The sequence below is a fragment of the Azospirillum brasilense genome (genome assembly GCF_008365405.1).
Lineage (GTDB): Bacteria > Pseudomonadota > Alphaproteobacteria > Azospirillales > Azospirillaceae > Azospirillum > Azospirillum brasilense_D.
Window position 1 is genome coordinate 112,222 of record NZ_QOKV01000016.1, and the last position, 48,651, is coordinate 160,872.

The following is a 48,651-nucleotide window of genomic DNA, read 5'->3' on the forward strand; positions in this document are numbered from 1 at the left end:
GCGCGCGGGGAGTTCCGCCCGGTGGACGTCGATTCGACCGTCCGGCTGATCGTCGCGCCGATGCTGATGAGCGCGCTGTGGCGCTCCTCCTTCGAAGCGCTGGAGGACCGGCCGCTGGACGTTCGGAGGCTGGTGGCCGCGCACCTCGACGCGCTGCGCCGGACGCTCGCTCCGGAGGGAGGACCGACGTCATGAGCTGGATCGCCGAAACGCTGGCGGCGGCCCTGGCCGTTTTCGGACTGGGCGGCGGGGATGCCGTGCCGCTGGCCCATGGTTACGCCGAGGGCGAGTATCTGCGCATCGCCGCCCCGGTGGCCGGGACGCTCGACACGCTGGCGGTGACGCGCGGCGGGCGGGTGGAGGCGGGCGCCCCCCTCTTCGCGCTCGACCGCACCAGCGCGCGGGCGGAGCGCGACCGGCTGGCCGCCGCGCTGGCGCAGGCGCGGGCGCTGCTGGCCGACCTGCGGACGGGACGGCGCCCCGACGAGCTGGCGGTGGTCGCCGCCCAGCGCGCGCAGGCCGAGGCGGCGCTGCGCTACTCCGAAGCGGAGCTGGCGCGGCAGCAGACGCTGGTGGCGCGCAAGGTCAGCTCCGACGACCGGCTGGACGCCGCCCGCGCCACCCGCGACCGCGACCGCGCGCGGCTGGAGGAGTTGACCGCGCAACTGGCCGTCTCCAACCTGCCGGCCCGTCCCAACCAGCTCCGCGCCGCCGAGAACGCCGTGGCCCAGGCTGAGGCCGCCCTGGCCCAGGCGGACAAGCGCTTGGCCGAGCTGGCCCCGCCGGCGCCCGAGGCGGGACTGGTCGAGGACACGCTGTTCAACCCTGGCGAATGGGTGCCGGCGGGCGCCCCGGTGGTCTCGCTTCTGCCGCCGGGCAAGCGGAAGCTGGTGGTCTTCGTTCCGGAACCGCTGATGGCCCGCGTCCGTCCGGGCGACCGGGTGACGGTGCGCTGCGACGGCTGCCCGCCCGGCCTGTCGGCGCGCGTGACCTACGTGGCGCCGCAGGTCGAATACACCCCGCCGGTGATCTACAGCGTCGGCAGCCGCGAGAAGCTGGTCTTCCGCGTCGAGGCGCGGCTGGAGGACGGGGCGACGCTCAACCCCGGCCTGCCGGTGGATGTGGAGTTGCCGCCATGAGCGGGGAGCCCGTCATCGACGTGCGCGGTCTGGTCAAGCGCTTCGGCGCCAAGACGGTGGTGGACGGCTTCTCCATCCGGGTGGCGCGCGGGCAGATCTACGGTTTCCTGGGGCCGAACGGGTCGGGCAAGACGACGACCATCCGCATGCTCTGCGGGCTGCTGACCCCCGACGCCGGGGAGGGGACCTGCCTTGGGCTCGACATCCGCCGCCAGAGCGCCGCCATCAAGCGGCAGGTCGGCTACATGACCCAGAAATTCAGCTTCTGGGAGGATCTGAGCATCGCCGAGAATCTGGATTTCGTTGCCCGCATGTACGGGCTGCCGGACCGGCGGGCCAAGGTCGCCGCGGCGCTGGAGCGGCTGGGGCTGGGCAACCGGCGGGCGCAGCTGGCGGGCGAACTGTCCGGCGGCTGGAAGCAGCGTCTGGCGCTGGCCGCCTGCATCCTGCACGAGCCGAAGCTGCTTCTCCTCGACGAGCCGACCGCCGGGGTCGATCCCAAGGCGCGACGGGAGTTCTGGGACGAGATTCACCGGCTGGCCGACGACGGGCTGACCGTGCTGGTCAGCACCCATTACATGGACGAGGCGGAACGCTGCCACGCCATCGCCTACCTCGCCTACGGCCGGCTGATGACCCAGGGCAGCGTGGAGGAGGTGATCGCCAAGTCTGGTCTGGTCACCTATGAAGTCGGCGCGCGGGGGGCGGGCGGGCCGGACCTCGGAAGCGTCGCGGCGGCGCTGCGCGACTGTCCCGGTGTCGAGATGGTCGCCGCCTTCGGCGCCCGGCTGCATGTCAGCGGCGGCGATGGCGCGGAGCTGGAGGAGGCGCTGAGCCCCTGGTCCGGCGAGTCGGGCCTGCTGGTGAAACGGACGGAGCCGACTCTGGAGGACGTGTTCATCCATCTGATGAACCGCAGCACGGACAACTTCGCATGACCGCGCCGTCGGCGGGCAGGATCGGGCCGTCCCCACACCGGTGCGAAAGCCGGTGCGGGGACGGCGCGCGGTCACTCGAACTTGGCGGAGGTCACGCCGGTGTTCTTGTTCCAGCGCAGCGTCAGCTTGGAAATCTTGCAGAGATTCAGGTTCTGCCAGACCGCCGACTCGCCGTCGTCGTAGATGACCTTCATGTCCCATTTGCAGCTCTTCTCGGCCTTGTCGAAGCTCAGTTCGAACTCCTCGCCGTCCTCGAGGAGTTCGCGGCCGAGGATGTCCTCGTCCCACTTCTCGTTGGCGGACTCGCTGACATAGATGTGCTTCAGCGCGTAGCCCGTCTCGTTCGCGATGGTGAAATCCTGCTGTCCGGCCAGGGCGGCGCCATGAAACAGGAACAGGGCGGCCACGGCGGCGGCGCCCTTGGCAAGAACAGAGGTCACGGTATGTCTCCCGCATACGAGTTAATCCTTTCGGACTGTGCTTGAAGCAATTTCGATATGTCAATGGGGGCTAAGTCACCCAATGTGGCACTGAAGTAAAAAGTTGTGTTTGTTTATTGAAATGCACGGCTGGGGAGGGGTGCCATGGCGCGGTTTTCCTTTGCGCGCTTCGTCGCGGTGATGGTGAAGGAGTTCATCCAGATGCGGCGCGATCGCCTGACCTTCGCCATGATGGTGGGGGTGCCGGTGCTCCAGCTCGTGCTGTTCGGCTTCGCCATCAACTCCGACCCCAAAAGCCTGCCGACCGCCGTCCACGCCGCGGATTCCAGCCCCTTCGCGCGCACGCTGGTGTCGGCCATGGCGAATTCCGGCTATTTCGACGTGGCCCGCGGCGCCGACAGCCCGGCGGAGCTGGACCGCCTGCTGGCGGAGGGGCGGGTGCAGTTCGCCGTCACCATCCCCGCCGGCTTCGCCCGCGACCTGCAGCGGGGCGAGCGGCCGGTTCTGCTGGTCGAGGCCGACGCGACCGACCCGGCGGCGACCAGCAACGCGCTGGCCGCCCTGTCCACCCTCGCGCGGCAGGCGCTGGACCCCGATCTGACCGGCCCGCTGGCCCCTCTGCGCTCCACCCCCGACCCGGTCGAACTGCGGGTCCACCGCCGCTACAACCCGGAGGGCATCACCCAGTACAACGTGGTGCCCGGCCTGATGGGCGTGGTCCTGACCATGACCATGGTGATGATGACCGCGCTGGCCGTCACCCGCGAGCGGGAGCGCGGAACGATGGAGAATCTGCTGGCCATGCCGGTCCGCCCGTTCGAGGTGATGCTGGGCAAGATCGTGCCCTTCATCCTGGTCGGCTACATCCAGGTCGTCATCATTGTCCTGGCCGCCCGGCTGCTGTTTGGTGTGCCCATCGTCGGCAGCCTGGCCCTGCTGTCCGCCGTGCTCGTGCTGTTCATCGCCGCCAATCTGGCGGTGGGCTTCACCTTCTCGACGGTGGCGAAGAACCAGCTTCAGGCGATGCAGATGTCCTTCTTCTTCTTTCTGCCGTCGATGCTGCTGTCCGGCTTCATGTTCCCCTTCCGCGGCATGCCCGGCTGGGCGCAGGCGGTGGGGGAGGTGCTGCCGCTGACCCATTTCCTGCGCATCGTCCGCGGCATCCTCCTGAAAGGCAACGGGCCGGCGGAAATCGCGGGGGAGGTGGCGGCGCTGCTGATTTTCCTGGCGGTGGTCACCGTCGTCGCGCTGAAACGCTACCGGCAGACCTTGGACTGAGCAGCAAACGGGGGACGGGTGCGGCCCTTCATCCTCTCGGGCAAGTCGAAACCGGTTGTGACATGGGCGTGAGCCTCACGTTTCGTTAAGGAACATTGGTTCTAATCTTTCCCGATTGGCGGTCCGTGGGGGAAGATGATGCGGCGCTCGGCGGTTGGCCCGACGGTCGGGATTCTCGCGGCGGTTCTGATCGCCGCCGGTCTGGCCGGCCCGGCCGAGGCCGGATCGTCCAAGAAGAAGAAGCCCGCGCCGCCGGCTCCCAATTCCATCGCCTGGAGTCAGGTGAACGGTCCCGCCCTGGGGCCGGCCCAGTCGATCGGCGGCTACGCCGCGGGCTGCGTCACGGGCGCTCAGGCCCTGCCGGGGGAAGGCACCGGCTATCAGGTGATCCGGATGTCCCGCCAACGCTATTACGGCCATCCGGAGCTGATCGACTACCTGAAGGGCTTCGGGCGCAAGGTCGCGGCGGCCGGGCTGGGGACCGCGCTGATCGGCGACATGGGGCAGGCGCGCGGCGGCCCGATGAGCTTCGGCCACGCCAGCCACCAGATCGGGCTCGACGCCGACGTCTGGCTGCGGCTCGACCATCCGCCGATGGGGCGCAACGCGCGGGAAAGCCTGACCGAGATCAAATACGTCGATTACGGCCGCGTCCGCGTCACCCCGGACTGGTCGGAACGGCAGGCCCAACTCGTCCGCATCGCCGCGAGCGACCCGCGGGTGACCCGCATCTTCGTCAACCCGGCGATCAAGCTCGCCATGTGCCGCCATTCCTGGCCGGATCGCGCCTTCCTGCGCAAGCTGCGGCCCTGGCACGGCCATGACGGGCACATGCACATCCGGCTGGGCTGCCCGGCGGGAAGCCCGCAGTGCGAGGACCAGCGCGACATTCCCGACGGCGACGGCTGCGGCGACGAGGTCGCGTCCTGGCTCGGCTCCGTCTACCCGGTGGTGGAGAGGCACAACGGCAAGCCGCAGCCGCGCTACGTCAACATGCCGCCCGCCTGCACCGCGGTGCTGCGCGCCGCCGGGACGCGGGTCGCCGCCATGGACGACCCGCATATGGAGAAGGCGTTGCGGTAATGTGACGCCGGATTTTGCGCTTGCACGAACGGAGCGCCCGGATACTGTGAAAGTCGGAATGAATTCGTTCGCATCGCGGAAAGGCCATGTCCGCCGCGCGAACGAACCGGTCGTCCGGCGGTCCAGGCAACGGGGCAGGCGCGAAGGCGATGAGCGATAACAGCGGCAACGATCACGCGGGCGGTCCCCGCATCACGCTCAGGACCCGCCTTTACGCTTGGTGGGAGGGCTACGACCTCTCCGGCCTGAAGGGCAGGGGCGGGGAGGAGGACGGCAGGCCGCAGGCCGGCGCCGCTCCGGCCCAGCCCGCCGTCCGGGGGCATGGCCCCGGCGTGAACCGCTGGGGCAAGCCGCTGTGGAGCGCCACGCGAATCGAGGTGGCGGAGAAGCTGTGGGGTGAGGGCTTCAACACGCCGGGCGGGCACGACCATATTCCCTATCTGGTGAAGCCGCTCGGCCTGAACCCGGCGATGAGCGTGCTGGACCTGTCCGCCGGCCTGGGCGGCACCAGCCGCACCATGGCGAGCAAGTACGGCTGCTGGGTCACCGGGCTCGAGGCGTCGGAGCTTCTGGCGAAGGAGGGGATGATCCGCTCCTTCAAGGAGGGGCTGGAGAAGAAGGCCCCGATCGAAACCTACGATCCGGAGAATTTCAGCTATCCCAAGCGCGTGGACGCCATCGTCTACAAGGAGGGGATGTTCTCCGTGCGCGGCAAGGACCAGCTGTTCGACGGGATGGAACTGGCGCTGAAGCCGCGCGGTCATCTGCTGATGACCGACTACGTGATCGAGCCGGCGCTGGCCGGGGCCAGGGCCGTCCAGGTCTGGTGCGACAAGGAGCCGATGCAGCCGCATTTGTGGTCCAAGGACCAGATGGCCGCCGCCTTCGCCCAGCGGAATCTGGACCTGCGAATCGCCGAGGACATCACCGACACCCACCGCGGCCTGATCGTGAGCGCCATCCAGGGGCTGGTCGAGCATCTGGAGCGCCATCATCTGGACCACGAGACCAAGCTCGCGGTGATGGACGAGGTCGAGCTGTGGGTCCGCCGCGTGTCCGCCATCGAGGCGGGCATGAAGGTCTGCCGTTTCTACGCGCTGAAACCGGCGGAGTAGCGTCGAAACGGCCGCATCCGGCGGGAAACGCAACCGCGACGGGGGCCGTTGACAGCGGGGGTGCGCCGCACTATGGTGCGCGCCTTCGATCGAGCCGCCGACCGACCAGGATGAAGAACTATGAAGATCGTTAACTCTCTCAAGTCGATGAAGACGCGCCACAAGGCCTGCCGCGTGATCCGCCGCAAGGGCCGCGTCTACGTCATCAACAAGCAGAACCCGCGCTTCAAGGCCCGCCAGGGCTGAGATCGGCGGCCGGGTCCGCCCGGCCGACGCGTGCTGTGCTGTTGAACGCGACGCCGCGCCGTTCCCCTGGGACGGCGCGGCGTCGCGTTTTGCGCGTCTGGTGCTTGTTTCGGTTGAAAGCGGAATCAATTCCGGACAGTTTCAGGTCGCCTGTGCGATCCGGAGTTGTTGGATGACCAAAAGTTTAGACCTGGGTTGCGGCCCCAACCCGAAAAACCCCTTTTCTGCGAGCGAGCTGTTCGGACTCGATGTTGAGGATCACCCCGCATCGCACATCCGGACGGCGGATCTGGCCGTGGATTCGCTCCCCTTCGAGGACGCCTACTTCGACTACGTCACCGCCTTCGACGTGATCGAGCATGTGCCGCGAATCGTCTACGCGCCGCACCGCCGCTACAGCTTCATCGCGCTGATGGACGAGATTCACCGCGTCCTGAAGCCGGACGGGCTCTTCTATTCCCAGACCCCCGCCTACCCGCACGCCGAGGCGTTCCAGGACCCCACCCACGTCAACATCATCACCGAGAACACCTTCGCCCTCTATTTCGACGACCGGCACCGTTGGGCGGCCAATTACGGCTTCCGCGGGGCCTTCCGCGTCCTGTCGCAGGAATGGCGCGGCTTCCACCTGCTGACGACGCTTCAGAAGGTGCCCGCTCCGGCCTGACCGGGGTCGGGCGACAAAAGGGGGGCTGGTGCCGGCGCGGCTTCGATGCTACCTCTGAAACAGGAACGCCGCAGGAACAATCCGGGCGACCGACAAGAGGGGAGGAAGGCCGGCCATGCGGATGCCCGCGCCCGACGACGGCGTCATCGCGCGCCGCCGCGAGATCATCGCAGCGCTGCGGGCCATCGTGCCCGGCGAGGGGGTGATCGCCGACGAAAGCGAACTGCGCGCCTACGAATGCGACGGGCTGACCGCCTACCGCCAGCTTCCCATGGTCGTGGTGCTGCCCAGCACGGTGGAGCAGGTCAGCCGGGTGCTCCGGACCTGCAAAGAGATGGGGGTGAAGGTGGTGCCGCGCGGCGCCGGCACCTCCCTGTCCGGCGGGGCGCTGCCGCTGGCCGACGGCGTGCTGCTGGGGATGGGGAAGTTCAACCGCATCCTCGACATCGACTTCGCGAATCGCTGCGTGGTGACCCAGCCGGGGGTGACCAACCTCGGCATCTCCACCGCGGTGGCGCATGAGGGCTTCTATTACGCGCCCGACCCGTCCAGCCAGATCGCCTGCACCATCGGCGGCAACATTGCCGAGAATTCCGGCGGGGTGCATTGCCTGAAATACGGGCTGACCACCAACAACGTGCTGGGGCTGGAGATGGTGCTGATGGACGGCACCATCCTGCGGCTGGGCGGCAAGCATCTCGACGCCGGCGGCTACGACCTGATGGGGGTCGTCACCGGCTCCGAAGGGCTGCTGGGGGTGGTGACCGAGGTCACGGTGCGCATCCTCAAGAAGCCGGCCACCGCCCGCGCCGTGCTGATCGGCTTCCCGACCAGCGAGCAGGGCGGCGACTGCGTGGCCGCCATCATCGCCGCGGGCATCATCCCCGGCGGCATGGAGATGATGGACAAGCCGGCCATCCACGCCGCGGAGGATTTCGTTCACGCCGGCTACCCGCTGGACGTCGAGGCCCTGCTGATCGTCGAGCTGGACGGCCCGGCGGCGGAGGTCGACCACCTGATCGACCGGGTGGCGGAGATCGCCCGGTCCAAGGGCTGCTGCTACTCCCGCGTCTCGACCTCGGAGGAGGAGCGGCTGTCCTTCTGGGCCGGGCGCAAGGCGGCCTTCCCGGCGGTGGGACGCATCAGCCCCGATTACTACTGCATGGACGGCACCATCCCGCGCAGGGCGCTGCCCCTGGTGCTGCACCGCATGCAGGAGATGTCCGACCGCTACGCCCTGCGGGTCGCCAACGTCTTCCACGCCGGCGACGGCAACCTGCACCCGCTGATCCTCTACGACGCCAACAAGCCGGGCGAGCTGGAGCGGGCGGAGGCCTTCGGCAACGACATCCTGCGCCTGTGCGTCGAAGTCGGCGGCGTGCTGACCGGCGAACATGGCGTGGGGGTGGAGAAGCGCGACCTGATGACCGACCAGTTCGACGAGGTCGATCTCGACCAGCAGCAGCGCATCAAATGCGCCTTCGACCCCGACGGGCTGCTGAACCCCGGCAAGGTCTTCCCCAAGCTGCACCGCTGCGCCGAGCTGGGCCGCGTTCACATCCACAAGGGGGAGCTGCGCTTCCCCGACATTCCCCGCTTTTGAGGCCATCCGCATGACCGTGACCACCGTCAAGCCCGACTCGGCGGGCCAGGCCGCCGACGCGGTGCGCTGGGCCTTATCGGAAGGGACGCCGCTGGACGTCGCCGGTTCGGGGTCCAAGCGCGGCCTCGGGCGCCCGATCCAGACCGCCTGCACGCTGGACCTCTCAGGCCTGTCCGGAGTCGTCGCCTACGAGGCGGAGGAGCTGGTGCTGACCGCCAAGGCCGGCACGCCGATGGCCGCGATCCTGCCGATGCTGGGGGAACGCCGTCAGCAGCTCGCCTTCGAGCCGCAGGACCTCGGGCCGCTGTTCGGCCGGCCGGAGGGGCAGGGGACACTGGGCGGGGTGATATCCTGCGGGCTGGCCGGGCCAAGGCGCATCAGCGCCGGTTCCGCCCGCGACCACACGTTGGGCATCGAGGGAGTGAACGGGCGTGGCGACCTCTACAAGGGTGGCGGCAAGGTGGTGAAGAACGTCACCGGCTACGACGTGCCCAAGCTGATGGCCGGCTCCTTCGGCACGCTGACCGTCCTGACCGAGCTGACGGTGAAGGTGCTGCCGGCGCCGGAGGATGTCCGGACCCTGCTGCTGGCCGGGCGCGAGGACGCCGGGGCCGTCGCGGCGCTGACCGCGGCGCTGCAGAGCCCCTACGACGTGTCCGGCGCCGCCCATTTGCCGGCCGCGGTGGCGGCGCGGTCCCATGTGCGGGCGGTCGCCGCGGTGGGCGGGGCGGTTACGCTGGTGCGGGTGGAGGGTTTCGGCCCGTCCGTCACCGCCCGCGTCGCCGCGCTGACGGAGGAGCTTGGCGCCGACACCGTGCTGGACCGCGACGAATCGTGGGCGGTGTGGAGGGAGGTTCGGGACGTGGCGTTCTTTTGCCCCGCTCCCTCCCCTGCGTCAGCGGGGGAGGGCCGGGGTGGGGGCGATGACTCCCGCCACGTCTGGAGAATCTCCGTCCAGCCCTCCGAAGGGGCGCGCGTGGCGGAGTCGATCCGCTGGGCGCTCGACGCGGAGCTGTATTTTGACTGGGGCGGCGGGCTGATCTGGGCGGCGGTGGCGCCGACGCCCGATGCCGCCTCCGCGATCCGCGGCGCACTGGGCACCGCCGGCCATGCGACGCTGGTGCGCGCGCCCGAGGACGTGCGGATCACGGCGGAGGTGTTCCATCCGTTGCCCGACCCGGTGATGGCCCTGAGCCGCCGGGTGAAGGAGAGCTTCGACCCCTGCGGCATCCTGAACCCCGGCCGCATGTACGCGGGAGTGTAGGCATCCATGCAGACGAACTTCACGCTGACCCAGCTCGCCAACGCCGATTACCGGGATTCCGAGGCGATCCTGCGCAAGTGCGTCCATTGCGGCTTCTGCACGGCGACCTGCCCGACCTATGTCCTGCTGGGCGACGAGTTGGACAGCCCGCGCGGCCGCATCTACCAGATCAAGGACATGTTGGAGAAGGGCGGACCGCCCACCGAGCATCAGGTGAAGCACATCGACCGCTGCCTCTCCTGCCTGTCCTGCATGACGACCTGCCCGTCGGGCGTCAATTACATGCATCTGGTCGATCACGCCCGCGCCCATATCGAGGCGACCCACGCCCGCCCGCCCGCCGATCGCGCCATCCGCGACCTGCTGGCCCGCGTGCTGCCCAACCCACGGCTGTTCCGGCTGGCCCTGATCGCCGCCTGGTTCGGCAAGCCCTTCGCCGGGCTACTGCCGGGACGGCTTGGGGCGCTGCTGGCGCTGGCCCCGAAGTCGGTGCCGGGACCGAGCCACAGCGACCGTCCGGGCAGCCATGCTGCGGTGGGACCGCGCCGCAAGCGCGCCGCTTTGCTGGTCGGCTGCGCCCAGCAGGTGCTGGCCCCGCAGATCAACGAGGCGACCATCCGCCTGCTGAACCGCCAGGGGGTCGAGGTGGTGGTGGCCAAGGGGGCCGACTGTTGCGGCGCCCTGACCCATCATATGGGCAAGACCGACCTCAGCGACGCCGCGGCGCGGAAGACCATCGACGCCTGGATCGCCGAGATGGACGGGGAGGGGCTGGACGCCATCATCGTCAACACCTCGGGCTGCGGCACCACGGTGAAGAATTACGCCTTCCAGTTCCGCGAGGACGCGGAGTATGCGGCCAAGGCGCTGCGCGTGGCGGCCATCGCCCGCGACGTGACGGAGTTCCTGGCGGAGATCGGCCTGACCGCTCCGGTGATCGAGACCGGGCAGGCCATCGCCTACCACTCCGCCTGTTCGATGCAGCACGGCCAGCGCATCAAGGACCAGCCGCGCCATCTGCTGCGCAGCGCCGGCTTTCAGGTGAAGGAGATCCCGGAGGCGCACATCTGCTGCGGCTCCGCCGGCACCTACAACATGCTCCAGCCGGAGATCGCCATGCAGTTGCGCGACCGCAAGGTCCGCAACATCGAGAGCACGAAGGCCGCTGCCATCGCCGCCGGCAATCTCGGCTGCATCACCCAGATCGCCACCGGCACCGGGCTGCCGGTCGTTCACACGGTCGAGTTGCTGGATTGGGCGACCGGCGGGCCGAAGCCCGAGGCGCTGAGGGACAGCCCGACCTTCGCCGGTCCGGACCGCTCGTCCGGCGCGCCTGCGCGCGCGGCGGAGTAGGGAGCGGGTCCCCTCTCCCGTCCCGGGAGAGGGAAGGGACCCACGCGAAGCGTGGGAAGGGTGAGGGTGCTGGCAACGGGCTCGTGCGTGATCCTTGGATGGACCCTCACCCGGCGCCTTCGGCGCCACCCTCTCCCGGGGCGGGAGAGGGGTGCCCCGCGGTGCGGGACAATCTCCAACACCGACCCGCTTGGACTTTTCGCGGCGTATGGCTAGGTTGGCGCCAACGGGACGATGAGGCGCTCAGTGGACAGCGGGTTCAAGGACGACAGCGACAGCGGTTACGGGATCGGGCGGCGGCTGTCGGCCTGGGGGGTGCACGCCTTCACCGGCAGCGGCGTCGTGCTGGGGTTGCTGGCGCTGCTCGCCGCGGTCAACGGCGAGGCCAAGGCGTGCCTGGGCTGGCTGGGGCTGGCGCTGGTCGTCGACGGGGTGGACGGCACGCTGGCTCGCCGCGCCTCGGTGAAGGAGGTGCTGCCGGGCATCGACGGGTCGGCGCTCGACCTCGTGATCGACTATCTGACCTACGTCGTCGTTCCGGCGGTCTTCCTGTACCGCTTCGGCCTGCTGCCGGACGGGTTCGGCGTGGCGCTGGCCGCCTTCATCATGATGACCTCGCTCTACTGCTTCTCGAACACCGGAATGAAGAGCGGCGACAACTACTTCGTCGGCTTTCCGGCGATCTGGAACGTGGTCGCGCTCTATCTGTGGATTCTGGCGCTCGACCCGTGGATCAACACCGCCGTGGTGCTGGTCCTCGGCCTGCTGACCTTCACGACGGTCAAGTTCCTGCATCCCTTCCGGGTGCGCCGCTGGATGCGCCTGAATCTTCTGGTCAGCGGAGCGTGGCTCGCCTCCAGCGCGGCGCTGGTGGTCCTCTATCCGGACCGCCCCGACGCCGTCTGGTATGTCTGGCTGGCCAGCAGCGCCTATTACGCCGCGATCTGCCTGTGGCGGACGCTGCGCGGGCCGGTTGAGGCGTAAGGGCGCCTCAGAGCTTCCCTCAGGGCTTCTCGGGAGCGGTCTCGCGGTTGACGTCGTCCTTGGCGTCGCGGGCCTTCTGCTGGATGGCCGCGCCGGCGTCCTGCATCATGCGGCCGGCCTCGGCGCCGATGCCCTTGGCGGCCTCGCCCACGCGCTCCGCGGTCTGGTCCACCGCGCGCCCGATCTCCTGGCCGGTCCTCTCCGCCGACTGCTGGTCGTCGCAGGCGGCAAGCAGCGGCAGGGCCAGGAGCGGCAGGGCAAGGACGGCGGTGCGAATCCCGTTACGACGAGCCATGAACTGGTCTCCACAGTTGATCCATGGAGGCGTAACGGTTCACGGAGGCGTTTGGTGCCCGCCTTCCCCCGAAAGCGGGTCCTTCCTCAAAAGCGGCCCTCCATCAAAAGCGGTAGGAGGCGGTGATGGCGACCACCGGCCAGAAGCGGGCGGCGCGGATCGAATCCTCGACCTCGCGGCGCTGGTCCTCCAGAACGGCGGCGATGGCCGGCGTGGTCGCCGCGCCGGGGGCGCTCAGGCTGACCCGCGGCTTGCCCTGGAACAGCACGCCGAGATCCACGCCGACGCTGAAGTTCGGGCTGAACACCGTGCCATTGTAGCCGATGCCGGCATAAGGGGCGACGCGGTCGAAGGTCGCCTTGCCGGTCAGTTCCCCGGCCTGCTGCGGCGTGACCACCACCCCGCCGAAGCTGCGCGGGCCGGACAGGGTGCCGGTCAGGTCGGCCTTGTTGTAGTTGATCCGTGCGCCGCCGCTGATGCGGAAGCCGGTTCCGGCGACGGGATAGAGGTCCAGCACCGCCCCGAAAGAGCGCAGCTTCACATCCAGGTCATAATCGACGCCGGAAATGCCGCGGTCGGTGCTGAAGGTGAACATGTTGCCGCCCAGGCGCAGCCCGAACATCGGATTCACCCGATAGCCGGCCTCCAGCCCCAGGCCGAGCGTGCTGGCCTGCGCGCCGACATGGAAGGGGGACTCGGCCGGACCATTCAAGGTCTGGGCGGTCGCGGCGGAGGCTCCGGCAACGGCGAGGGCGAAGGCGAGAAGGGCGGCGGTGCGCATGCGGCGTTTCCCCTTGAGACGTCTCGATCGAACGGGGAACGCGGACCAACCGCAAAGGTTGCGGCCGGCGTGGGGCGCCGGCCGCGTTTCAACTGACTGTGACCAAACCGCCACGATGGTGGGGCATGGCCCCGTTCAGAACTGATCCTCGCTCAGCGCCATGACCGTGCGGTGGGCGGTCAGGATGGGCAGCAGCAGGCCCGGCCCCTGGGTCAGGATCTGCTCGGCGTAGAAGCGGGTGGTGACCAGCTTGGCCTCCAGGAAGGGCGCGTTGGCGCCGGGCTGGCGCAGCCCCTCCAGCGCCTTGGCGGCGGAGCGGGCGAGCATCCAGCCGCCGGCCACCGTGCCCCACAGCTTCAGGTAGTTCACGGCCCCCGCCGCCGCGGCGCGCAGGTCGCCGTCGGCTTGGGTCTTGACCACCCAGGCCACCGCCTGCTCCAGCGCGTCCAGACCGGCGGACAGGTTGGTCCGGATCGCCTCCATGTCGTCGCCGGGGATGCTCTCCAACTCCGCCACCGTGGCGCGCATCTCCGCGATGAAGGTCCGGGCCGACTCGCCGCCGTCGCGGCCGGTCTTGCGGAAGGTCAGGTCGTTGGCGTGGATGCCGTTGGTGCCCTCGTAGATCGGGGTGATGCGGGCATCGCGGTAATGCTGTGCGGCGCCGGTCTCCTCGATGAAGCCCATGCCGCCGTGGATCTGCACGCCGGTGGAGGCGACGTCGCAGCCGATGTCGGTGCTCCACGCCTTCACGATGGGGGTCAGGATGTCGACGCGGGCGGTCGCGGCGGCGCGCACCGCGGGATCCTCGTGGTGGCGGGACACGTCGAGCTGGGTGCCGGCGTAGAGCGCCAGCGCGCGGGCGGCCTCCGTCTTGGCGCGCATGTCCAGCAGCATCCGGCGCACGTCCGGGTGGCGGATGATGGCGACGCCGGAGCCCTTCGGGTCGGCCAGATCCTTGCTCTGCACGCGGCCCTTGGCGTAGTCGCGGGCCTGCTGGTAGGCGCGCTCGGCGATCGCCACGCCCTGGATGCCGACGCCGAGGCGGGCGTTGTTCATCATGGTGAACATGTATTCGATGCCGCGGTTCTCCTGGCCGACCAGGAAGCCGATGGCGCCGCCGTCGTCGCCGAAGGCCATGACCGCGGTGGGGCTGGCCATGATGCCCAGCTTGTGCTCCAGGCTGGCGCAGCGCAGGTCGTTGCGCGCGCCCGGCGTGCCGTCCGCGTTGGGCAGGAACTTCGGCACGATGAACAGGCTGATGCCCTTGATGCCCGGAGGCGCGTCGGGCAGGCGGGCCAGCACCAGATGGACGATGTTCTCCGTCAGATCATGCTCGCCGTAGGTGATGAAGATCTTCTGGCCGGTGATGCGGTAGGTCCCGTCCTCGGCCCGCACCGCGCGGGTGCGCACGGCGGCGAGGTCGGAGCCGGCCTGCGGCTCCGTCAGGTTCATGGTGCCGTTCCACGTGCCGGCGATCATCTTCGGCAGATAGAGCGCCTTCTGCTCGGCGCTGGCGTGCTCGGTCAGCAGATCGACGGCGCCCTGGGTCAGCAGGGGGCACAGGCCGAAGGACAGGTTGGACGCCTGCCACATCTCGTTCACCGCGAAGGCCACGGTCCAGGGCAGGCCCTGCCCGCCGTACTCCGGCTCGAAGGGAAGGCTGTTCCAGCCGCTCTCGGTGAACTGGCTGTAGGCGTCCTTCCAGCCGGTCGGCGTGCGGACCACGCCGTTCTCCAGCACCGAGCCTTCCTTGTCGCCGACCCGGTTCAGCGGGGCGAGCACGCCGGAGGCGAACTTGCCGGCTTCCTCCAGCACGGCGTCCACCAGATCGGGGGCCGCCGAATCGCAGTTCGGAAGCGCGGCGACCGTTTCGAGGCCGACCACCTCGTTGAGGACAAAGCGGAGGTCATCGACCGGAGCGGTGTAGGGAATCATGGATGGAGCGGCCTCCCGTGACCCGATTGTGCGTGCGTTTCTGCGTGCCCGATTGCGCGTGAACACGCCTTGGGCGGTTTACGTGCGCGTCACCATACCGTACCGAATGGTGCATGGCGAGCCTCACCGTCGGACAGGAATATTGGCATCTGGGTTGCGGTGCGAACAGCGCGGCTGCGACGCAGGAGGGGGGGCCGGACTTGGCATCGCGGTTGCAAGAGTGAGGCAGCACCGCTCACAGGGGTTCCTCCCATGACCATCGCCTCCGCCCTTGCCCGTCAGGCCGAATCCGCCGTCCAGGCCGCGAAGACCACCCGCGGGCCGGAGAATGTCGAGGCGGCGGTCCGCAACGCCAGCGCCAAGACCGGGGTCGATTTTTCCTACCTCATGGAAAAAGCTGCCGTGGAGAGCGGGTATCGGACGGACGTGAAGTCCTCCTCCTCCTCGGCGACCGGGCTCTACCAGTTCATCGACAGCACGTGGCTGGCGACGATGCGCGACCATGGGGCGGACCACGGCTACGCCAAATACGCCAACGCGATCCAGACGCGCGGCGACGGGCGCCCCTACGTCACCGATCCCGACCTGAAGCGCGAGATCCTGGACCTGCGCAAGGACCCCAACGCCTCGGCCCTGATGGCCGCGGAATACACCCGCGACAACAAGGAGTATCTGGAGGACACGGTCAAAGGGAAGGTCGGGTCCACCGAACTCTACATGGCGCATTTCCTCGGGGCGGGCGGGGCGTCGAAGTTCCTGAACGCCATGCAGGACAACCCCAACCGCGCCGCCAAGGAGCTGTTCCCCGACGCCGCCTCGGCCAACAAGGCGGTGTTCTTCGACAAGGACACCGGCCGGGCCAAGTCGCTGAAGGACATCTACGACCGCTTCGCGACGAAGTTCGCGGAGTCGCCCAACGCCGACTTCGCCCCGGCCCAGACCGCCATCGACCGGGTGCGCCGGCAGGACATGCCGGACGGCTTCACGACCCAGGTGCCCAGCATGCCGCAGAAGGCGCTGAACGGCACGCCGCTGTCGATCTACCACGTGCTGGCGCTGAACGCGCTGGAGACGCCGGACGAGGTCGACAGCATCTCCGGCAGGCCCGCCCGCGGCCGCCGCCCGGACGGCGAGGACAAGGACAACCGCCGCATGCGCGACCAGCCGGTCCGCACGGATCAGAACGAGCACACCGGGCTTGGCCTCGGGCTGGGCCTGTCCAAGGTGGTCGGCCAGGGGACGACGGCTGGGACTGCGGCTGGGGCTGCGGAAACGACGGCAGCGGCGGCCTGATCGGCTGAACGTCGGGCTATTCGTCCTTGAGGCGGTCGCGGGCCTCCGCCGCGATGGCTGCGAACACGCGGCGGTCGCCGGGCAGCAGCGCGTCGGCGGTCAGTCGGCGGTGAGGCTCGAACCGCAACCCCGCCCGCTGCGCCGCTGCGGCGCTTCCCCAGAAGGCCGGCGGCCGATGGCTCAAGCCCGCCGCATGGCGCGGTTCGCGCAGCCGCACCTCCCGCAGCACATTGGTCAGGTCGAAATCGATCAGGACCCGCCGCCCGGAGGGGCCGGTCAGGCGAATCCAGGCGTGGAAGGGGAAGGCTTCCGCCTCCTGCCGCCGTTGCGCCGGGTCGGGGGGACGAACGTCGGCGGGCGCCGCCGGGTAGCCGAGCCAGCGCGCCCGGCCGTGGGCCTCGGAGTTGCGGAACGCCACGCGGCCCAGCGCGACCTCCGTTTCCCCGTGGCCCAGAGCCTCCAGCAGCATCGCCCCGGCGAAGGCGTAATACTGGCAGCCGCCCAACCGATGGGTGTGGACCAGATCGCGGTGAAGCGGATGGGCGGTCACGGCCTCATGCACCGCCTGCCGGATGCGCTCTCGCTCCGGCGGCAGGGCGCATCTGGTGGACGTGCCGTCCACCGGTGCCGTTTCGGCCTCGCCAAGCATCAGGCGCATCCACGCCGACATCGCGAGAAGCATCGCCGCCTCCGTTCCGCGGTTTCGACCGACTCCTACGAACAGGCCGGAACCGCGAAAGGTCGCACGGGGCGGGCAGAGCATCTCTTTAGGGCAGCGCTCCTTACGGCAGCATCTTGCCGGGGTTCAGCAGGCCCTTGGGGTCGAGCGCCGCCTTCATGGCGCGCAGCAGGTCGAACTCGACCGGGCTCTTGATGACCGGCATCTCGTCCTTCTTGAAGCGGCCCACGCCATGCTCGGCGGAAATGGAGCCGTCCAGGTCGAAGATGACCTCGTTCACCACGTGGCAGATCTCGTCCCAGCGGGCGAGATAGGCCGCGGTGTCGGCGCCCTCCGGCTGGCTGAGGTTGAAGTGGATGTTGCCGTCGCCGACGTGGCCGAAGGGGGTCGGGCGGATGCCGGGGCAGGCCGCGGCCACGGCGGCCTCGGCGCGCTCGATGAACTCGGCGACGCGCGACACCGGGACCGACACGTCGTTCTTGATCGAGCCGCCCTCGAACTTCTGCGCCTCCACGATGGCCTCGCGGATGAACCAGAGCTGGTTGGCCTGGGTTTCCGACTGGGCGATGGTGGCGTCGGTGGCCAGTTCCGCCTCGAAAGCTTCGCCCAGCGCCGCCTCGACCGTCTCGCGGAAGGCGTCGGACTGGGTGCCGGCGGTCAGCTCGGTCAGCACGTACCAGGGCGACGGCTCCGCCAGCGGGTCGATGGTGCCGGCGACGTGCTTCAGCGCGAACTCCAGGCAGCGGCGCGACATCAGCTCGAAGGCGGCCACGGCGTCGCCCGACGCCTCGCGCAGGCGGGCCAGCAGTTCGATGGCGGCGGCGGGGCTGGGCACGGCGATGAAGGCCGTCACCGCCTGGCGCGGGCGCGGGTAGAGCTTGAGCACCGCGGCGGTGACGATGCCCAGCGTGCCCTCCGCCCCGATGAACAGGTGCTTCAGGTCGTAGCCGGTGTTGTTCTTGCGCAAGGACCGCAGGCCGTTCCAGATCCGTCCGTCGGCCAGCACGACCTCGAGACCCAGCACGAGATCGCGCATGTTGCCGTAGCGCAGCACGTTGATGCCGCCGGCGTTGGTGGAGATCAGCCCGCCGATCTGGCAGGTGCCCTCCGCCCCCAGGCTCATCGGCAGCAGGCGGTCCTTGTCCTTCGCGGCCTCCTGCGCGGTCTTCAGCACGACGCCGGCCTCCACCGTCATGGTGTAGTTCAGCGTGTCGATGCCGCGGATCTTGTTCATCCGCGACAGGCTGATGACGATCTCGCGCCCTTCTTCGTAGGGGATGGAGCCGCCGACGAGGCTGGTGTTGCCGCCCTGCGGGACGACCGGGATGCCGGCCTCGGCGCAGATCTTCACGACCGCCGCGACCTCCTCGGTGCTGGCCGGGCGGACCACCGCCGGGCTGTTGCCCTTGAAGCGCCCGCGCCATTCCGACAGGTAGGGGGCCATGTCCTCCGGCGCGGTGAGAAGGCCGTTCGGGCCGACGATGGCGCGGATCTGGTCGAGGGCGGCGGCGAGGCTGGCGGCAGGGCTGGCGGAGGTCATGGGCGGAGCGTCCGAGGCTGGTGAAGCGCGGTGCCCCCTCCCTAACCCTCCCCCGCTGCGCGGGAGAGGGGACTGCCGCCGTCTTTGCAAATCGGCCCTCTCCCGCACAGCGGGGGAGGGAGGGACCCGCGCAGCGGGAGGGTGGGGGCAAACCGCAAAACTTCTACCGCCTTGCGCATCGGGATTCCACCCCCCGCTCCATCATCCCCGCGGGGCGGCGGCCCGCCGCAGCCGGTCGTTGATGGCCACCCCCAGCCCCTCGTCGGGGATCGGCATCACCGCGATGGCACGGGTTCTCTCCTGATCCAGCGCGCGGAGATGGGCGAACAGGTTCGCCGCCGCTTCGTTCAGGTCGCCCTGGAGGCTCAGGTTCAGGCGGGCCTTGCCGCCGCGGATGAAGCGGTCGGGGCCGAAGGTCAGGAACGCCTCGTCGTCCTCGGCGCTGGTGGCGTTCAGCCGCACCGGGGCGTTGGGGGCGTAATGGCTTTCCAGCTGGCCGGGCGACTTCGGGGCGTCCGGGTTGCCGGCGGAAACCTGGATGGGACCGATCAGCCGCTCGATCTCCTCGCGCAGCACCGCGCCGGGGCGCAGCAGCACGGGCGTCTCGCCGGTCAGGTCGAGCACGGTGGATTCCACCCCGACCTGGCACTTGCCCCCGGCCACCACCATGCTCACCCGGTCGCCCAGGCTTTCGATGACGTGGTGGGGGGCGGTCGGGCTGACCGCGCCGGAGCGGTTGGCGCTGGGCGCGGCGATCGGCTTGCCGGCGGCCTTCAGAACCGCCTGTGCCACCGGATGGCCGGGCACGCGCACCGCCACGCTGTCCAGTCCGGCGGACACCAGAAGCGACAGCCCGGCCTCCGGGCGGCGGGGCAGGACCAGCGTCAGCGGGCCGGGCCAGAACTGGTGGGCCAGCTCCACCGCGCGCTCGTCGAGCACGGCGATGGCCTCGGCCGACTCCAGGTCCGGCACATGGGCGATCAGCGGGTTGAACTGCGGACGGCCCTTGGCGGCGAAGATCGCGGCCACGGCCCGGTCGTCGGTGGCGTCCCCGCCGAGGCCGTAGACGGTCTCGGTCGGGAAGGCGACCAGTTCGCCGTTGCGCAGGGCCTCGCCGGCGCGGGCGAGGCCGGCGGGCGTGGCGGGGATGATGTCGGGATGCTTGTCGGTCACGGGGCGATTTGTAAAGCGTGGGAGGATGAAGTCAATTCGCGCGGTTGCGCCGGCTCTGTCCAAGCCTTATGACGGGTGTGCGCGATAAACAACCAAATGATGGGTGTGGGCATGGCGGGCAAGGTCTTCACCGTGGCTCAGCAGAAGGGCGGGGCCGGCAAGACCACCCTGGTGGCTCACCTCGCCATTGCCTGGATGCAGCTTGGCCGGTCGGTCGCCACGGTGGACATCGACCCGCAGGGCAGCCTGACCCGCTGGCACGAGGTGCGGGCCGGAGCCACGGGCGGGCAGCCCGGCTTCACCCATGTCCAGATCACCGGCTGGCGCACCCAGACCGAGGTGGAGAAGCTGGCCCGCGACCACGACATCGTGCTGATCGACAGCCCGCCCCATGCCCAGACGGAGGCGCGCATCGCCGTGCGCGCCGCCAGCCTCGTCATCGCCCCGGTGCAGCCCAGCCCGATGGACCTGTGGGCGGTGCAGCCGACGCTGGACCTCGCCGCGCAGGAGAAGCGCCGGCTGCTGCTGGTGCTGAACCGCGTGCCGCCGCGCGCCCGCATCGCCGACGAGCTGATCGCGCGGGTGCGCGAACTCGTGAACCCGCCGGCTGTGGACCTCGCGGACTCGCAGATCGGCAACCGCACCGCCTACGCCGGGACCCTGCTGTCCGGCCTGTCGGTGACCGAAGCGGCGCGCAAGACCCAGGCGGCGGCGGAGATGCAGGCGTTGGCCGAGGAAATCCTGCGCCGGGCGGCATAAGTCCGGGGGGCTTGTATGGACACCGGCATGGGGGCCTCATGGACGGCACAATTCAGAGCGTCGATCTCGTCGGGCATCTGACGGCCAACCCGCATCTTGGCCGCATCCTGCGGGGGGGCGATGACAACCCGGTCGCGGCTGTCTTCGACCGCTGCGTTCTGAACAATCACCTGATGTTCCCGGTGACGCCGGATCTGCGCTGCTTCCGGCGGGACTTCGGCATGTTCCATGAGATGGCCTACGGGATGGTGGGGCAGGCCCCCTCGCCGGTCTTTCTCCAGGCGCTCGCCGAGCCCGAGCCGCCCGGCAAGTATCTGGCGATGGGCGGCAGCGACAATTATTTCCATTGGTGCCTGGATTACCTGCCGCGTCTGGTCTTCGGCATGCTCGCCCCGGACGGTGCGGAGCGGCGGGTCGTCATGGATGGGACGCCCAACCCATGGCAGGCGGCCTCGTTGCGCCTTTTCATGACCGGGCTGAAGCTGGACGCGCTGGACCTCCACGTCAGCCGCAGTGATTGGAGCAGCTATCCCGATTGCCTCGTGCCGCTGCCGTTGCGGTCGCAAGCGGTGGCGATCTGGAGCGTGGTCCTGAACCACGCCCGTGACGTCCTGCCGACGCCATCCGGTGCGAAGCGGTTGTTCGTTCTGCGAAAGAACACCACCAAGCGCTTCGCCGTGAACCAGGACGAGGTGGCCGACGCGCTGGAGCCGCTGGGCTTCCTCGCCGTCGATCCGGGAAGCCTCACGTTCGAGGAACAGATCGCCCTGTTCAGCGGGGCGGAGCTGGTCGTCGGCTGCCACGGGGCAGCCTTGACCAACATCCTGTTCGCTCCGGCGGGCGCGACCCTGATCGAACTTCGTGGCCGCGTTCTGCAACCCTTCTTTGGAAATCTCGCCGCCCAGCGGGGGATGCGTTATCTCGATCTCGCCTGTCCGGAACGGCCCGACAGCCATCATGACATCATCGAGCGGGACTACGTCGTTCCGCTCGCCGCGCTGCGCGAATGCCTTGCCGGGGTCGGCGTCCGCTGAAGCGGCGGGGGATGATGTCTCCCCACCGCATCGCGAAACGATCACAGCGCCTGCAACGCCTTCAGCACCGCCGCCACATGGCCGGTGACCTTGACCTTGCGCCAGACGTTGCGGACGATGCCGTCCTTGTCGATCAGGAAAGTCGCGCGCTCCAAGCCCATGTACTTGCGGCCGTACATGCTCTTCTCGACCCAGACGCCGTAGGCTTCGGCGACGCCGGTTTCCTTGTCGGAGGCCAGCGTGAAGGGCAGCTCGTACTTCGCCTTGAACTTGTCGTGGCTGGCCACGCTGTCCTTGGACACGCCGATGATGACGGCGTCGAGCCCGCTGAAGTCCGGAAGCTGGTCGCGGAAGCCGCAGGCCTCCGACGTGCAGCCGGAGGTGTCGTCCTTCGGGTAGAAGTACAGGATCACCGGCTTGCCCCGCAGGGCGGACAGCGTGACGCTGCCGCCGCCGTCGGTCGGCATGGTGAAGTCCGGGGCCGGGGTGCCGGCCTCGATGGCGGGCGTCTGGGTGTCACTCATGGGAGTTTGGCTTCTTCGTTGGTCTCTGGGGGAGGCAGCCTTGACGCCGGCTCCTCGACCAGCGCCACGAAATGGCGATGGGCGCGGGCGGCGATGTCCCGGATTCTGCTGTCGAGCGCGGCGAAGTCAACCGCCGGCTCCTCGTCCGGGAAGGCGGCGCGGGACAGGCCCTCCCGCAGCGTGGGCGAGACCTGCCGGGGATCGAGCACGCCCTCGGTGGTCAGCCGCAGGAAGCCCTGCACGCGGCGCCACAGCTTCAGCGTCGACACCAACTCCTCCGCCACCTCCGGCGCCAGCAGCCCGGCCGCGGCCGCGTTGAGCAGGGCGCGGCTGGTGGCGATGGACAGGATGTCCGGATGCGCGTGGCCGTGGCGGAGCTGGAGATACTGGGCCGTGAACTCGATGTCGATAAGGCCGCCGCGGGCGTATTTGACGTTCCACGGGTTGGGGGTGCCGAACTCCTTGTCGATGCGGCGGCGCATGTCGGCGACGTCCCGCAGCACCTTGGCCGGGTCGCGCGGGCCGGTCAGCACACCGCGGATCGCCGACTCGACCTTGCGGGCCAGAGCCGGGTCGCCCCCGATGACGCGGGCGCGGGTCAGGGCCATGTGTTCCCACGTCCAGGCGTCCTTGGTCTGATAGGCGGTGAAGGCGTCCAGCGCGGTGGCGAGCGGCCCGGCGTTGCCCGACGGGCGCAGCCGCATGTCCACCTCGTACAGCCGCCCGTCGGCCATCGGGGCGGTGATGGCGTTGGTCAGGCGTTGCGTCAACTTGATGTAATACTCGTTGGGCGCCAGCGGCTTGGCCCCGTCCGACTGGCGGGTGCCCGGCGGCACCTCGTAGACCACGATCAGGTCGATGTCGGAGGTGATGGTGAGCTGCCGGCTGCCCAGCTTGCCCATCGCCACCACCACCCAGGCGCCGCCGGCGATGCGGCCGTGGCGGGCGGCGAACTCCTCCTCCACGCGGGCGGCCAGCTCCGGCACCACCACGTCGGCCAGATCGGCGAGGAAGGGGCCGCAGCGGTCGCCGTCGGTGATGCCGCGCAGGATGTGCGCCCCGGCGCGGAAGCGCTGGTCGTTGGTCCAGCGCCGCGACAGGGTCAGCACGTCCTCGAAATTGTGCGCCCCGGCGATGAAGCGCTGGTACTCCGGCGTCAGCCCCGCCGCGTCGGGCAGCGGGTCGAAGAAGTCGGGCGACAGCACGGCGTCGAGCAGCGACGGGTTGCGCGACAGCGTCTCGGCCAGCTGCGGCGCCGTGCCCATGATCTCCGCGACCAGGGCGAGCAGCCAGGGGTTGGCGATGAACAGCGAGAACAGCCCGACCCCCGCCGGCAGCCGTTCCAGGAAGCTGTCGAACTTGACCAGCGCGTCGTCCGGGGCAGGGGTCTTGGCCAGCTCGTTCAGCATGGCCGGCACCAGCTCGGTCAGAAGCTCCCGCGCGCGGCCCGAGCGGGTGGAGCGGTAGCGCCCGCGGTGCCAGGTGGAGACCACGGCGATGACCCGGCTGGGGTCGCGGTAGCCCATGCCGGCCAGCGTCTTCACCGTGCCGGGGTCGTCGTCGGTGCCGGTGAAGACGAGGTTGCCGGGGCCGGACAGCGACGGCGCCTCCTCGAACAACTCGGCGTAGCGGTCCTCCACCCGGCCGAGCTGGGCCAGCAGGTCGGTGCGGAAGTCCTCCACCCGCCCGTAGCCGAGGAAGGTCGCGAGATGCGCCACCCCCTCGTCGTCCGCCGGGATCTGGTGGGTCTGGCGGTCGTCGGTCATCTGGATGCGGTGCTCGACCCGGCGCAGGAAGCGGTAGGCCTCCTCCAGCTCCTCCACCGCCGCCTCCGGCACGCGGCCGACCGCGCACAGCGCCTTGTTCGCCAGCAGGGTGGGGGCGATGCGCACGCGGATGTCGCGCCCGCCGAAGATCAGCTGCTGGGTCTGGGCGAAGAACTCGATCTCGCGGATTCCGCCACGGCCGACCTTGATGTCGTGGCCGTTCACCGTCACTTCACGATGGCCCTTGTGGGCGTTGATCTGACGCTTGATGGAATGGATGTCCTGGATGGCCGCGAAGTCGAGGTGGCGCCGCCACACGAACGGTTCGAGGAAACGCAGGAAATGCGCCCCGGCCTCGGGATCGCCGGCGATGGGGCGGGCCTTGATCATGGCCGCGCGCTCCCAGTTCTGCCCGACGCTGCCGTAGTAAATTTCGGCCGCCGAGACCGACACCGCCAGCGGCGTGGCCCCCGGATCGGGGCGCAGCCGCAGATCTGTACGGAAGACGTAGCCGTCCTTGGTCCGTTCATCCATAATGCGGACAAGATCGCGCGCGATACGAATGAACGTGCGGGCGAGGTTGTCCGGCTGGGGCGTTTGAACGACGGCATCGTCGTACAGGACGATCAGGTCGATATCGCTGGAATAGTTGAGTTCGCGCGCACCAAGTTTGCCCATGCCAAGCACGATCAGGCCCGACCCGACCCATGGCCGCTGCGGTTCCGGCAGCGTCAGCGTCCCCGCCTCCGCGGCGCGGCGCAGCAGGTGGTTTGCCGCCATCCGAACCGACGTTTCGGCGATGTCGGACAGCGCGCCGGTGACGGCCTCCAGCTCCCACGCGCCGGTGATGTCGGCGATCGCGATCAGCAGCGCCGCCCGCCGCTTGGCGACGCGCAGGGCGGTCATCAGCCGGTCGATGTTGCGCTCCTCCGCGCAGTCCGCCTCCAGCCGGCGCAGCAGGGCCGCGAAGGCGGCGTCGTACCCCTGCGTCACCATCTCGCGGACGAAGGGCAGTTCGCGCGTCAGGATCTGGCCGAGATACGGGCTGTTGCCGCACACCGCGTCGATCAGCGCCCGCCCCTCGGCCGAATCGGCGTATGCCTCGGCCCAGGCGCGCAAGGCGCCTTCGTCGCCGTCGTTGTCTGCGGCGTTCGCCGCCTCGGCGCGCCAGCGCTCCAGGCCGCGTTCGGCGAGGGCGGTGTCGAAGGGTTTCGGCAGCGTGGTGGTCATGGTCGCGGCTATCCCTGCACAAGAACTGAGCAGGAAGGTGCGCGGTCGCGCGGGTCCGGTCAACTGTGACAACACGCGGGCATCGTCGCCGGGACACCGTCCGTGATCCGGCGCACCGCGAAGCTTCTCGCCTGGACCACCGCGGGCGCGGTCGTCGTCGTCGGCGTTGCGGGCGGGCTGTTCGCCTGGCGGCTGGCCCAGGGGCCGATCGCGCTCGACCCGCTGACACCCTATGTGGAGAAGGCGCTGAGCGACCCGCAGGGCCGCTACCGCGTCGATGTCGGCCAGCTCGTCCTGTCCTGGGTGGACGAGGAGGAGAGCGACGGTCTGACCCGGCTGGACCTGCGCGCCATCGACGTGCATGCGGTCAACGCCGAGGGGGACGAGCTTGCGGCGGTGCCGGAGCTGGGCGTCGGCTTCTCGGTGCGCGCGCTGTTCCAGGGCAAGCTGTCGCCGACCCGGCTCGACCTCGTGCGGCCGCGCCTCCAGGTGGTGCGCCGGGCCGACGGCAGCCTGGATTTCGACGTGCGCTCGCTTCCGTCTCCCGGCGAGCCGGAGAAGGAGGAGCCGGCCGGAAGCCCCGATTTCGCGGGGGAGATCGTCGCCACCCTGATGCAGCCCCCGGACATCGCCCGTCCGCTGGGCCTGCTGCGGCGGCTGACCATCATCGGCGCCGACCTGACGGTGACGAACCGGATGCTGGGGCTCTCCTGGCACGCCAACCGCGCCGACATCGTGCTGACCCGCGACGGGACGGAGATCGTCGGCGGGGCGCAGCTTCTGCTCGACCTCGACGGGCGGACGGCGGCGGTGGAGGCGTCGGGCGTCCATCGCATGGCCGACGCGGAAACCGCGCTGTCCACCCGCTTCGAAGGCCTGCAGCCGGCGGCGCTGGCCAAGATCGGCCCGCTGCTGGCGCCGCTGTCGGCGGTGACCGTGCCGCTGGGCGGGCGCATCGACGCGACCCTGGACTCGCGGTTCGAGCCGGTGCGCTTCAGCTTCGACCTGCAGGGCGGCGCGGGGGAGGTCAGCCTGCCCGCGCTGCGGCCCGACCCTTACCGCGTCGACCGCCTGCGGCTGCGCGGCGGGCTGGACGTGCCGGGCCGGCGGGCGGAGCTGGAGCGGCTGGACCTCGCGTTCGACGGAATGGCGATGGCCGGGCGGGGCGACCTGCGGGAGCAGGGCGGGCAGCGCAGCGGCAGCCTGCGGCTCGACCTGACGGCGGGTGGCGAGCGGGCCTCGCTCGACCTCGACGGCACGCAGGTCCCTGACAAGGGCGCGTCGGTCGCCGCAACGCTCGACGGGCTGGTGCCCGCCGCGCTGGCCGGGCTCGCTCCGGCCTTGGCGCCGCTCGCCGCGGCGCAGCTTCCCCTGTCCGGCACGGCCAGCCTGGAGCTGGACCCCGACGGGCAGCCGCGCAGCGGGCGGGCGGCGCTGACGGCCGGCACCGGGCGAGTCGTCCGGCCGGACCTGTTCCCGGAACCGCTGCCCGTCGCCTCCGCCGCCCTGACGGTGGCCGGGGACCGTGCCTCGGGCCAATTGGGGTTGGGCCGGCTGGATGTGGAGCGGCTGACGGTCGACCTCGGCGGACCGACTGTGGAGGGAACGGCGCAGGCCACCATCGCCCAACTCGGCACGCCGGACGCCCGCCTGTCGGTGGAGGCCGCCGTGACGGCCAAGCGGGTGCCGGCGGACGAGCTGCCCCGGCTGTGGCCGCTGGGGGTGGGGAAGAACCCGCGGGAGTGGGTGACCGAAAACCTGTCGCACGGCGTCGTGCCGGAGGCGACGGCCACCGTCCAAGCCAGCGGGCCGCTGTCCGACCTTGCGGCGATCGACGTGACGCATTTCCAGGCCGGCATCCAGGCCGAGGACATGACGGTCGACTATTTCCACCCGCTGCCCAAGGTCACCGGGTTGGGGGCGGATGTGTCAACCGACGGCAAGACCTTCACCATCCACACCAAGGGCGGCCGCATCGACGACGTACAGCTCGGCGAGGGCACGATCGTCATCGGCGGTCTGGACACCGGCAAGGAGACCATGGACATCCGCGTCCCGGTCCGCGGGCCGGTGCGTACCATCCTGACGGTTCTCGACAGCCCACCGCTGGGCTATCCCAGCCGCCTCGACCTCGACCCGAAGCGGACGCAGGGGCAGGCCGACGCGCAGCTCCACTTCCAGTTCCCGCTGCTGGTTGACTTGAAGGTGGAGCAGCTGAACCTCGACGTCGCGGCCAAGCTGCGCGGCGTCGGGGTGGAGAAGGTGGCCGCCGGGCTGACCGCGACCGAGGGCGACCTGACGCTGGCGCTCGACATGAACGCCATGACGGTCAAGGGCAACACCAAGCTGGACGGCATCCCCGTCACCATCGACTGGAAGGAGCAGTTCACCTCCACCGCCAAGGGGCCGCGCACCCGCATCGCCGTGAAGGGCGACGTGGACGCCCAGGACCTGCGCAGCCACGGCATCGACCTCGGCGAGCATGTGGCGGGGCCGCTGGGGGCGGACGTGCTGTTCACCGTGGACCAGCGCCGCCGCTTCGGGCTGACCGCCGGTCTGAACCTGGAAAAGACCCACCTGCGCATCGACGAGCTGGGCTGGGAGAAGAAGCCCGGTGTTCCCGGCACCGGCAAGCTGGCGCTGGAGTTTCAGAAGGACCGGGTGACCCGCATCACCGGCCTGTCCGTCGATGCCGGGGGCCTGCGCGCCCAGGCGGTCGTTGATCTCGCGCCGCAGACCATGGCCGTCACCAAGGTGGCGGTCGGGCAGATGTCGGTCGGTCAGACCGACCTGAAGGCCGACGTGACGGTGCATGACGGCGGCAAGAACGGCTATTCCGGGACCATCACGGGCCAGAGCCTGGACGCCCGCGTGCTGGCCGGCAAGGCCGACCCGCCGGGAGGCAAGAAGCAGGGACCGCCCGACAAGAAGCCGCTGCCGCTCGATTTCGACCTGAAGCTGAATCGCGTCGTCTTCGGGGATGGCCGTCATCTGTCCGACGTGGTCGGGCGGATCAAGCGCGACAGCCTGTCCTGGACGGCGCTCGACGTGACGGCGAAGGCGGGGCGCGACGGGACGGTGTCCTTGCGCTACCTGCCGGGTGCCCAGGGCTTCTACGACGTGGCCATTTCGGCCAACGACGCCGGCGCGACCTTCCACGCGCTCGACATCAACGACCGGGTGCAGGGCGGCGCCTTGGCGATCACCGGCCGCACGGTGGAGCCGCGGGCCGACGCCGCCATCGAAGGGCGGATGGAGCTGACCGACTACGCGCTGGTCGACCCACCGGTGCTGGCCCGCATCCTGAATTCCATTTCCCCGTCCGGCTTCGCCGAGCTGATGGGTGGCGGCAAGGGCATCCGCTTCGGGCGGGCGGTCAGCGACTACCGCAAGGAGGGGCGCCTGCTCACCGTGAAGGACCTGCGCACCTCCGGCTCCGCGCTCGGCCTGACCCTGTCGGGGGAGGTGGACATCGAGACGGACACCGCCAACCTGCGCGGCACCATCGTGCCCATCTACGGGCTGAACCGTCTGCTCGGCCAGATCCCGCTGCTGGGCGACGCGCTGAGCGGCGGCGAGGGGCAGGGCATCTTCAGCGCCACCTGGCACGTCCGCGGCCCACTGGGCGACCCGGACGTGACGGTGAACCCGCTCGCCATGCTGGCGCCGGGCTTCCTGCGCAACCTGTTCTTCCTGGGCGAGGGCGGCGATGGCAAGGAAGCGCCCTCGCCGGGGACCTTCGTGAAGTAGCGGGGCGGTATGAAGGGAGCCCCGTCTGCGGCCGGGGCTCTGGGAGAGGGGTCAGGAGAGTGTGAAGGCGAGATAGCTCGCGTCACCGACCTGCCCGGTCATGGCGACGACCGCAGCCGGGGATTTGGCGGAAATGGTTATGCTCATATCGATGCTGCCATTGGCATCGAGGTCGATGTGTGCCGTGGCGCCCTTGTACCCCTCGGCTCCGGACATTTCGGCCCAGGTCAGCTTGGACGTGCCCTCTTTCCAACCCCAACAGGTGACCAACTCCCCTTTTTCGAGGTCGGTCACCGTGGACCAGGTAACTCCGCCGCTCCGCCCGTCCACGAAAAATGTGTCCAAACCCGCGCCGCCGGTGAGAAAATTCGAGCCGAGACCGCCATCCAGCACGTCGTCCCCTTTGCCGCCGTCGATCGCATCGTCTCCACCCAGCGTGTTGACGAAATCGGCGAGGTCGGTGCCGCGCATGGCTTCGTTGGTGTCGCTCCCGGTGTGCATGTTCTGAAGCCACGACACGGGCCCGGAGTATCGCTGCATCTCGACGTCGCGGCTTACGCCGTCAGAGACGATTGCAAGGCGGCGTGTCGGTTCGATGTCGTCGTTGATGATCGTGCCGATGGCGCTCGCCGTCGCGATGGGCGCGTATCGCAGGTTCGTCAGCGTGACGCCGAAGGTCTCGTTGCCCTCGACGGTGGAATCGCCGGAAACGTTGATGGTGATGACCTTGCGGGTTTCACCGGGAGCGAAACTGACCGTGTCGGACGGCAGTGTGCCGCCGAAGTCGGCGGCATCCGCCGGGCTCGCCCCGGTCCCGGTCACCGCATAGCTGGCGGTCGAATTGCCCTCGATGTTTCCGGCGCGGGTGACCTCGAAGGTGTAGGCGGTCGAGCCGCTGCTGCCTTCCGCTTTCGTCGCATCCAGCGCGGCGATGGAGAGCGTGGTGTCGTCGTTGCGGATGGTCCCGGTTGCCGTGGTGGTGCCGAGAGCAACGCCGTTCGGGTTGGACAGGGTTATCGTGAAGGTTTCGTCCGGCTCCACCGTGGTGTCGCCGGAAACCTCCACCGCGAACATCCGCGTCTTCTCCCAGCCCTGGAAGGTAACGGTGCCGGACGGCAGCGTACCGCCGAAGTCGGCGGCATCCGCCGGGTTCGCCCCGGTTCCTGTTAATGCCCAGTCAACCGAAGTCACCTTCCCCGTGCTGCTCGATAGATCAATTGAATAGTAAAAATATCTTTTGCCGCTATCGCCTTCTACAAGCTCAACGTTAAATGCTGCGATCGATGCGGATGCATCGTCATTTCCGATTGTCATATTAACTTTATTCAAGAACTCATATTCGCTCAGGGTTTCGCCAATCGGATCATAGAATATAACGTTAAAATCTTCGCTCGGCTCAATTATTTCATCATCTTGAAATGTAATGTAGAGTATTGCGGTCTGACTCGGCCCAAAGTCAAGTGTTCCGCTTGGGAATGTTCCGCCAAAATCATCGGCATCAGCTGGATTAATGCCAGCACCCTCGATTCTCCACTTTACGGAGGCAGGTGAGGATGGGTTTCCATCACGACTGAGTCCGATGTAGGACTTGTTGTAAAGCTCCCGTCCTCCCTCGCTGCCTCTTTGAACAAACTGAACCCGAATCGTCATGACACCCCCCAATCAAAGTTCTGAAAGTAGAGCATTGACAATTCTAGGCTGTCAATAAACTGCGGAGCCCGGCTTTGAGGAGAAGTTGGGTCTAGTGTTCAATCGGTGGTGTTCCCGGAGTTGTATCGACCTTCCCGGCCCTCTCCGAGTTTGGATGGGACGCGGCCGGTGGATGGATGTCAGATGGACGCTTCCATTGCTCCGGCGGCGGCACCCGCCACGTGGCGTTCCTCTCCGGGGTGAGAGGGGGCGTCACGTGGCGGGTGCGGTGCCTCACACCGCCTTGACCAGCGCGTGACGCTTCTTGCCGGCGCTCAGCTTGATGACGCCGTCGGCGTTCAGGTCGGCGGCGGTGGCCTTGGCGGCCTCGTCGGGGATGGCGGCGTCGTTCATCTTCGCGCCGGCGCCCTTGATCAGGCGGCGCGCCTCACCCTTCGACGCGGCCAGCCCGGCGGAGACCAGCAGATCCACCAGCGCGACGCCGGCCTCAAGCTCGGCGCGGGGCACGTCGATGCTGGGCAGGCCTTCGGCGGCGGCGCCCTGCTCGAAGGTGCGGCGGGCGGTCTCGGCAGCCTCCAGGGCGGCCGCCTCGCCGTGGGCGAGCTTGGTCACCTCGTGGGCGAGGATCTTCTTGGCCTCGTTGATGCCGGCGCCCTCCAGGGACTCCAGCCGCGCCACCTCGTCCAGCGGCAGCTCGGTGTAGAGGCGCAGGAAGCGGCCGACGTCGGCGTCCTCGGTGTTTCGCCAATACTGCCAGAAATCATAGGCGCTGAGCTTGTCAGCGGTCAGCCACACCGCGCCGGCGGCGGTCTTGCCCATCTTGGCGCCCGACGACGTGGTCAGCAGCGGGGTGGTCAGGCCGAACAGCTCCGCCCCGTCGGTGCGGCGGCCCAGCTCGACGCCGTTGATGATGTTGCCCCACTGGTCCGACCCGCCCATCTGGAGCATGCACTTCTCGCGACGGAACAGCTCCACGAAATCATAGGCCTGGAGAATCATGTAGTTGAATTCCAGGAAGGTCAGCGGCTGCTCGCGGTCCAGCCGCAGCTTGACCGATTCGAAGGTCATCATGCGGTTGATCGTGAAGTGCCGCCCGATGTCGCGCAGCAGCGGGATGTATTTCAGCTCGTCCAGCCAGTCGGCGTTGTTGACCATCACCGCGTCGGTCGGCCCGTCGCCGAAGGACAGGTAGCGCCCGAAGATGCGCTTGATGCCCGCCATGTTGGCGTTGATGATCTCGTCGGTGAGGAGCTGGCGCGCCTCGTCCTTGCCCGACGGGTCGCCGATCTTGGTCGTGCCGCCGCCCATCAGGACGATCGGCTTGTGGCCGGTCTTCTGCAGCCAGCGCAGCATCATGATCGGCAGCAGGCTGCCCACATGCAGGCTGTCCGCTGTGCAGTCGAAGCCGATGTAGGCGATGATCGGCCCCTTCGCCGCGCGCTCGTCGAGCCCGGCGAGGTCGGTGCACTGGTGGATGAAGCCGCGTTCCTGCAGCGTGCGGAGGAAATCCGATGTCAGCGTCGTCATGGCCGCGATCCGGCTGTCGTGGTAGGGTCCAGGGTCGCGTCTGTTAGCATGGAACGCGCGGCCCCACAATTCTCGGGGCTGCCTCGACATGGGATTGGGATAAGGAATGCAGACGGTCGTCGGGCTGATGAGCGGCACCTCCATGGACGGGATCGACGCGGCGCTGGTCCGCACCGACGGCGAACGCCGGGTGGAGCCGCTGGCCTTCGTCACCATCCCGTACGCGGACGGCTTCCGCACCGACCTGCGCTCCTGCCTCGGCGGCAAGGGGCCGGTGGAGGCGGTCGAGCGGGCCCTGACCGACGCCCACGCCGACGCCGTGCGCCGCCTGCTGGCCGAGGCCGGGACGGAGGCCGCCGCGGTGGACCTGATCGGCTTCCACGGCCAGACGATTTTCCACGACCCGGCGCAGCGCCGCACCTGGCAGATCGGCGATGGGGCGCGGCTGGCGCAGGCGACCGGCATCGCCGTGGTCAACGACTTCCGCACGGCGGACGTGGCGGCGGGCGGGCAGGGCGCCCCGCTGGTCCCGCTGTTCCACCAAGCGCTGGCCGACGCCCTGCCGCGCCCCTTGGCCGTGCTGAACATCGGCGGCGTCGCCAACGTCACCTGGATCGGCGCGGGGGAGGACGCGGTCATCGCCTGCGACACCGGGCCGGGCAACGCGCTGGTGGACGATTGGGTGCTGTCCGGCCAGGGCGCCCGCTACGATTCCGGCGGGGCGCTGGCGGCGCGGGGCAACGTGGACGAGGCCGCGTTGACGGCGCTGCTTGCCCATCCCTATTTCGAGCAGCCGGCGCCGAAGTCGCTCGACCGCGACGCCTTCGACCCGGCGCCCGTCCGTGGCTTGTCCTTGGAGGATGGAGCGGCGACCCTGACCGCCTTCACCGCCGCCTCGGTCGCCCGCATCGTCCCGCATCTGCCCGACGCGCCGCTGCGCTGGCTGGTCTGCGGCGGCGGTCGGCACAACGCGACGCTGATGGGCATGCTGGCCGACCGGCTGGGCGTGCCCGTCGATCCGGTGGAGGCGGTGGGCTGGAACGGCGACGCGCTGGAGGCCGAAGCCTTCGCCTATCTGGCGGTGCGCAGCCGCAAGGGCCTGCCGCTCAGCCTGCCGGCCACGACCGGCGTGCCCCGGCCGATGACCGGCGGGCGCTTCCACCCGGTGTGACGCCGGAGGTTACGGGCGCGGGCGGCTGTTGTCGGTGCAGTTGTCGGCGTGCTTGCACCAGTTCCCGAAGGTGCTGGCGATTTGGGCGTTGCTGCAGCCGGACAGCAGGAACGCGGCGACGCCGGTAATGATGGCGAGGCGAAGGATGGTCATGGCCCTCACTCCGCCACCGCGGCGACGGGGTTGCCCATCGCGCGGTCCAGATAATCGTCCACCTGCACCGCCAGATCGTCGCTGCGGTTGGCGAAGAAATGGTTGGCGCCGGGCACGACGCGGTGATCGATCCGGATGTCCTTCTGGTGCGACAGCTTGGTCACCAGCTTGTTCACCGCCGCCCCCGGAACCAGCTCGTCCTTGTCGCCGTGGATGATCAGGCCTGAGGAGGGGCAGGGCGCCAGGAAGGAGAAGTCGAACAGGTTGGCCGGCGGCGAGACGGACACGAAGCCGTCGATCTCCGGGCGGCGCATCAGGAGCTGCATGCCGATCCACGCCCCGAAGGAGACCCCGGCGATCCAGCAGACCGGGGCGTTGGGGTTGTGGGTCTGCAGCCAGTCCAGCGCCGCCGCCGCGTCGGCCAGTTCGCCCTCGCCCTTGTCATAGGTGCCCTGGCTGCGGCCGACCCCGCGGAAATTGAAGCGCAGGGCGGAGTAGCCGCGCTTCGTGAAGGACTGGAACAGGGTGAAGACCACCTTGTTGTTCATGGTCCCGTTGTGATGCGGGTGCGGATGCAGCAGCAAGGCCATCGGCGCGTTGGGGATCGTGCCGTGGGTGTAGCGCCCTTCCAGACGTCCGGCCGGACCGTTGATCATCACTTCAGGCATGGGAACGGCGATCCTGACGCGAATATAAGGTGATCCGGACCACCGGCGGAGCGGCGGGCGGACGCCACGGCAAGCGGACGTGGTTGCCCATGGACAAGCATGGAATTTTCGCACACAATTCTTGACCGTTTTGCTTGGTCATCATATATGCGTCGATGCGTCCTTAAAGGGCAACCCGCGCGACCGGCGAGGCACGGGTCGAGGGCTCTTGCGAAAGATCACCTCTTCCGGCAAGAGGGCGGACTATACCACGGCGGGTGTTCCGGTGTTCAAGCATCTTCGCGAAGAGATCGACGGTATCATGGCCCGCGACCCGGCCGCGCGGTCACGGGCCGAGGTCGCTCTGTGCTATCCGGGCTTCCACGCCATCGTCATGCACCGCGTCGCGCGCTATTGCTGGGATCGCCGCTGGCACCTGATGGCGCGCGCCGTCTCGCAGATCGCCCGCGCGCTGACCGGCATCGAGATCCATCCGGGCGCCACCATCGGGCGCCGCTTCTTCATCGACCACGGCATGGGCGTCGTCATCGGCGAAACCGCCGAGATCGGCGACGACGTGATGCTCTATCACGGGGTGACGCTGGGCGGCACCTCGTTGAACCAGGGCAAGCGCCACCCCACGCTGGAAAGCGGCGTGATCGTCGGGGCCGGGGCCAAGGTGCTGGGCGCCATCACCATCGGGCGCGGCGCCCGCGTCGGCGCCAACGCCGTCGTGGTGGCGGACGTGGCGCCGGGCATCGCGGTGGTCGGCATCCCGGCCAAGGCGGTGGTGACGCGCGACCGCGTCGAGACGCAGAAGTTCATGCCCTACGGCACGCCTTGCGGCGACATCCCCGATCCGGTGGCGCGCGCGCTGAACGGCCTGCTCGATCAGGTGTCGACTCTGCGCCGGCGCGTCGAGGAACTGGAATCGGAGCGCGGCGACGCGCATAATTCATCCGTATACGAAACATCGGGCGTTCCCAACGGGACCGCCCGGCCCGACAATGGGGTGCGCGAACCGGTGTCCGTCGAGAGCGGTCCGGCGGCGTCCTGTTGAACCAAACACAAACACGAGGCTTGGCGCCGATCCGCTGGACGGTCGGGCCGGGGTGAAGGAAGGGTAAGGAGGGTAAAATGAGACTCAGCACCAAGGGACGCTATGCCGTCATGGCCATGGTCGATCTTGCTGCCACCAGCCAGGGGAGCCCCGTCGCCCTTGCCGACATCGCCGACCGGCAGGAGATTTCGCTCTCCTATCTGGAGCAGCTGTTCGCCAAGCTGCGCAAGGGCGGTCTGGTCAAGAGCGTGCGCGGCCCCGGCGGCGGCTATCTGCTGGCCCATCCGGCGGACGCGACGCGGGTGTCCGACATCATCCTGGCGGTGGACGAGCCGATCCGCACGACCCGCTGCGCCAACGGGACGCCGCAGGGCTGCCGGACCAACCGCTCGCGCTGCCTGACCCACGACCTGTGGGAGGAGCTGGGCAACCAGATCCACATGTATCTCAGTTCGGTCACCGTGGCCGACGTGGTGGAGCGCCGGATCATCGGCACCAGCAGCCTGACCATCCGCGGACCGCAGCCGGCGGACGAGGGTGCCGCGGTCGCGGCGGAGTAAGGGAGCGCCCTCCGGCTCTTCGCTCCGATGACCCGCGTCTATCTCGACCACAACGCCTCGGCGCCTCTGAAGCCGACGGTGAAGACGGCGATGATCCAGGCCATGGATCTCGCCGGCAATCCGTCGTCGGTGCACGGCTTCGGCCGCAAGGTCCGCCGCGCGGTGGAGGAGGCGCGCGCCCAGGTCGCCGCCCTGGCCGGGGTGCGGCCGGCCCAGGTCTTCTTCACCGGCAGCGGGACGGAAGCCAACAATCTGGCGCTGCGCGGCTTTCCGGGCCGGCAAGTCGTGACCTCCGCCATCGAGCATGATTCGGTGCTGGAGGCGGTGCCCGGCGCCGCCCGCCTCCCGGTGAGCCGCGACGGTGTCGCGGACCTCGCCGCGCTCGACCGGATGCTTGCCGACGGGCACGGTCCCGCGCTGGTCTCCCTGATGCTCGCCAACAACGAGACCGGCGTGATCCAGCCGGTGGCCGAGGCGGCGCGGATCGCTCATGCCCATGGCGCGCTGTTTCATTGCGACGCCGTTCAGGCGGCGGGGCGCTTGGCCCTCGACCTCGGGGCGCTTGGCGCCGACCTGCTAACCCTGTCGGCCCACAAGATCGGCGGTCCCGCCGGGGTGGGCGCGCTGATCCTCGCCGACGGGCTGGAGCCGGAGGCGCTGATCCGCGGCGGCGGGCAGGAGAAGCGCCGCCGCGCCGGGACCGAAAACGTCGTCGGTATCGCCGGCTTCGGCGCTGCCGCACGCCTCGCGCGGGAGGAGCTTCCCGACAGCGCCCGCCTGACCGCCCTGCGCGACGCGCTGGAGGCTTCGGCGCTCGCCGCCGTTCCCGGCGCGCGGGTGATGGGGTCCGGCGCGGCGCGGGTCGGCAACACCAGCAACCTGCTGCTGCCCGGCGTGGCGGGGGAGACGCAGGTGATGGCGCTGGACCTCGCCGGGGTGGCGGTCAGCGCCGGCTCGGCCTGCTCCAGCGGAAAGGTGAAGCCCTCCCACGTCCTGGCAGCCATGGGCGAGGACGCCGGGGATGCCGCCTGTGCCATCCGGATCAGCCTGGGCTGGGACAGCGACGACGCGGCGGTGGAGCGTTTCGCCGCCGCCTACGCCGCGATGGCGGCAAGGCTGGCCCGTGCCCCTGCGGCGTAATCGCCTCTCCATGACCTCCACCTCCCGCCGCGGTCCGTGTAAGGTTGCGCGGCGCCCCGCTTCTGGGTATCACCCGGCCGAAGGGACGGCGATCCGCCGCTCTTACGGCCGACCTGTGCAGCGTTTCAACGGACGGCAAGCATGACGACATCCGATTCCGGCCCGCCGCGCTTTCCCAAGGGAGAGGCTCCCAAGGGCATCGCCGGGACCATCGACGGCGATCTGGAGCCATGCTGGATGTGCGGCCGTTCGGTCGCGGCGCGCGCGATGTTCTGCCATTCCTGCGGCGCGGTGCAGGCGCCGCGCGCGCTCGACCATTTCACCCGGCTGGGGCTGGAGCGCCGCTTCGACATCGAGCCGGAGGCTCTGGCCCGCCAGCACGCCGGCTTCTCCCGCGCCATGGACCCGGAGCGCTTCGCCGCCCGCGGCGCGCGGCAGCAGGCCAACGCCCGCGCTCAGGCCGACGCCCTGGGCGAAGCCTATGAGACGCTGCACGACCCGGTGCGCCGCGCCCGCTATCTGCTGGACCTGCTGGACGCCCCCGCCGTCGCCCTGTCGGCGGAGGAGGACGAGGAGGTGACGGCGCTGGCGGACCGGCTGGACGGCGCCCCGGATGTCTCCACGGTGGACCGGCTGGCCCAGGACATCGGGCAGCGCGTGGAAAGTTGCATCAAGTATCTTGCCATTGCCTTCCGCAACGGGCAGACCGACAACGCCGCGCGCATCCTCGCGCGGCTGGAGCGGTTGGAGGCGCTGGCGGCCGAATCCCGGACGCGGCGCTCCAGCCTTGCCCCGACGTCACCCTAACCATCGCCACCGCACACCGACGCCTTTGTTCAGGAGAGCACCCCAATGCCCAAGATGACCTTCATCGAGCCGAACGGCACCCGCCACGAGGTGGACGCCCCGCTCGGCCTGTCCGTGCTCGAGGTCGCGCACAAGCACGGCCTGGACCTGGAAGGCGCCTGCGAGGGCTCGCTGGCCTGCTCGACCTGCCACGTCATCGTGGAGCCGGAGTGGTTCGACGTGCTGAACGAGGCCTCGGAGGACGAGGAGGACATGCTCGACCTCGCCTTCGGCCTGACCAAGACCTCGCGCCTGGGCTGCCAGATCATCATCAGCGAGGAACTGGACGGTTTGGCCGTGCGCCTTCCCGGCGGCACCAACAACGCCATGCGCTGACGCACCGCCGCGGCGCCTTGCGGGGTCGCCGCGGTCCGCACCCGCCACCGGGGAAGCGGCGCGCCAGCCCGCTCGCGGGCGCGGCGCCCCTGGTTCTCCGGTGGTGAATTTTTTGGGAACCGGCCCATATAGGGCGCCATGATCTCCTACGCCAACTCCCTCGGCATCGCCAAGCGTCCCCAGGACACCCGCGTGGTCGTCGCCATGTCCGGCGGCGTCGATTCCTCCGTCACCGCCGCCGTTCTGCGGGAGGAGGGCTACGACGTGGTCGGCATCACGCTCCAGCTCTACGACCACGGCATCGCCCTGCAGAAGCCGGGCGCCTGCTGCGCCGGGCAGGACATCTACGACGCCCGCCAAGTGGCCGACCGCATCGGCATCCCGCATTATGTACTGGATTACGAGGGCAAGTTCTCCCAGGACGTGATCGACGACTTCGCCGACACCTATCTGCGCGGCGAGACGCCGATTCCCTGCGTGCGCTGCAACCAGCGGGTCAAGTTCCGCGACCTGCTGAACACCGCCCGCGACCTCGGCGCCGACGCCCTGGCGACCGGCCATTACGTGCGCCGCGTCCAGGGGGCGGCGGGGGCGGAGCTGCACCGCGCCATCGATCCCGGACGCGACCAGAGCTACTTCCTGTTCGCCACGACGCGCGAGCAGCTGGAGTTCCTGCGCTTCCCGCTGGGCGGCCTGACCAAGCCGGAGACCCGCGCGCTGGCCGAGCGCCACGGGCTGGAGGTGGCGGCCAAGCCGGACAGCCAGGACATCTGCTTCGTCCCCAACGGCTCCTACGCCGACGTGGTGGCGAAGCTGCGCCCCGGCTCGGTCGAGCCCGGTGACATCGTCCACGTCGACGGGCGCGTCCTGGGCCGCCACCGCGGCGTGGTTCATTACACCGTGGGCCAGCGCAAGGGGCTGGGCATCGGCGGCATCCGGGGCGAGGAGGAGCCGCTGTTCGTCGTGCGCCTGGAGCCCGGCCAGCGCCGCGTCGTCGTCGGCCCGCGCCGCGAGCTGGCGCGCCGTGTGGTGACGATCCGCGAGGTCAACTGGCTCGGCCCCGCCCTAGTCCCCGGCGAGGGGCTGGAGGTGGAGGTGAAGCTCCGCTCCGCCCAGCCGCCGGCTCCGGCGGTGTGGCGGCTGGGTGCGGACGGCACCGCGCAGGCCGAACTGCACGAGCCGCAATACGGCGTCGCCCCCGGCCAAGCCTGCGTCGTCTACCAGGGCGACCGGGTGCTGGGCGGCGGCTGGATCGCCGGAACGGGAGCCTGACGAAAACTTCGCAAAAGGTGAAATTTCGGCGTTGACACCCCGCTTCCCCTGGAATACATAAGCGGCCCCGGCACGAACCGCGGCGGCCAACACCGAAACGGACCGCGCTGGGAGATGATGGTAAGCACGATGGCAGCGTAGCTCAGTGGTAGAGCAGGGGAATCATAATCCCTTGGTCGGGGGTTCAAATCCCTCCGCTGCTACCATCATGAAGGCCAGTCAATCCAACGGATTGGCTGGCCTTTTTCATTTTGCGTTCCTCTCCGCGGAGAGCAGTTGGACAACCGGTTAGAAGCCTTCACTGCCGCCGCTGTTCCGCGCGTGTTCCAGTTTGGTGATCGGCGACGTTGCCGGCACTTCCGGTCCGTCTCCTTGGCGCGGTGTTCGACTGCCGCGTCCTCACGTGGTTCTTCTGCTGGAGGCTTTCGCCATTGGGTTGGCCTCCAAATCGTTCGCATTATCTGAAATTTGGTGTATTCATAACCTCCCGTTCTACTAAAGGAGGTTGAGCGTTGAAGTGCGTCTCTTTGTTCGCTGCTGCTGCGGCCGTCACTTTGCTTTTGAGCGGGTGCCAAACGAAGCCGACTCAGCAAACGACACGGTCGCTTACCACTTATCGAGTGGCGGGAGTGTCCTATGAAGAAGTTGCCGCAGCGGTTACAAAGGGGCTTCAAGGGACGAATGCCGATTCGGTTAAGATCGACCGTAGCTTTCCCCCAGCTCAACTGGCAGCTCAACCCGCTCGCCTTGAGTTGAAAAGCCCATTCTCGGGTAGCAAGCTGGGTGCACTTGCCGAGGCTTCGGGAAGTCGCATTCAGGTGCCAAGCTGCCAGGATGCTCCATACATCGCGACTGGCGCTGATAAAAGCATGGCCGGTTATGGTGAAAGCACGGGTTACTATGTGTGTCTTTGGCCGTACAAAGATGGCGTGAGCCTCGATATGTTCACGAGCTTCTCTATCCAGTCCGGTGGTATCGCAAACATCGGCACTGATCTCGCCCGCTCTGTTGCTGGCGATAGCAGTCAATTCATTCAGCGCTCCATTGACGCTGTGCTTGAAAACGTTCGGGCAACGGGCGCTTTCGTGGAAAAGGTTAGCGAACTTAAAGCCTGAAGCCCGTTCAGAGTGCGGATCGGAACCTCTCCCGAGCCAAGCAAGCGCAGCGGCTTGAGGCCATCGAGGCGGGGTTTTGATCCGCACCCTTATCGGACCTCGGTCGGAATCAGTCAGGGGTTCAGGAAAAGCCAGTGGTTTGACATGACCGAACCGGGGGCTTCGACCGGCGTTCCCGGTGTATGGCCGGGCGTGCTGATCGCCTCGCTGCTGACGTCGATGGTGGGCAACGCCTTCTCCTCAATCCTCCGTCAGCGCATGGGCCATGGCGTCCTGCAACGGCGCCAGCACATAGTCGATGGCCCGGCGCTGGCCCGTGGCGATCAGCACGTCGGCGGGCATGCCCGGATGCAGGGCCGCCGGGCCGATGCGCTCCAGCGCGCCGGGCAGAGGGCGGATGCGGGCCACGAAGTAGGGGGCGTGGGTCGTCGGGTCGGTCAGGCGGTCGGCGGAAACGTCCACGACGGTGGCGTCGATCGATGGCGTGCGGCGGGGCTTGAAGGCGCTGAGGCGGACCTGAGCGGTCTGGCCGGCCTTCACCACGTCGATGTCCAGCGGGTCGATGCGCGCCTCGATGGTCGGCGGGCCGCTGTCCGGCACGATGTCCATCAGCGGCTCGCCCGGCTTCACCACGCCGCCGACGGTGAAGACGGTCAGCCCAACCACGCGGCCCGGAACGGGGGCGCGGATCTCCGTGCGCTCCACCGCGTCGCGGGCGGCCTTCAGACGGGCGGCGGTCTGGTCCAGGGCGTTCTGCGCCTCCTCCATCTCCGCGGCGATGTCGGAGCGGCGGGCCGTCTCCTTGGCGTGGAGCTGGGTGTCGGCGACCGTCACCGCCTGCTCGGCCAGCAGGGCGCGGGCGTGGGATTGATCGCGGGTGCCGGCCAGGTCGGCCATGGCGCGCTTCAACGACAGGACCCGCAGCTTGCGTTCCAGCCCCTTGTTGAAGAGGTCGAGCACACCGGCCAACTCCTCCTCGATGTAGACGATCTGCTCCGCCGCCGCGCGTTCCTGGGCGCGGTGGGCGGTCACCTCGCGCTCGGCCTGCAGGCGCTGTTCGCGCAGCACGGCCATGTCGCCATCGTGGCGGGTCCAGCGGGAGGCGAACAGCTGCTGCTGCACGGCCAGGGCGCGCCGGGCGGCGGCGCTTCCATCCACCAGCTCCGCCGGGACGGAGAAGGCGCGCTGGCCGGCGTATTCGGCGCGCAGGCGGGCCATGCGGACCAGGGCAGCGGCCTGTTCGGTGGACAGCTCCTCCAGGGTGGCGCGGCTCTGCGTCCCCTCCAGGCGGAGCAAGGGCTGGCCGGCGGCCACCGTGTCGCCGTCGCGCACCGCCAGTTCGGCGACGATGCCGCCCTCCAGATGCTGAATGGTCTTGCGGTTGCCGTCCACCACCACCGTGCCCGGCGCATGGGCGGCGCTGTCCAGCGGGGCGAGGAAGCCCCAGCCGAGCCCGGCGCCCAGCGCCAGGGCGATCACCGCGCAGCCCGCCCGCACCGCTCCGCCGATGGAGGGCTCGGCGCGGCGCGGCTCCGCCGGGATGGAGCTTCGGCCCAGCAGCGTGTCGATCGTCGTCATCTCGACATCTCCAATCAAAGGGTTGCAGTCGCCGGCTGCGGGGTGGCGGCGCCCAGCCGCCGGACCATCTCGGCCCGTGTGGCGGTCTGGTCGATCATGCCGTCGCGCAGCACGACGATGCGGTCCACCGCGTCGAGGACGCAGCGGCGGTGGGCGATCACCACCACGGCGGCGCCGCCGGCCTTGGCCTCGGCGATGGCGCGCAGCAGCGCCGCCTCGCCGGCTTGGTCCAGGTTCGCGTTTGGCTCGTCGAGAACGAGCAGGCGGGGATCGCCGTAGAGGGCGCGGGCGAGCGCGATGCGCTGCCTCTGCCCGCCGGACAGCAGGGCGCCGCCTTCGCCGATCGCCGTCCGGTAGCCGTCGGGGAGTCGGCCGATCATCTCATGCACGCCGGCCCGCCGCGCCGCCGCGGTGACCAGCGCAGGGTCGGGCTCGCCCAGCCGGGCGATGGCGTCCTCCACGGTGTCGCCGAGCAGGCCGACGCCCTGCGGCAGATAGCCGACATGGCGCCCGCAGTCGTCGCGGTGCCAGCGCCACACATTGTGGCCGTCGAGATAGACGCCGCCCTGGGTCGGCTCCAGCACGCCGACCAGCAGCCGGGCCAGCGTGGACTTGCCCGCCGCCGAGGGGCCGACGATGCCCACCGCCTCGCCCGGCTCCACCGAGAAGGAGAGGCCGCGCAGCGTCGGCCGGTCGGACCCCGGCGGGACGTAGGTCACGCGGTCCAGCAGCAGGGAGCCGCTGGGGCGGGGCAGGGGGACGCCCGGCGCGGGCGCCGCGTCCGCCGTGAACAGGCCGCGCAGGCGGCGCAGGCTCTCGCGGGCCGAGGACCAGTTCCGCCAGGAGTCGATCAGCTGCTCGAAGGGCGCCAGCGCGCGGCCCATCAGGATGGAGGCGGCCAGCATGCTGCCCGGCGACACCTGCCGGTCGAGCACCAGCATCGTGCCGGCGGCGAGGATCGCCACCTGGGCGGTCATCCGGCAGACCTTGGCGAGCGAGGCGACGGCCTGCGCCCGTCCCGCGGTCTGGTTGACCAGCCGCAGGTGATCGTCCTGAACCGTCTGCCAGCGGCGCCGCAGATTGCCCATCATGCCCATGGCGGCGACGGCCTCCACGCCGTGCGACGCCGCCTCGACCTCGGCGCCGTGGCGGCACAGCGCGCGGTTGGCCTCCGCCGCACCCGGCATGGTCAGCATGCGGCCGAGCAGGCTCACCCCGACCAGACAGAGGATGCTGCCGCCGCAGACGAGACCGTAGAGCGGGTGGATCAGCGTCAGGAACAGCAGGAAGACAAGGCTGAGTGCCGCGTCGAGCGGTGCGGTGAGGCTCGGCCCGGACAGGAACTGGCGCAGTTCGTTGAGGTCACGCAGCACCTGGGCCGGGCGGCTGGCGCCGCCGCGCAGCAGGCCGCCCATCGACGCTTCCAGCGCGTCCATGGTCAGGCTGCGCGCCGCGAGATGCCCCATGGCCTGGGTCAGCCGCCCGCGGATCGCCTCGACCAGCCCGAACACGGCGAAGCAGCCCAGCGCCAGCAGCGACAGGGCCACCAAGGTCTCCACGCTGCGGCTGCCCAGAACGCGGTCGTAGACCTGCATCGTGTAGAGCGGCATCGCCAGTTGAATGAGAGCGAGGAAGACGCTGAATCCGCCCGCGGCGGCAAGGCCGGTGGCGATGCGCCGACGGATCGCGCGCAGGGTGGGCGGGTGGGCGGATGGGCCGGTGGATGGGCTGCGGCGGGATTCCCGTGCGGCCATGGGAAGGGCGCTCCTGTCGTCCGGAGAAGGGAAAGGGGCGCGCCGGGAAGGACGGCGCGCCCGGGGACCTTGGTCAGACGGGTCAGTAGAAGGAGATGTCGCCCATCGGGTTGTCGCCCTTCACGATCAGGTCGTGATAGCCGGTGTCGTTCGCCGCGTTCCACGTGACGACGTAATTGCCGTCCTTCTGCCAGATGCTGTATTGGCCGTCGGCGGGCGCGCTGGTCGAGCCGGCGTAGCTGTAGCTGCCCTTCAGCCAGATCTGGTCCTCGTCCTTGAAGTCGGTGATGGTGTCGGCGTTGCCGGCGTAGATGTCGCCGCTGTCCTTCGTCTCGAAGAAGAACCAGTCGGCCCCGGCCCCGCCGGTCATTTGGTCCTTGCCCATGCCGCCGTAGAGGTCGTCGAAGGTGTCGCCGCCGCTCAGCGTATCGTTGCCCTCGCCGCCGTAGAGCTTGTCGTACCCGCTCTCGCCGTAGAGCTGGTCATTGCCGCTGCCGCCATAGAGCGTGTCGGTGCCGTAATAGCCCATCAGCAGGTCGTTGCCCGACTCGCCGTAGAGCACGTCGTTGCCGTTCCAGCCGTCCAGCGTGTCGTTGCCGGACCAGCCGAGGATGGTGTCGTTGCCGTCGTAACCCTGCACGTAGTCATTGCTGACGCCGTACTTGATCATGTCGAGATAGTCGGCGTTGTTGGTGCCATAGACGTTTGCCATTGATGCGTTTCCTTCGGATCAGGGGATTGTGCCATGCAGGGGGAGGCGTGTTCTTCGGCGTTCCTTTTGCTGGTTCGTTCCGAAGACCTCGCCCTTGCACAGCCATTCTTCCCGGATCGGGCATCCGGCACTGTTGTCCACTTCACAATTTTGAAAAGGAGGGAAAAAGAACCGGCGGTCAGCGCCGCCGGTGCAGGATCATCCCGCCATGGTGCAGCACCCCGTCGATGAAGTCGCCGTCGGCGGTGAAGCCGGTGTCGTCCCAATAGTCGATGTGGTCGCCTGTGACCTCGTAGCGGCCCTGATACGCCTTCTCCCGGTTGCCCCGCGCCTCGACGTAGCGGTTGTTGGGGAGAAGCTCGTGGCGGACGTGGCCGTCCTCGGTCACCCACAGGCCGGCATAGGGGTGATCCGCTTGCGTGACTTCGGGACGGTTGGCGGTCTGGGCCAGCGCCTTGCGGTCGGGCAGGGCCTCAGCGCCGGAGGCGAGCAGGGCGGCGGTCAAAACGACGGCGCGTTTCATGGCGTGCCTCCTTCCGACGGGCGGCGTTCGGCGAACAGCTCCGACAGGGTGCGTGCGGCGGAGATCGCGCGGGGAAAGCCCGCCGGGACGGTCACTATGTAGACGATCTCCTTCAACTCGTCCTCGGAGACGCCGGCGTTGAGCGCGTAGCCGGCGTGGATCTTCATGAAGGCCGTCTCGCCGATGGCGGCGAAGGCGGCGACCGCGGCCAACTGGCGGGTCCGCGTGTCCAGCCCCGGCCGGGACCAGACGTCGCCCAGCGCGTAGGCCTCGGTGGCCTCCGCCAGAAAGGGGAACTCCTCGCGCATCCGCTCCAGGGTGGGCTGGGGCTGGCCGTTGTTCAGGCGGCTGATCACCTCGCCGCCGCGCTTGGCGCGCTCCTCCGTGGTCAGGGCGCTGGCCAGGGCGGGGGCGGGCATCGCCGGAACCGCGGCGAGGAGCCCCGCCGCGACGAGGGTGCGCAGGCGCGCGGGGGGACGGCCTAGGGTGTCGGTGCCGTGGGTCATGCTCACATCCTCCTCGATGACTGGCTCAGTGGCTGGCCGTGGGACGGACCACGATCTCGTTGGTGTCGACGTCGTCCGGCTGCTCGATGGCGTGCAGGATGGCCCGCCCGATGGCGTCCGGTTTGATGGAGACGGCGCGGTAGCTCCGCATCAGCTCCTCGGCTTCCGGGTCGGTGATGGTGTGGGCCAGCTCCGATTCCACGACGCCGGGGCAGACGCAGGTGACGCGCAGCCGCTCGTTCTCTTGGCGCAGCCCGTCGGAAATGGCCCGCACCGCGTATTTCGTCGCGCAGTAGACGGCGGCGGTCGGCGACACGGCGAGCGCCCCGATGGAGGCGATGTTGATGATCTGGCCAAAGCCCTGGCCGTTCATGACCGGCAGCACGGCGGCGATGCCGTAGAGGACGCCGCGGATGTTCACGTCGATCATGCGGTCCCATTCCTCGACCTTCAGCGAGGCCATGGGGGACAGCGGCATGACCCCGGCGTTGTTGACCAGCACGTCGATGCGCCCGAACCGCTCCTGCGCGAAGGCGGCGAAGGCCGCCATCTCCTCGCGGCTCGTCACGTCCAGCGCGCGGATCTCGGCGGTTCCGCCTCCGGCCCGGATGTCAGCGGCCAGGGATTCCAGCCGGTCCGTCCGGCGGGCGCCGAGCACCAGCTTCGCCCCGGCGGCGCCGAGGACGCGGGCGGTGCCTTCGCCGATGCCGCTGGAGGCGCCGGTGATGAGAATCGTCTTGTCGGTGATCGCGGTCATGTCGTGCTCCCTTCCGTCGATCGTTGCGGTGACGGAGAAAAAGCTATGATCCGGCGGCCGATAGTTCGAGTTGCCAATCGTGAATGAGCTGGTTAGCATCTCTAACCAATGAGCGATCCCTTCGAAGGCATGGCGGCGTTTCTGGCGGTGGCCGAGACGCTCAATTTCCGCCGGGCGTCCGAGCGCCTGGGCGTCACCCGCTCCGCCGTCAGCCAGGCGGTCCGTCGGCTGGAGGACCGCATCGGCGTGCCGCTTCTCCAGAGGACGACGCGCAGCGTCCGGCTGACCGACGCGGGTGCGCATCTGCTCGCCGCGACGCGGCCGGCGCTGGCGGAGATCGGCACGGCGCTGGAGGTCATCGCTTCGGCGCACGGGGCGCCGGGCGGCACGCTGCGGCTGGCCGTCTCGTCCATCGCGGAAAGCATTTTGGAAGGCGAGGCGCTCGCCGGCTTCCTGGCCGCCCACCCATCGGTCGGCGTCGACATCCTGGTGACCGACGAGGAGTTCGACATCGTCGCGGCGGGTTTCGACGCGGGTGTCCGGCTGGGCGAGGCCATCGAGCAGGACATGATCGCGGTGCCGGTCTCCGCCCCGCAGCGGCAGTTGGTGGTGGCCTCACCCGCCTATCTGGCGCAGGCCGGCCGCCCCGCCCATCCGCGCGATCTCCTCGCCCACCGCTGCATCGGCTGGCGTCCGGCGCCGGATGTGGCGCCCTACCGCTGGGAGTTCACCGAGGACGGCCGCGACTTCGACATCGCGGTGAATCCGCGGGCCGCGACCAACGACATGGGAATGATGGTCCGGCTGGCCCTGGCCGGCGCCGGGCTCACCTGCGGCATGGAGGAAACCTTCCGGCCCCATCTGGAGAGCGGCGCGCTGGAAACGGTCCTGGAGGATTTCTGCCCGCCCTTTGCCGGCTTTCACCTTTACTACCCAAGCCGCCGGACGGTGCCGCCACGGCTGCGCGCCCTCATCGACCATCTGCGGGCGCGGAACGGAGCGTCACGTCACGATTGAGGCAAGGCGCTACCGCGGCATCAGCGCGAACACGCCCCAGCCCAGATGGTCCCGCGTGTGGGTGGCGTAGCGCACCGGTTCCGAAGTCAGTTTGGCTCGAACGTCCTCCGCGAGGTCGTCGCCGGGATTGGCGTCCAGCCAGCGGCGCATGGTCAGCCATTTGGCGGCTTCGTAGCGGTCCCAGCCGTCCTGGTCGGCCAGAACCATCTCGACGACGTCGCAGCCAAGGCGGCCGAAGGACGCGAGAAGCGCCGGGAGCGTGAGGAAATCGGAGATGGCGTTGGCGAGGCACCCCTTGGCAACGTCGTCCGTCGGTGGCAGCTGCCGCCAGTAGGGTTCGCCGATGAGGATGATCCCTCCGGCGCGCAGGCTCCGCGTCAGCAGCTCGACCGTACCGGCGACACCCCCGGCGATCCAGGTGGCACCGACACAGGCGGCCACATCGACCTTCTCGTCGGAGACGTATCCGGCGGCATCGCCATGGATGAACGCGACCCGATCGGCGACCCCGAGTTCGACGGCACGGAGCTTCGCTTGCTCGGTGAACAACCGGCTCATGTCGATGCCGGTACCGGTGATGCCGTGATCGCGTGCCCAACTGCACAGCATCTCCCCCGAACCGCTGCCGAGGTCGAGCATCCGGGCTCCCGATTCCAGACGCAGCGCGGCGCCGAGGGTGGCGAGCTTTTCCGGTGTGATCGGGTTGTGAATGCGGTGCGCGCTTTCACTGATGGTGAATATTCGGGGGATGTCCACTTTGGAAGACGTCCTTGAGCGAATGCGAAGAGTGGGCGGACCCGCGTCGGCACGAACGCTGCGGTCCGGTGAGCGAAGGTGGTGGAGCGATGACCGCGCGGGCCTGAAGGATAACCCGCGCGGTCGCGTCTCAACAAGTTCTCATCATGGTTGTGCGGAGTTCGGCGCTTGAACCGGCCCTCCGCTTCCGGAAGCCAACCCCACAGCTTGCGGCTCGCATCGCAACGCCCTGCCGCCGGAAACGGAAACGGCGGGTGCCGAAGCCCGAAGCCCGAAGGCCCCGGCACCCGCCGTTCTGTCTGGTGTTTATGTCTCCTCAGCCGAACCAGGCGGCGACGTTTCCGGTCTGGCCGAGGATGGTGATGCGGGCGCCGGAGCCGATGTCGAGGGTGGTGTTTCCGCCCTCCACCCGGGCCGAGCGGATCACCGCGCCGAGGTCGATGCCCGCCTCGTGGAAGGCCAGACGGTCGACCCCGACCTGGAAGTCCATCACCACCGACCCGCCCGAGTTGCGCCCGAAGGCGAACAGGTCCGCGCCGCCGCCGCCCCACAGCGTGTCCGCACCGCCGTCGGCAAACAGCACGTCGTTGCCGGCCCCGCCGTTCAGCAGGTCGTCGCCCGCTCCGCCGAACAGCGTGTCGTCGCCGTCCTCGCCCAGCAGCGTGTCGTCGCCGTCGCCGCCGCTGGCCAGGTCGTCGCCCT

General features: G+C 69.2%; 45 protein-coding genes, 1 tRNA gene and 1 pseudogene (1 of these 47 only partly in view). 26 read left to right on the forward strand and 21 right to left on the reverse strand.

Features of this window, described 5'->3' with window-relative positions; translation table 11 throughout:
- The 3 genes in view from DS837_RS22140 to DS837_RS22150 are tightly spaced (each overlapping or abutting the next) and all read left to right on the forward strand, a layout consistent with a single transcriptional unit that may run on beyond the window.
- Positions 1–195: the final stretch of a TetR/AcrR family transcriptional regulator gene (locus DS837_RS22140; RefSeq protein WP_149166725.1), read on the forward strand. The gene continues 456 nt to the left of window position 1, outside the view; the window shows 195 of its 651 coding nt (coding positions 457–651); its start codon lies off the left edge, out of view; it ends in the stop codon at positions 193–195.
- Complete coding sequence (locus DS837_RS22145) at positions 192–1,139, forward strand: HlyD family secretion protein (protein WP_149166726.1); 948 nt, start codon at positions 192–194, stop codon at positions 1,137–1,139. The genes DS837_RS22140 and DS837_RS22145 overlap by 4 nt, the downstream gene beginning before the upstream one ends.
- Positions 1,136–2,077 (forward strand): ABC transporter ATP-binding protein, encoded by a 942-nt coding sequence (locus DS837_RS22150; protein WP_149166727.1) that lies wholly within the window; start codon positions 1,136–1,138, stop codon positions 2,075–2,077. The genes DS837_RS22145 and DS837_RS22150 overlap by 4 nt, the downstream gene beginning before the upstream one ends.
- Positions 2,078–2,148: 71 nt before the next feature.
- Here DS837_RS22150 and DS837_RS22155 read toward each other — a convergent pair whose 3' ends face one another.
- On the reverse strand, positions 2,149–2,517 hold the full coding sequence (locus tag DS837_RS22155; protein ID WP_149166728.1) for a hypothetical protein: 369 nt from the start codon (positions 2,515–2,517) through the stop codon (positions 2,149–2,151).
- Between the two features lie 144 nt (positions 2,518–2,661).
- Between DS837_RS22155 and DS837_RS22160 the strand changes: the two genes are divergently transcribed.
- From DS837_RS22160 to pcsA, 9 genes are all read left to right on the forward strand, one after another.
- On the forward strand, positions 2,662–3,795 hold the full coding sequence (locus DS837_RS22160; RefSeq protein ID WP_149166729.1) for an ABC transporter permease: 1,134 nt from the start codon (positions 2,662–2,664) through the stop codon (positions 3,793–3,795).
- A gap of 135 nt (positions 3,796–3,930) precedes the next feature.
- On the forward strand, positions 3,931–4,878 hold the full coding sequence (mepA, locus tag DS837_RS22165; RefSeq protein ID WP_247890074.1) for a penicillin-insensitive murein endopeptidase: 948 nt from the start codon (positions 3,931–3,933) through the stop codon (positions 4,876–4,878).
- A 149-nt stretch (positions 4,879–5,027) separates the two neighbouring features.
- Complete coding sequence (locus tag DS837_RS22170) at positions 5,028–5,993, forward strand: SAM-dependent methyltransferase (protein WP_149166730.1); 966 nt, start codon at positions 5,028–5,030, stop codon at positions 5,991–5,993.
- Between the two features lie 120 nt (positions 5,994–6,113).
- Positions 6,114–6,239, forward strand: a complete 126-nt coding sequence (gene ykgO / locus DS837_RS22175) for a type B 50S ribosomal protein L36 (protein ID WP_012973122.1) — start codon at positions 6,114–6,116, stop codon at positions 6,237–6,239.
- A 172-nt stretch (positions 6,240–6,411) separates the two neighbouring features.
- Positions 6,412–6,906 (forward strand): methyltransferase domain-containing protein, encoded by a 495-nt coding sequence (locus DS837_RS22180; RefSeq protein WP_149166731.1) that lies wholly within the window; start codon positions 6,412–6,414, stop codon positions 6,904–6,906.
- A gap of 115 nt (positions 6,907–7,021) precedes the next feature.
- On the forward strand, positions 7,022–8,509 hold the full coding sequence (locus DS837_RS22185; protein ID WP_149166732.1) for an FAD-linked oxidase C-terminal domain-containing protein: 1,488 nt from the start codon (positions 7,022–7,024) through the stop codon (positions 8,507–8,509).
- A gap of 10 nt (positions 8,510–8,519) precedes the next feature.
- Positions 8,520–9,773: a glycolate oxidase subunit GlcE gene (gene glcE, locus DS837_RS22190; protein ID WP_149166733.1), complete on the forward strand. Its 1,254-nt coding sequence runs from the start codon at positions 8,520–8,522 to the stop codon at positions 9,771–9,773.
- Between the two features lie 6 nt (positions 9,774–9,779).
- Entirely contained in the window at positions 9,780–11,126 is a 1,347-nt protein-coding gene (glcF, locus tag DS837_RS22195; protein ID WP_149166734.1) for a glycolate oxidase subunit GlcF, read from the forward strand.
- A gap of 246 nt (positions 11,127–11,372) precedes the next feature.
- The gene (pcsA, locus tag DS837_RS22200; RefSeq protein ID WP_149166735.1) at positions 11,373–12,110 is read left to right on the forward strand and encodes a phosphatidylcholine synthase; all 738 of its coding nucleotides are present in this window, start codon (positions 11,373–11,375) and stop codon (positions 12,108–12,110) included.
- A gap of 19 nt (positions 12,111–12,129) precedes the next feature.
- Here the strand turns inward: pcsA and DS837_RS22205 are convergent, their stop codons facing one another.
- The 3 genes from DS837_RS22205 to DS837_RS22215 all read right to left on the reverse strand — a co-directional run bounded on the left by DS837_RS22205 (position 12,130) and on the right by DS837_RS22215 (position 15,121).
- Entirely contained in the window at positions 12,130–12,405 is a 276-nt protein-coding gene (locus DS837_RS22205; protein ID WP_149166736.1) for a hypothetical protein, read from the reverse strand.
- A 103-nt stretch (positions 12,406–12,508) separates the two neighbouring features.
- Positions 12,509–13,186, reverse strand: a complete 678-nt coding sequence (locus tag DS837_RS22210; protein ID WP_149166737.1) for a hypothetical protein — start codon at positions 13,184–13,186, stop codon at positions 12,509–12,511.
- 135 nt (positions 13,187–13,321) lie between these two features.
- Positions 13,322–15,121: an acyl-CoA dehydrogenase gene (locus DS837_RS22215; RefSeq protein WP_149166738.1), complete on the reverse strand. Its 1,800-nt coding sequence runs from the start codon at positions 15,119–15,121 to the stop codon at positions 13,322–13,324.
- Between the two features lie 252 nt (positions 15,122–15,373).
- Between DS837_RS22215 and DS837_RS22220 the strand changes: the two genes are divergently transcribed.
- Positions 15,374–16,414 carry a lysozyme family protein gene (locus tag DS837_RS22220; protein ID WP_149166739.1) on the forward strand — a complete coding sequence of 347 codons (1,041 nt, stop codon included), beginning with the start codon at positions 15,374–15,376 and terminating at the stop codon, positions 16,412–16,414.
- Positions 16,415–16,430: 16 nt separating this feature from the next.
- Here DS837_RS22220 and DS837_RS22225 read toward each other — a convergent pair whose 3' ends face one another.
- The 3 genes from DS837_RS22225 to DS837_RS22240 all read right to left on the reverse strand — a co-directional run bounded on the left by DS837_RS22225 (position 16,431) and on the right by DS837_RS22240 (position 19,806).
- A complete protein-coding gene (locus DS837_RS22225; RefSeq protein WP_149166740.1) occupies positions 16,431–17,096 on the reverse strand; it encodes a hypothetical protein in 666 nt (221 codons plus the stop codon).
- A gap of 100 nt (positions 17,097–17,196) precedes the next feature.
- The gene (locus DS837_RS22230; protein WP_149166741.1) at positions 17,197–18,633 is read right to left on the reverse strand and encodes an FAD-binding oxidoreductase; all 1,437 of its coding nucleotides are present in this window, start codon (positions 18,631–18,633) and stop codon (positions 17,197–17,199) included.
- A gap of 201 nt (positions 18,634–18,834) precedes the next feature.
- Positions 18,835–19,806, reverse strand: coding sequence for an L-threonylcarbamoyladenylate synthase (locus DS837_RS22240; protein WP_149166743.1), 972 nt, complete (start codon positions 19,804–19,806; stop codon positions 18,835–18,837).
- 111 nt (positions 19,807–19,917) lie between these two features.
- On the opposite strand from DS837_RS22240, the gene parA reads away from it, so the two are divergent.
- Together parA and DS837_RS22250 are read left to right on the forward strand one after the other, a co-directional pair.
- On the forward strand, positions 19,918–20,565 hold the full coding sequence (gene parA, locus DS837_RS22245; RefSeq protein WP_149166744.1) for a ParA family partition ATPase: 648 nt from the start codon (positions 19,918–19,920) through the stop codon (positions 20,563–20,565).
- Between the two features lie 38 nt (positions 20,566–20,603).
- On the forward strand, positions 20,604–21,599 hold the full coding sequence (locus tag DS837_RS22250; protein WP_149166745.1) for a glycosyltransferase family 61 protein: 996 nt from the start codon (positions 20,604–20,606) through the stop codon (positions 21,597–21,599).
- Positions 21,600–21,640: 41 nt separating this feature from the next.
- Here the strand turns inward: DS837_RS22250 and bcp are convergent, their stop codons facing one another.
- Together bcp and DS837_RS22260 are read right to left on the reverse strand one after the other, a co-directional pair.
- Positions 21,641–22,123 (reverse strand): thioredoxin-dependent thiol peroxidase, encoded by a 483-nt coding sequence (bcp, locus tag DS837_RS22255; protein ID WP_145679081.1) that lies wholly within the window; start codon positions 22,121–22,123, stop codon positions 21,641–21,643.
- Complete coding sequence (locus tag DS837_RS22260; RefSeq protein WP_149166746.1) at positions 22,120–25,119, reverse strand: bifunctional [glutamine synthetase] adenylyltransferase/[glutamine synthetase]-adenylyl-L-tyrosine phosphorylase; 3,000 nt, start codon at positions 25,117–25,119, stop codon at positions 22,120–22,122. Before DS837_RS22260 ends, bcp begins: the two co-directional genes overlap by 4 nt.
- Positions 25,120–25,221: 102 nt before the next feature.
- Between DS837_RS22260 and DS837_RS22265 the strand changes: the two genes are divergently transcribed.
- Positions 25,222–28,869 carry a YhdP family protein gene (locus tag DS837_RS22265; protein WP_149166747.1) on the forward strand — a complete coding sequence of 1,216 codons (3,648 nt, stop codon included), beginning with the start codon at positions 25,222–25,224 and terminating at the stop codon, positions 28,867–28,869.
- Positions 28,870–28,920: 51 nt separating this feature from the next.
- Here the strand turns inward: DS837_RS22265 and DS837_RS22270 are convergent, their stop codons facing one another.
- Positions 28,921–30,519, reverse strand: a complete 1,599-nt coding sequence (locus tag DS837_RS22270) for a Calx-beta domain-containing protein (protein WP_149166748.1) — start codon at positions 30,517–30,519, stop codon at positions 28,921–28,923.
- A gap of 273 nt (positions 30,520–30,792) precedes the next feature.
- Positions 30,793–32,046: a tyrosine--tRNA ligase gene (tyrS, locus tag DS837_RS22275; RefSeq protein ID WP_149166749.1), complete on the reverse strand. Its 1,254-nt coding sequence runs from the start codon at positions 32,044–32,046 to the stop codon at positions 30,793–30,795.
- 106 nt (positions 32,047–32,152) lie between these two features.
- Between tyrS and DS837_RS22280 the strand changes: the two genes are divergently transcribed.
- A complete protein-coding gene (locus tag DS837_RS22280) occupies positions 32,153–33,217 on the forward strand; it encodes an anhydro-N-acetylmuramic acid kinase (protein WP_149166750.1) in 1,065 nt (354 codons plus the stop codon).
- A gap of 9 nt (positions 33,218–33,226) precedes the next feature.
- On the opposite strand, the gene DS837_RS32160 is transcribed toward DS837_RS22280, so the two are convergent.
- Together DS837_RS32160 and DS837_RS22285 are read right to left on the reverse strand one after the other, a co-directional pair.
- On the reverse strand, positions 33,227–33,370 hold the full coding sequence (locus DS837_RS32160) for a hypothetical protein (RefSeq protein WP_170295946.1): 144 nt from the start codon (positions 33,368–33,370) through the stop codon (positions 33,227–33,229).
- Between the two features lie 5 nt (positions 33,371–33,375).
- Positions 33,376–34,038 carry an alpha/beta hydrolase gene (locus DS837_RS22285; protein WP_014239834.1) on the reverse strand — a complete coding sequence of 221 codons (663 nt, stop codon included), beginning with the start codon at positions 34,036–34,038 and terminating at the stop codon, positions 33,376–33,378.
- A gap of 208 nt (positions 34,039–34,246) precedes the next feature.
- Here DS837_RS22285 and cysE point away from each other — a divergent pair, with 208 nt between their 5' ends.
- The 8 genes from cysE (at position 34,247) to DS837_RS22325 (ending at position 40,346) form a co-directional block, all read left to right on the forward strand.
- Entirely contained in the window at positions 34,247–35,077 is an 831-nt protein-coding gene (gene cysE, locus DS837_RS22290) for a serine O-acetyltransferase (RefSeq protein ID WP_149166751.1), read from the forward strand.
- Between the two features lie 77 nt (positions 35,078–35,154).
- On the forward strand, positions 35,155–35,637 hold the full coding sequence (locus DS837_RS22295) for an Rrf2 family transcriptional regulator (RefSeq protein ID WP_014239836.1): 483 nt from the start codon (positions 35,155–35,157) through the stop codon (positions 35,635–35,637).
- 27 nt (positions 35,638–35,664) lie between these two features.
- Positions 35,665–36,777 (forward strand): cysteine desulfurase family protein, encoded by a 1,113-nt coding sequence (locus DS837_RS22300; protein ID WP_149166752.1) that lies wholly within the window; start codon positions 35,665–35,667, stop codon positions 36,775–36,777.
- Positions 36,778–36,918: 141 nt separating this feature from the next.
- Positions 36,919–37,584 (forward strand): molecular chaperone DnaJ, encoded by a 666-nt coding sequence (locus DS837_RS22305; RefSeq protein WP_149166753.1) that lies wholly within the window; start codon positions 36,919–36,921, stop codon positions 37,582–37,584.
- A gap of 45 nt (positions 37,585–37,629) precedes the next feature.
- Positions 37,630–37,959 carry a ferredoxin family 2Fe-2S iron-sulfur cluster binding protein gene (locus DS837_RS22310; protein WP_035672428.1) on the forward strand — a complete coding sequence of 110 codons (330 nt, stop codon included), beginning with the start codon at positions 37,630–37,632 and terminating at the stop codon, positions 37,957–37,959.
- Between the two features lie 138 nt (positions 37,960–38,097).
- On the forward strand, positions 38,098–39,231 hold the full coding sequence (mnmA, locus tag DS837_RS22315; protein WP_149166754.1) for a tRNA 2-thiouridine(34) synthase MnmA: 1,134 nt from the start codon (positions 38,098–38,100) through the stop codon (positions 39,229–39,231).
- A 131-nt stretch (positions 39,232–39,362) separates the two neighbouring features.
- A tRNA-Met gene (locus DS837_RS22320) sits at positions 39,363–39,437 on the forward strand.
- 423 nt (positions 39,438–39,860) lie between these two features.
- A complete protein-coding gene (locus DS837_RS22325; RefSeq protein ID WP_149166755.1) occupies positions 39,861–40,346 on the forward strand; it encodes a hypothetical protein in 486 nt (161 codons plus the stop codon).
- A 240-nt stretch (positions 40,347–40,586) separates the two neighbouring features.
- Here the strand turns inward: DS837_RS22325 and DS837_RS22330 are convergent, their stop codons facing one another.
- The 6 genes from DS837_RS22330 to DS837_RS22355 all read right to left on the reverse strand — a co-directional run bounded on the left by DS837_RS22330 (position 40,587) and on the right by DS837_RS22355 (position 46,176).
- Entirely contained in the window at positions 40,587–41,924 is a 1,338-nt protein-coding gene (locus DS837_RS22330; protein ID WP_149166756.1) for an HlyD family type I secretion periplasmic adaptor subunit, read from the reverse strand.
- Between the two features lie 14 nt (positions 41,925–41,938).
- Positions 41,939–43,678 carry a type I secretion system permease/ATPase gene (locus DS837_RS22335; RefSeq protein WP_149166757.1) on the reverse strand — a complete coding sequence of 580 codons (1,740 nt, stop codon included), beginning with the start codon at positions 43,676–43,678 and terminating at the stop codon, positions 41,939–41,941.
- A gap of 82 nt (positions 43,679–43,760) precedes the next feature.
- Complete coding sequence (locus tag DS837_RS22340) at positions 43,761–44,390, reverse strand: calcium-binding protein (protein ID WP_145622308.1); 630 nt, start codon at positions 44,388–44,390, stop codon at positions 43,761–43,763.
- A gap of 178 nt (positions 44,391–44,568) precedes the next feature.
- A complete protein-coding gene (locus DS837_RS22345; RefSeq protein ID WP_149166758.1) occupies positions 44,569–44,913 on the reverse strand; it encodes an Atu4866 domain-containing protein in 345 nt (114 codons plus the stop codon).
- A complete protein-coding gene (locus DS837_RS22350; RefSeq protein WP_149166759.1) occupies positions 44,910–45,419 on the reverse strand; it encodes a carboxymuconolactone decarboxylase family protein in 510 nt (169 codons plus the stop codon). The genes DS837_RS22345 and DS837_RS22350 overlap by 4 nt, the downstream gene beginning before the upstream one ends.
- A 25-nt stretch (positions 45,420–45,444) precedes the next feature.
- Positions 45,445–46,176 carry an SDR family oxidoreductase gene (locus DS837_RS22355; RefSeq protein ID WP_149166760.1) on the reverse strand — a complete coding sequence of 244 codons (732 nt, stop codon included), beginning with the start codon at positions 46,174–46,176 and terminating at the stop codon, positions 45,445–45,447.
- A gap of 108 nt (positions 46,177–46,284) precedes the next feature.
- Here DS837_RS22355 and DS837_RS22360 point away from each other — a divergent pair, with 108 nt between their 5' ends.
- Entirely contained in the window at positions 46,285–47,193 is a 909-nt protein-coding gene (locus tag DS837_RS22360; protein WP_149166761.1) for a LysR family transcriptional regulator, read from the forward strand.
- Between the two features lie 9 nt (positions 47,194–47,202).
- Here the strand turns inward: DS837_RS22360 and DS837_RS22365 are convergent, their stop codons facing one another.
- Both DS837_RS22365 and DS837_RS33140 read right to left on the reverse strand, forming a co-directional pair.
- Positions 47,203–47,949: an SAM-dependent methyltransferase gene (locus DS837_RS22365; protein WP_149166762.1), complete on the reverse strand. Its 747-nt coding sequence runs from the start codon at positions 47,947–47,949 to the stop codon at positions 47,203–47,205.
- 316 nt (positions 47,950–48,265) lie between these two features.
- A pseudogene (locus tag DS837_RS33140) lies at positions 48,266–48,651 on the reverse strand (calcium-binding protein); the annotation flags it as partial.

Excerpts from the sequence above, each read along its gene's own strand:
- DS837_RS22145 (WP_149166726.1), top strand. The coding sequence starts at position 192 with ATGAGCTGGATCGCCGAAACGCTGGCGGCGGCCCTGGCCGTTTTCGGA.
- DS837_RS22150 (WP_149166727.1), top strand. The coding sequence starts at position 1,136 with ATGAGCGGGGAGCCCGTCATCGACGTGCGCGGTCTGGTCAAGCGCTTC.
- DS837_RS22160 (WP_149166729.1), top strand. The coding sequence starts at position 2,662 with ATGGCGCGGTTTTCCTTTGCGCGCTTCGTCGCGGTGATGGTGAAGGAG.
- mepA (WP_247890074.1), top strand. The coding sequence starts at position 3,931 with ATGATGCGGCGCTCGGCGGTTGGCCCGACGGTCGGGATTCTCGCGGCG.
- DS837_RS22170 (WP_149166730.1), top strand. The coding sequence starts at position 5,028 with ATGAGCGATAACAGCGGCAACGATCACGCGGGCGGTCCCCGCATCACG.
- ykgO (WP_012973122.1), top strand. The coding sequence starts at position 6,114 with ATGAAGATCGTTAACTCTCTCAAGTCGATGAAGACGCGCCACAAGGCC.
- DS837_RS22180 (WP_149166731.1), top strand. The coding sequence starts at position 6,412 with ATGACCAAAAGTTTAGACCTGGGTTGCGGCCCCAACCCGAAAAACCCC.
- DS837_RS22185 (WP_149166732.1), top strand. The coding sequence starts at position 7,022 with ATGCGGATGCCCGCGCCCGACGACGGCGTCATCGCGCGCCGCCGCGAG.
- glcE (WP_149166733.1), top strand. The coding sequence starts at position 8,520 with ATGACCGTGACCACCGTCAAGCCCGACTCGGCGGGCCAGGCCGCCGAC.
- glcF (WP_149166734.1), top strand. The coding sequence starts at position 9,780 with ATGCAGACGAACTTCACGCTGACCCAGCTCGCCAACGCCGATTACCGG.
- DS837_RS22205 (WP_149166736.1), bottom strand. The coding sequence starts at position 12,405 with ATGGCTCGTCGTAACGGGATTCGCACCGCCGTCCTTGCCCTGCCGCTC.
- DS837_RS22210 (WP_149166737.1), bottom strand. The coding sequence starts at position 13,186 with ATGCGCACCGCCGCCCTTCTCGCCTTCGCCCTCGCCGTTGCCGGAGCC.
- DS837_RS22215 (WP_149166738.1), bottom strand. The coding sequence starts at position 15,121 with ATGATTCCCTACACCGCTCCGGTCGATGACCTCCGCTTTGTCCTCAAC.
- DS837_RS22220 (WP_149166739.1), top strand. The coding sequence starts at position 15,374 with ATGACCATCGCCTCCGCCCTTGCCCGTCAGGCCGAATCCGCCGTCCAG.
- DS837_RS22225 (WP_149166740.1), bottom strand. The coding sequence starts at position 17,096 with ATGCTTCTCGCGATGTCGGCGTGGATGCGCCTGATGCTTGGCGAGGCC.
- DS837_RS22230 (WP_149166741.1), bottom strand. The coding sequence starts at position 18,633 with ATGACCTCCGCCAGCCCTGCCGCCAGCCTCGCCGCCGCCCTCGACCAG.
- parA (WP_149166744.1), top strand. The coding sequence starts at position 19,918 with ATGGCGGGCAAGGTCTTCACCGTGGCTCAGCAGAAGGGCGGGGCCGGC.
- DS837_RS22250 (WP_149166745.1), top strand. The coding sequence starts at position 20,604 with ATGGACGGCACAATTCAGAGCGTCGATCTCGTCGGGCATCTGACGGCC.
- bcp (WP_145679081.1), bottom strand. The coding sequence starts at position 22,123 with ATGAGTGACACCCAGACGCCCGCCATCGAGGCCGGCACCCCGGCCCCG.
- DS837_RS22260 (WP_149166746.1), bottom strand. The coding sequence starts at position 25,119 with ATGACCACCACGCTGCCGAAACCCTTCGACACCGCCCTCGCCGAACGC.
- DS837_RS22270 (WP_149166748.1), bottom strand. The coding sequence starts at position 30,519 with ATGACGATTCGGGTTCAGTTTGTTCAAAGAGGCAGCGAGGGAGGACGG.
- tyrS (WP_149166749.1), bottom strand. The coding sequence starts at position 32,046 with ATGACGACGCTGACATCGGATTTCCTCCGCACGCTGCAGGAACGCGGC.
- DS837_RS22280 (WP_149166750.1), top strand. The coding sequence starts at position 32,153 with ATGCAGACGGTCGTCGGGCTGATGAGCGGCACCTCCATGGACGGGATC.
- DS837_RS32160 (WP_170295946.1), bottom strand. The coding sequence starts at position 33,370 with ATGACCATCCTTCGCCTCGCCATCATTACCGGCGTCGCCGCGTTCCTG.
- DS837_RS22285 (WP_014239834.1), bottom strand. The coding sequence starts at position 34,038 with ATGCCTGAAGTGATGATCAACGGTCCGGCCGGACGTCTGGAAGGGCGC.
- DS837_RS22295 (WP_014239836.1), top strand. The coding sequence starts at position 35,155 with ATGAGACTCAGCACCAAGGGACGCTATGCCGTCATGGCCATGGTCGAT.
- DS837_RS22300 (WP_149166752.1), top strand. The coding sequence starts at position 35,665 with ATGACCCGCGTCTATCTCGACCACAACGCCTCGGCGCCTCTGAAGCCG.
- DS837_RS22305 (WP_149166753.1), top strand. The coding sequence starts at position 36,919 with ATGACGACATCCGATTCCGGCCCGCCGCGCTTTCCCAAGGGAGAGGCT.
- DS837_RS22310 (WP_035672428.1), top strand. The coding sequence starts at position 37,630 with ATGCCCAAGATGACCTTCATCGAGCCGAACGGCACCCGCCACGAGGTG.
- mnmA (WP_149166754.1), top strand. The coding sequence starts at position 38,098 with ATGATCTCCTACGCCAACTCCCTCGGCATCGCCAAGCGTCCCCAGGAC.
- DS837_RS22330 (WP_149166756.1), bottom strand. The coding sequence starts at position 41,924 with ATGACGACGATCGACACGCTGCTGGGCCGAAGCTCCATCCCGGCGGAG.
- DS837_RS22335 (WP_149166757.1), bottom strand. The coding sequence starts at position 43,678 with ATGGCCGCACGGGAATCCCGCCGCAGCCCATCCACCGGCCCATCCGCC.
- DS837_RS22340 (WP_145622308.1), bottom strand. The coding sequence starts at position 44,390 with ATGGCAAACGTCTATGGCACCAACAACGCCGACTATCTCGACATGATC.
- DS837_RS22345 (WP_149166758.1), bottom strand. The coding sequence starts at position 44,913 with ATGAAACGCGCCGTCGTTTTGACCGCCGCCCTGCTCGCCTCCGGCGCT.
- DS837_RS22350 (WP_149166759.1), bottom strand. The coding sequence starts at position 45,419 with ATGACCCACGGCACCGACACCCTAGGCCGTCCCCCCGCGCGCCTGCGC.
- DS837_RS22355 (WP_149166760.1), bottom strand. The coding sequence starts at position 46,176 with ATGACCGCGATCACCGACAAGACGATTCTCATCACCGGCGCCTCCAGC.
- DS837_RS22360 (WP_149166761.1), top strand. The coding sequence starts at position 46,285 with ATGAGCGATCCCTTCGAAGGCATGGCGGCGTTTCTGGCGGTGGCCGAG.